We start from the raw sequence: 57,671 nt of genomic DNA on the forward strand, positions 1-57,671 counted from the left end.
CTATGCGCTCAGCCGCAGCAAGGGGATGCCGCAAACCGACCGGCTTATCTCGCTGAACATCTCGATTCCATTCGGACGCTGGCTGGGCCATGACATGGCCGAGCATGAAGCACTCAACAGTATGTATGCGACGGCCCAGGCTAACCGCGATCAGGATGGGGTTACCCAGATGCAGACGGGGGTGACCGGCACATTGCTGCAGGGCAATAACCTCAGCTATAGCATCATGCAGGGACACAGTAACCGAAATGGCGACAGCGGTAATATGAACGTCAGCTGGGACGGGTCAGATGCCAGAGCGAGCGGGGGTTACAGTTACAGTAATGGCAACCACGCGATGAACTGGGACGTTTCAGGCGGGATCATCGCCCATGCCAACGGCATCACGTTCAGTGAGCCACTTGGGGATACCAATGTCCTGATCAAAGCGCCGGGTGCTAAAGGTGTGCATGTCGAGAATGAAACCGGCATCAGTACTGACTGGCGGGGCTATGCGGTCATGCCGTATGCCTCGGTTTATCGCAGTAACCGGGTCGCGCTGGATGTAAAAAGCCTGGATATGCACACCGATCTTGACGATACCGTCCGCGAAGTGGTGCCAACGGAAGGCGCGATCGTGCGGGCGGAGTACACTGCCCATGTCGGATTACGCGCAATTTTCAGTCTGATGCACAACGGTCGTCCCGTTCCCTTTGGGGCTTCAGTGACCGATAAAATCACCGGTGCGACCAGTATTGTTGGTGACACTGGCGACGTCTATATGACAGGGATTAAACCTAAAGGCACGCTTTCTGTGATATGGGGAAGCGGCTCGTCGGATAGTTGCATGATTCCTTATGAGCTGCCTGCAGAAAGTGAAAAATTACCTGTCGCGCGTATGACACTTAACTGTATTGCTATGGTGAAAAATAATAAATGACTCTATTGCCGGGACTAATGCACAGAAAGTCAGCACTGTCTGCTTCAGTGCTTTTATATTTATCATTACTGGCAGGCAGCGCGCCTGCCTTTGGCTACAGTTACCACTGCACCGCACAGGGTGGAACGCACAATTTTGTAATTGATAATATCCAGAAGGATATTTCAGATAAAGATAAGGATAAAGCGGGGGCTATTATTACCGATGCGGAAGATTTTCAGGGGCAGGGATCGTATACCGGCCATTGTGATGAACCCCCTTATCCTTTTACAGCCGAAGCCTATGCGACAGCGGTCAGTCCGCTTCAGCCCTCAGAAAAAATCGGCGACACGCAGTGGTATAAACTCAACGACTATCTTGATGCATCGTTTCAGGTTTTTGTAGGCGGGAACAGTCAAACGTTTCCACAGGTGCCTTTTTATGATGTGTCAAATAAATTACCGATGAACCGGAGCCAGATGAGCAGTGGCTGGGGAACCGGCAACAGCGGAAAGATCTCGTTAAGGATCCGAAAACCTTTTATCGGCTTCTCACAATTCAGCGTTCTGGCGCTACAGACCTACTTAAATACGCAGCAGGGCATTCAGGTCAGCGGTGAGGCTATCGCCAGCGTAACTATTGGCGGACAAATTACCATTCCGCAAAATTGTGAATTTTCGCCAGATAAAATCATTACGATTGATTTTGGTAATATTGGTGCCTCTGCGTTTGCCGCTGCAGGCGCGGGCAATAAACCCGCCGGTGTAAATCCGCAGACCCGCAATATTGGTATTTCATGTAAAAATATTGATGCGCAAGCCATGCTCTCCTTAAGGCTTGAGGCGAACAATGTCGCCAGCAATGCGATTGTCTCGGATAACCCGGATCTCGGTTTCGTTCTGGCCGATAAAGACAGTAAACCCTTAATTCCCAATAATGCGGAGAGTAAAATCCCTTTTCAGCTTGATGGCAATGCCTCTGCAACCGTTCCCATTACGGCCTGGCCCGTCAGCATTACCGGCAATAAGCCAGCGGAAGGCAGATTTACCTCCGAAGGCTATCTTCGGGTCGATTTTGATTAAGGCGGGAAGATAATGGCTATGAATCAGTCAGGTCGCACTATTTTGCCAAAAATCATCCTGATGGCCGGTGGTGCAGCGATACTTTTTTATACCTCGCAGTCGGTGGCAGCCGATGCGCTGGCACAAATTAATATTCGCCTTACAGCAACCGTCGTCGCGGTCGGTTGTACGGTCGATCCGGGCGACGTCAATAAACCCGTTGACCTCGGCGAATGGCAGACTAAGCAGCTGGTTAAAACGGGGCAGACAACCAAACCGGTGCCGTTTAGTCTTCATCTGACCGGCTGTAGTGCCGACAATGCAAAACTGACGTTCACCGGCACTAAAGATACCAATGACAATACGTTACTGGCCATTGATAGCAGCGATGAGAATGCCGCTTCCGGTGTGGCGATTGAGATTCTGGACAGCCAGCATCATCGTATCCCGATGGGTGGGGATACGCCGTCTGCAGTGATCGATGCAAACGGAGATGCCACCCTGGATTTCTGGGCTGATTATGTTTCAACTGACGTGAAAAACGTAAAGCCAGGGGATGCGAACGCCGCGACGCAATTCACACTGACTTATGATTGATGGATAGCTGTGCGACCTCCGGAATTGTGGTTGCTTTCGGTGCAGAAAGAAAACAATCAATGTGTTCAGGCCCGACAGGTAAGGTGGCAGTGGCGGTGCGATTTCAGAACAGTGAAATGGCACGCTTGCCAATCGCGATTTACAGACCCTCAGGGACAGAATGAACCTAATGATTCAGGGTTGAAGCAAAGCAGGGAACGTCGGACCCGCAGTTAAGCCTGCAATAATCTCTATCATTTAACATAATATACATTATGCGCATACTCATTATGGCCGGAAGCGTGATGCTCTGTTGTATGGTCTGCTCACCATTTTGGGCTGATCCTGACGGTTTTCCTCTTTACAGCAAAATCTGTCAGAAACGATCACAATGTCTGCCTGGCCTTGTTACTGTCGCTTACTCTGTTCCGAAACTGAAATAATGTGATGCTACTTATTCAGCATGGCTTTCCCGGCGGGACAGCTTCTTCAGTGACGCTACACGCTATCCTCTTACCAACAAATCTGATGTCGAAAATGTGCAGTCGGACGATGCGATGACGGCTTCGCCCTTTGCGGCTGGCTGAATGCACTGCTGCGTATTCTGACCGTTTCTCTGCTCAGGTGCTTTGCACAACTTAAGCAGTGACGTCGCTACGTGAAAATTAGCGCATTCATCAGGGCTGTCGGCCACAAAAATGCTGTAGAGGCGTCTATACATCACCGCTTTATGTTCATCCTCATAGTCTGCCGTGCAAACCACTAAGTTGTCGTAAACGCGTCCACGTGTAACTACGCTTTCTTCACTCCGTTCCTTGCCAGGTTAATCCTGTAATAAGCAAGAAAGCCTGAGTCAGCTTTCTGCTGGCTGTCTGGTCAGCCGGACTCATACTGGCTATTCGCGTTTCGATTGCAAGGCAGTCACCGTGGCGCAGTGATGCTTTTGCCCTGAGCCTTGAAAATAAAAGTCAGTGACATCCGGTTGTTTTCAGTACTATCAGCGACACGCAAAATGAGACGTAACGTCCCTGCTCTGTCCCGTCATCCAATAACTATCTTGTATAATCTGACAAAAAAGAGAAACGTAAATTTCGCACAGCAAAGATGATTCTTCGCATACAAATTCTGAATGATAACGCCCGGGAAAGAAATAAATATAGATCTCTTTTCTTTTAATGACACTGCCAAAAAGAGTGATGTTTTCATGCGCTAAATAACTGATTTAGATCAATATTTATAGCAAGTGCGTCAATTAACATATTTGTTACCAGGAGTATTCTTAATTAAATGGGATGTGAACGATAAATATCGTCGCTAATTTTTTTATTAAACCCATTTAAAATGCAGCTCGTTTCAATGAAAAAGGGAGTAAGTCCTGATAGAGCCAGTAAAAAATCATTTATCAATGCCATCATAGTGGCCGTTATAGACAAAATCGGCCACTGAACAAAATTCGCTCACATTTAGCATTGAGTGCGGAATTTTTATTGATCAAAGTGGCGTTATTTGCGAAATATTCCTAACGGACGTAAAAAAATCCTGGTCTCTCAGCACTGCTGAAGACGTCGTCGCCCTTTTTTTCCCGAATTTTCAACAAATATTACTCCCGCCCGTGGAGGTGGCTCCTTAAGAAAAATCCGAATAAAGAAAATAGCGGATAATTTTCATCGCCTTGAAAGGCGGAGATTTTTATCGATAAAATAATCACAACTCTCGCAACAACGCCAAAATATTATGATAAAGATAACCAGAGAGGAAATTCGCTGCGCCAGTTGTAAATATGGCTGTGATCTCACCCATCGCGCATCAGACATTTATAACAGATGTCCGTTGCAAAAAATTACCACCTGGCCTGGAGGGAATCATTTTTTCTCTTCATCCATACTCAGCATGGTCGCTGGAAAATATGAGAGCCTCTTTTGCAGAGGATGTGTATTCGTTGACTTCTCCAGGGAAAATGTCAGGTACTTTACCAATAGCAACTGGATTGAGTATTTAAAACATACCGGATTAATGCTGATTATCGTCAGTGATCGCCATATGGAGCCGCTTGCGGCTTACTGGCAAAAAGAGGACCTGCGTATACAAACTGTGATTTATGCCGACCTGTCCCTGGAGGAGATAAACGGACAAATCCAGGGCTGTTATTTCGGTTTAAAAGGCGAAGTCAGGAAAAAAGTGAATGCACTTAAACAGGATGAAGTTCGGTTCCTTGATCTGGCGATGAACGGACTTTCACTGCCGATTATTGCCAGAGAAATGGGAGTTGAAGTCAAGCGTGTTTATAACATCAAAGATGCCATTCGCCGGAAAATGGGCATCAGCCTCAATCAGTTATTTTCCGCATAATTATGATAAAGGAGTATTAATGAACACCAAACTCAGAACGCTTAATTTTGCTGTGTTAATCAGTGCCGGACTGGTGTCAGCCAGCGTGTTTGCAGCTTCAGATAACACCATCAATTTTCAGGGAGAAGTTACTACTGAAACCTGTTCTGTTTCCGTAAATGGCAACAATGCATCCCCTGTCGTGTTGCTGCCAACGGTCAGTACTTCGGACCTTGCTGCCTCTGGTGCAACTGCGGGGGATACCACCTTCACCGTGGGCGTTAGCGGCTGCGCCGGGGACAGTACCTCGGCCACCAAAATCTCGACGGTGTTTGTGGGGAATAACGTTAGCGCTGCCGGTAATTTATCTAACACCGGAACCGCAAAAAATGTTGAGGTACAAATCCTAGATCCGAAAGATGCAGTGGTTAATCTGACCAGCGGTTATACCGGCAGCGGTGATCTGACATTGCAGACCGGTGAAACTTCTGGCTCTGCCACCTACTCTGCCCGTTATTACGCATCAGGGACGCCAACGGCGGGTACCGTTACCGCATCACTGCAATATGCCGTGACTTACCAGTAATATTTTTCGTGCGTATCCGGATAGCCAGATACGCACGCCACGCTTGAGATATCCGACATGTATTCGCGCATTATGCTGTTCCCATTAAAAATGGTAATACTGTTTTTTTTGATGACGTTTATTTCGGATAACGTCCAGGCAAGCGTCACTATTCTTGGCAGCCGAATTATTTATCCGGGCGATGCTCTCTCCGTCGATGTTCAGTTAAAGAACAACGATAATATGCCTTATGTCATTCAGGCCTGGCTTGATAATGGCAATATGGATTCGCAACCTGGCGATAAGAGTGACGTGCCTTTTATTATCACGCCACCACTGTTTCGGATCCAGCCTCTGACCGGTCAGGTTTTAAGAATCCGATTCCTGCCAAATGTCTCATTACCACAGGATCGCGAAACGATTTACTGGTTCAACTCTCTGCAGATCCCCCCTGGGAATATTCAGGCGGAATCAGGTCGTAACAGTATTGTTTTAATGTTACGTAACCGCATGAAACTCTTTTATCGTCCTAAAGTGATTGGTCAGCCGGTTAATGTTTTCGACAGTGTAAAAGTAACGATGCAAAAAGAGGGGGTTGAAATCAACAACACTCAACCCTGGTATCTCTCACTTACAGAAGTTGCAATAAAAACAGCCGAAAAAAAAACAGCCTGCAAAGCCGACATGATTGCGCCCTTTTCCAAAAAAATCGTCAGGTGTAAACCGACAACGCACTCTTTATCAGCTAATAGCGTGATTTCTCTTTCAGCAATGAATGACCAGGGAGCTAAAGTCAGTGAAGACTATCCGATTGCAGGCAGGTAATATCCGCATCTTTTTTTTTCCTCTCTGTGCATCATTTACTTTTTCAACGTATGGACACGCTGATGAGTACTATTTCGATCCTTCACTGTTTAAAGGTTCCGCCTTTGGCCAGAATATTGATCAGTTTAACCATCAGACTATCGCCCCCGGCAACTATTATGTCGATATCTATGTTAACAATAAGCTGGTTAAAAGCGGCGTCACCCTGAACTTTCTATCAGCAGAGAAAGGTCAGCCGATAGAACCTTGTCTCCCGCTGACGGTGGCTGAATCATTAAGCCTCAAGTCACTGAATAAATCTTCAGCCAGCGAGGACTGTCAGCCCTTGCGTTACTGGTCATCAGCGGCCCGCTGGCAATTTGATCAGGCTTCACTGCGGCTGCAATTCACCATTCCGGATGCGGAGTTAATTCATCTGCCCAGGGGAAATATTCCCGTCACCGAATGGGATAAAGGGATCTCTGCCCTTTTCATCCGGCATAACACCAATTATAGCTGGACGGAAAATACCGCTTCTGGTTACAGATACCAGTATCTCTGGAGTGGCATCACGGCGGGCACGAATATTGATAACTGGCAGCTGCGCCATCAGGGCAATCTGCGGTTTATCGACAATAACGTTACCGGCAGCGATGTTCGCTACACAACGGTCAGAACCTGGCTTCAGCGCCCCATTGAACCGCTGAACAGTCTGCTGACGCTGGGCGACAGTTATACAGAAAGTTCGCAGTTTGGCAGCCTTTCTTATAATGGCATTAAGCTCACTACCGATGAAAGGATGCGTCCGCAAAGCCGGCGTAGTTATGCGCCCGAAATTCGCGGTGTGGCCTCCTCCAGTGCCCGGGTTATCGTCAGGCAGCTGAATCGCGTTATTTATGAGACCAGCATTGCGCCTGGTCCCTTTGTTATCAACGATTTGTACAATACCCGAAGCCAGGGCGATCTCGATGTTGAGATTATTGAAGCCAATGGCAAAACGTCCTCGTTTACCGTTCCTTATGCCTCCGTGCCTGATTCGGTCAGGCCGGGAAACTGGCATTACTCGGTTGCATTGGGTCGGGTACGGCAATTCTACTCAGTTAATAACACCTTCTTCGAAGGGCTGTTGCAGCGCGGTATCAGTAACCGACTGACCGCTACGGCAGGAGCGCGGCTGGCTCAGGACTATCAGGCCTGGCTGCTTGGCGGTGTCTGGACCTCGGCGGCGGGCGCAGTGGGATTAAACACCACCTTTTCTGATGCAAAGGTCGCACAGAACAGAAATGCTTCGGGATGGCGCGCCGAGCTGAGCTACAGCAAAACTTTTGCTACCGGCACCAACCTGGTCCTGGCCGCCTATCGTTACTCAACCAGCGGTTATCGCGATCTGCAGGATGTGCTGGGCGTTCGGCGCCAGCAGGACAATGGCGTCAGTTACTATTCAGATACGCTGCATCAGCGTAATAATTTTTCTGTGACCCTGAGTCAGTCTATGGCCGATTATGGCTTAATCAGCCTGAGCGGCAGCACGGCGGATTACTATAATAACCGGTCACGTATTACTCAGCTTCAGTCAGGTTACAGCAACAGCTGGAATAACATCAGTTACAGTCTCAACGTTGCCCGTCAGCGTACTACCTGGAATTACGATCGTTTCGGGCTGAACCTTGACGAGGGTAATAACTCATACCGCGAGAAATATACCGAAAATACCGTTTCACTGAATGTCTCGGTTCCGCTGAACTGGGGCAATCACACTACCTCAGTGGCCTATAACTACAACCAGTCTAAAGAAACGCGCAATTCGACTCTCTCACTGACCGGTTCATCTGGCGAGAATAATCAGCGATCCTGGTCCCTGTATGGCGGAACCGAAAATACGCAAAGTAACACCGGCCACCGTGTCTCGTTCGGCGGAAATATTCAGCAGAATACGCGCGCAGGTGCGGTCAGAGCGAATTATGGTCAGGGGGATAATTATCGCCAGGCTGGATTAGGGCTTTCTGGTACGTTGCTGATTCATCGCGGCGGCGTCACCGCCGGACCTTATACCAGCGACACTTTTGCGCTTATCCATGCGGAGGGTGCCCAGGGCGCCAGCGTACGCAATGGTCAGGGTGCCGTCATTGATCATTTTGGTTACGCTATTCTGCCGTCGCTGACGCCATATCAGGCCAACACCGTCAGCCTTGATACACGCTATATGAATGCTGATGCCGAATTAAGCGGCGGAAGCCAGCGCGTTGTGCCCTATGCCGGTTCCGTTACCCGAATTAATTTTGCCACGCTGCAGGGTAAGGCCGTCTTAATCGCGCTCAAAAATGAAGATCATGAAATCCCGCCAATGGGCACTGAGGTCCGTGATGCTGATAATACCGTGATAGGTATTGTGGGCCAGGGTGGGCAATTATATGCACGTGTACCGCATGACTCTGGAACCTTAAAGGTAAACTGGGAATATAAGGGCAACAAAACATGCTTTGTTAATTATCAAATAACCGGTCGCGTCAATGAGGATATTGTTCGCCTGGATGCTGTCTGCCATAAGGGTTAAACGTGTGAGAATCGAAAACTATTTCCTGTATATCTTTTTATTGCTGTTCAATATGCCCGCCTGGGCTAATTGCAGCGTTGTTACCGCCACATCCTCGTTGTCTCAAAGCGCGATTGCAGCAGGCTATACCGCCGCCTACTGGACCGGCGCCTGCGACACCTGCTCAGGGAATGTGGGCCTGCCATCTGTAATCAGCATCAATAGCGGAAAGACCTTCCAGCCCTCCGGCACACTGCTGGCCAGCTCGGTAGGCAGCTTTCTGTCTTCGGCCAGCAATGTTCCCTACTCAGCTAACCAGATTCTTTACCGCTGCGCCGTGGCAGATGCAGACAGTTTGTATGAGATGTATGCCACCAATGGCGACAGCCCCTATGCCGGTCAATATATTACTTCTGAAGTGGACGGTGCCTATTATGATGTCGCTGCAAATGTTGCCGTCAGGCTAACTAACCTGACAACCGGCGAATATTACAGTCGCTACTGGAAAGCCCGACAGCTGACGGCCAGTGACTGGTATTCTGATGGCACCTATATTTATATTCCGGCCAGTGCTTTCAGTAATGTGCTGTATGAAATGTTTAAAATAGACTCTACGCGCTATTACGCCAGCAACAGCAATCGCTATGTGGACAACTGGACACAACCTCGCGGATATATTGCTTTTAAAGGACCCGGGCTGGATACCAATAATCTGAAAGTGGGCCAGGATAGTCTCTCTTACTGGTATGGTTTTTATCGTAACTGGCCCGCCGCCTGGAGCACCTTCTCAAATGTCACCTATGTGCGTGGCGCGCTATGCGAAGTCCAGGATTATCCTTCGGTGGTGGTGCTGCCTACCGTAAGCGTGAATACCCTTGCCGCGGGCGGGAAAAGTCAGGCTCCTTTTACTATCACTATCCAGTGCGAGTCCGGTGCCATCTCCGGCACCACTACATCGACGATCACGTCAGCAAATGTCGCTATGGGCTTTCTCGTTAACCAGTCAAATGCGGTGACGCAGGCAAGAAATCTGGGGCTGACTACAGCTGGCGGCGGGTTAACCTGGCTGCTGGATACCCACTATGGTAGCAGCGCTGCCGCCTCCGGTGTCGGTATAAAAATTTATGACAGTCATAATATGGCGCTCAATTTACTGCCTGACAGAACGGTGACGGGCGCGGGCAACAGCCGTGGCTGGTATGCCTATAAAGATTTAACGTCGCAAATCTCCTCAGGAGGCGCTGATATTTACAGTGGTGATTTCACCGCCTCTCTTGAAGCGCTCAGCGGGCAAACTATTACAGCAGGAACAGTCAATGCGCAGTTACAGGTTGTGGTCAGTTTTCAGTAACGTCGTCGTGCTATCTGGCTTCCTGCTCTCATTCAGCGTCTGGGCGGTGGTCAATGTGGATAAAACCCGGATCGTTTTCAATCAATCGGATCTGAGCCAGTCTGTTAACGTCGTCAACAGCGGCGAAAACGAAACGTATCTGCAAATCTGGACGGATGACGGTGACCTGACTCTCTCACCCGATGCCAGCATCACACCCGTCATAGTCATACCGCCGGTGGTAAAAATGTATCCGGAAGAAATGCGATCGTTGCGTCTGTTACTTACTTCACGTCAGGGGCTGCCCGCGGACAAAGAGAGCCTCTACTGGTTAAATATTTATCAGATCCCTGCGCTGAAAAAAGAGCTTAACGCGGCTGAACGTAAAGTGGTGTTACCGCTACGAATCCGGCTAAAAATCTTTATCCGGCCTGAGGGACTAAACGCCCCGCTGACCACCGATCCGGAAAAGCTCCGTTTCGCGGTAAAGGGAAATAAAATCGCCATAACGAATCCTACTCCCTGGTTCATGAGCTTGAATGTCTATTCTGAAGGTCAGCAATCAATAAAAAATCTCACTCTTGCCCCACAATCTGATGCTTATATTGACAGTCACACTCCGCCGAAACCCGGTGAGTCAGTGAGTTATGCGGTGATCAATGACCAGGGGATTCCGGTTAATTACACGACAATCTTGAAGTAACCGGACGGGAGTGCCATCTGCCAACAGGCAGAGTGCACATAAAACCGACCTTTTGCGGCAGTCCTGGGCGTCGCTACATGAATTCTGCGCATCTGATGGGGCTGGCAGTAGGCAGAATTTACCTGTGCATGGCGTTTTGAGAGGCTCATGAGGCGGTTCCGCAAGACAATCCATTTTAGCCGCGCTAGAGTTGCTGGCTTCCACTGTTTCAACAACGAGAAAAAATGAAACGCTTATTTGTCTATGGCACTCTCTGTCCGGGCCGCGAGAATGCCCATATCCTGGAAAATATTGGCGGAGAATGGCTGGCCGGTTCGGTTAACGGTACCTTCTATCAGCACGGCTGGGGCGCAGCGGCTGATTTTCCGGGCATCGTTCTGGATGAGCATGGCCCCGACGTGCCGGGTTATCTGTTTCTCTCCGACCAGCTGGATGCCCACTGGCCGATGCTGGATGCGTTTGAAGATGGTTACGATCGCGTCGAGGTTTGCGTTTCTGCCGAGGATAATCGGCAATACAGTGCGTGGATTTATCAACTCCAGCCGCAGGAAAGCCGCTGAGTTATTACCGCTGAACTTTTCCTGCATCAACCCTGCTTTCCTGCAGTGAGATGCACGCGCCCTGCTCTTATTGCAGGCTTCTGGCGCAGCAGGACGCGTTTATGACTGGTTTCAACCAGGCGTGTCTGGCCAGAGAATCGAATGCAACAGACTGAATTAAAAGCGGTATAATGCCTGCGCTTCACGCTCAGGCCATTGCTGGCCATTTCTACCAACCAACCTTTCCGCTTTGCTGACCTTATTTTTCTGCAAGACAATTTATATGGGCACGTTGCCTGATTCATAATTCAACTAAGATTTAATGAATGATGTAACTAAAATCAGATCATCCGCTCTGGTCCTGGCAAGCCTCTCTTAGCCCCACCAGCCAGCCCTGTTACACCGGGTTAATCTGGCCAGCGCTGATGTGGAAATAGTGATACCCGAATATTAAACAGATGGATTAACGGTGCAACTGCACCACTCTCCTGTCGGGCAATCGGCTCTAGCCGCAGCAGTAACAGGTCCAGCTCATCCAGCAGATCCTGATGCGGCGCAAGCTGTAGCCTCTTCATCTTGCGCTTCAGATAGAGCGCCAGTTCGTGAAACATCTGTCCGCTATCAATCCGATGGCTTTCAAGCACCTCACGATAGCGCGCATAAAAATCATAGCAGTTAGCACCCAGCCAGGTTTCGGTAATCAGATACCCCCCCACCACGATATCCGGTACCGGATCGAGCCGTTTACGCGGCAGAATCACGTTCACCCTGTCGAGCATCCGCGCAATAAATTGCTGGCGAGTCAGCAGCGTGGCCGAATTGCGCTCCACCATTTTGATAAACCCTAACAGATCGCGAAGTCCGCGCTGCACCGCTCTTCTGGCAATCCATGACGGTCGTTTGTTACGGATCAGCGCCGTCAGCACCACCGCAAACATAATCCCCACCATTGATGAGATGGCCGCATTAAGCGTGACGATCAGGTTCGGGACATAGTGATGGCTCAGGCCGATAAAGCCAGGGATCTGAATGGCAACACTCAGCCCCACCATATTGGTCGCCGGGTTAGCAATGACCAGACTCAGCAGCATCAGACCCGGCAGCAGACAGATCATCAGCGCCTGCAACGTGTTAGCCTGCGGGATCAGAAAGGCGATATAGAACAGACTGACCACCAGGGCAATCATTACCCCTTTCACGAACAGTTTCATAGGCGTTACCGGGGAATCAACGCCGGCAAAAAATGAGCTGATGATGGCCGCCATTAAAGGTGCATTCGCGCCATCGGCCCAGCCGCTGCCAATCCAGAACAGGCTGGAGAGAAAGGTTGCCAGAAAAGCGGTCAGCGCAGAGAGTCTCAGCAGCCCCTTGTCGATATGACGGTGTTCGCGGATATTGCGGATCGCCGCCCCATCTCCATGGCTATAGAGATCCCCGGCGCGCGCACTGACGTTCTCAAAGGCATCGGCAATACGGACAAAGTTAGCCATCCGCTCCAGCAGGCCGATCAGCAGCAGACTCTCTTCGGTGGCAAGCTGCCCTGCCCGCCATTGATTTTCCAGGGTGGCCTGACTGGCAGCAATCGCCTCACGCAGTCCGGCGATATCATTAATGCGGTCATGATGCAGCCACAGCAGAAACGCCTGAAATACATCGGTAACGCACTGCGGAAAACGGATATTCAGTTCGGCCAGCACACCCAGCCGTGCCTCAATCGCGGTCAGGGTTGGCAGCAGATAGGTCAGATGCTGATACTGCACGCTGACCAGACGAATGACATTACGCGCCGCTTCGCCCTCATAAACACAGTGGGTCAGCAGCGTTTCAACACTCAGTGGATAACCCGCCATCTGGATCAGGATATCTTCCCGCTCCAGCGATTTGTTCTTTGCCATCCCGCTAATCAGTTCATCGCATAATTTGCGCGCGTTCTGAAACCAGAGATTGACGCTCTGCCCCAGCAGATGGTGCATCGACACCGGGAACACCAGCCGGTGAACCAGCGTGCTGCAGAGGATCCCCAGCGTGATCTCCTCAATACGTGAAATCACGGTACTGATAATCGCAGATGGCGTATCCACATCGGGAAAGCCCATAATCGCCGCGCTGTAACCCGCCAGCATAAAGATATAGCTCTTCGGCGTGCGGTCATGCAGAGAAAGATACAGGCAGACCGTCACCCATAGCGACACACAGAGGCTGAACAGCACCGGCGACTGCACGGTTTCGGGATAGATTAGCAGAATAAAGATGCCGCCGAGCAGCGTGCCCATCAGACGAAACAGCGATTTCGAGACGGTCGAGGCGGCATAGAGTTGTGAGGTGACAAACACGGTGGTTAGTGCCCAGGCCGGTTTTTCAAAGTTGAGTAACAGCGCCACAGAGAGTGCGATAAACGCGGCAAGGGAGGTTTTGCAGGCAAACAAAACCGCGTTTTTGGTAAACCATTTCATCGAATGAGAGCAACCAGGAACTTTCTGAGGCGCGTATCCTGACAGATGCGTTTGGGTTTTACTCTCAGTTAAATTTTACAAATTATTACCGGCCTGAGGCGGCCGGTTCATTCTCTACCGGCGCACCAGCGCACGATGCTTATCCAGTAAGAAAGGGCGCAGATAGCCTACCGTGTTCGAGAGCAAAATCACCTCCCCGGACAACCGGATTTTCAGTACCTCGGTCAGGTAGGCTCTGCGCCGGGTCATACGCTGCCACACCGCCGGAAAACGGCTCGCCAGCTCGTCACGCAATGCGGCGTCTGCCAGTCCGACCGTATCTTCAATACTGCAGCCGCCATAACCCGGCACCGATGGGATAATATCAATCTGCAACAGCATACCGCTCTTCAGGGTCACTGCTGAATCGGGATAGATGGGCGAGCTTAACCACTCTTCGTCAGCCACCAGATGTCCTGGATTGAGATGCCAGCCATATTGCGCTTTGGGCAGTACCGTTTCGATATGCGTATAGAGTTCGCCGCCGGTAATTCCGATTCGCAACTGCTCCAGCCAGCTGACCACAGCATGATAATAGGGGATCGCCAGCCGGTCTAACCAGTCAGAAACGTGACACTGTAACTCAGAAGCCTCACTGACGACATACGCAGAGCGGCTGGTCAGGCCGCCTTTATAGCCGACCGTCAGTGAGAGTTTGTCGCCAGTTGAAATCTGTTTGTCTGACGGATAGAGGCGGGCCTGGGCGAAACGATCGCCGGTCGCGGCAATCGTGACGACACTGTTTGGCTGCCCTTCTGCATTCAGCCGTGCGCCTGACGCCTTCTCTGTCACACCCGGCGCTACGCTATCCAGCGCAGCCAGCATCGCGGTTGACGCAAGATTGGCGCCAGCCTCATAAAAGGCGACTTCATCGGCGCAGTTAACGCAACGCGCACCGAGGTCTGGCGAGATAAACAATCCGGTGGCGTTAACCAGATGCACATCGCCACCCGCCGCCTGAGCCGCTGCAGCGTAGACGAACTGCGGCAGATCAAAAAGCGCCTGCTGCCTGCCGGTAAACAGCTTCCAGCCCACCAGCCCGGTGCGTTCATCCGCCTTAATGCCTGCCTCTGTTAACAGCTGATCCAATGGCTGCTCCCCATGCATCGGCTGATTGGGCAACGAAAAGATCGGCGCATGCAGACAGCGTCCCGGATTGCGGGCAAAAGGCACCAGCTTGAGGTTCTCATTACCCATGATATAGGTAAGCTCGCCCTGCTGATTCACCACCAGCAGCGCCTCCTCAAAACGCGGAATGAATCCCGCCAGATATTCAAAACTGCTGCCGTGCTCTTTGTCGGCATAGATAATCAGTTGCGCAATCTGCTGCTGCTGCATCCGCTCAATAATGGCGGCCAGACGGCGATGCAGTGTTTCATCAGATATCACAGGGCTGGCAGCACCGGGAAAGACCGGCGGTGACGGGATTGTTTTCAGGGCATAGCGATTGGCATCCATAACGCACTCCAGTGGCCAGATTGATGTGATTGTGATTCCCGTTCCCAGGGTAAACCTGAGGTTTCTCCTGTACGGTGCCACCATCACACAACTTACTCGTTGCGTGTTATCAAAAGAGGGACATTCCCTTATAACGATTTTGCCTGCCTTGTGCAGGCTTTTTTTATCTTCAATTTGTGAGCATGCACGGTGTTTGATATTTAAGCATCACTTATTAGCAACCTGTTTGAAACTTTTACACTGGCCTGATGCCTGGAGTACGTTTTACAGAGATTCTTTATTATTTTGTAATTTTTTGGCCGAGATCATATTTTCTTTTTAACCGCATCAAAAAGTACAGATAACGTAACGAAAAGGTAATTTTACGCTTAACATGCGGTATAATTGTTTCAAATAATGTGAAAATTTTGCCAGGAAGGTTTGTTAGCCAATGATTTACGATTGTTTCCTTTACTACGATGAAGACATGCTTCTTGAGCTTCGGCTGAATACGCTTTATGAACATGTTGATAAGTTCGTCATTGTTGAATCCCTCTATACCTTTACTGGCAAGCGTCGAGAAAAACTCAGTTTTAATATCGAAAAGTTTGCGGCATTTCGCGAGAAAATTATTTACGTCGTTAATGACTCAGTACCGACGATCCATCAGCATGATTTCGTGTCTGGCAGCTCAATGGTGAAAGCCGGTGAATCCGACCCGTGGGAAAATGAGACGATAGCGCGTAACGCCATTATGCGCGGTCTGGACTTCGCTGAGGACGACGATATCATCATCGTATCAGATGTAGATGAAATCCCCCGTCCTGAAGCCCTGAAGCAGTTCAGCCCGCGCCACCTCTGCACGACGCTGTACCATAACTTCTATAATTATAAATTTAACGTTCAGGTTTTTAATGACGATGGCTCTGCCCGTCTCTGCCGCCTGCCAAAGATGACCACTATGAAGAATCTGAAGCATTTTTTCAGAGGCCAGCCAGAGCTGTTACGCAACGTTAAACGCAAGGGTACGCCAATCAGGGACAGCTGGTGGCGCTGGAAGCTACTGAAGATGCGTACCAGAACAATTGAAGACGCTGGCTGGCACTTCTCATGGGTAATGACCGACGCGCGTATAAGCGAGAAAATGGAGACGATTTCTCACACAGAAAATAATCTCCCTGAGTTCAACAATCCCGATCATATTCGGCGCTGCGTTGAGCAGAATATTGATATCTGGAACCGCCCCCGCAAAATGGTAATCCGGCCAGTAACGCAGGAATATTTGCCTGCATGGTTGGTGGATAACCAGGCCCGTTTTGAAGAGTTTCTCAAGCGGTGAATGAATAAAACGAAAGCCCGCACTAAGCGGGCTCTCTGTGTTATTTAACAGGCACGCCGGCATTCTCCAGCGCTTCAGCCTTTTCGGGGTACAGCTCCGACGTTCCGGCATTCATAATCACCGCGCCACAGCGGATGCAGTGATCGCCCTTTACATCCGGCACAACGTCCTCGGGATTACCCGTATTAAGACTGACGTCGCGCGTGGCGTACACAAACGCCTCTCCTTCACATCCCGGACACTTCATACCATGACTCTCCTGTTAAGCCTGTCAGATAAGCATAGCCGACAGGCTTTTAGCCATACACAGGAGGCGAGGTTTTTCAGGATAGTGCCAGCTTATAGCGCCATCACTCTTTGTGCCGCAGCCGCTCCAGCATAATCAGTGAATGACTGAAAATGGCGTCGGCGATGTGCTGTGGATAATCGGCCGGTAAGGCCTCGCGCACTGAGACCACCGCTTTGGGAAACTCACGGACGAAGAAGTCGAAGATCTGCTGCAAACTGTCACGATCAAAACTGACGCTTTTTGCCGTGGCGATAAAATGGCGCGGAAAGATTTTGTCGATTTCTGTCTTCTTCCCCTTAGTGGCACGCAGCCCCATCGCAAGCTTTAGTGCACGCCTGTTCAGGCCGGTACCGCCCAGCACCGGATAAGCGGAGATCACATCATAAAAGGGTGTCAGTCGATAACTGCCGCCGCGCTCAATAAACAGCGAGAAGTTTTTTGCGTGACCATCGGTAGCACCAATCAGCCACTGAAACACCTGGAACATCATAAAGCGATAGCGATCTTCAATGGCGTTGCTCGATCCCATCAGTATCTGCATTATTTCTGCAATGCCCGGCCCGCCGTCCGACGCATATTTGGTCGAGGATGGTAGCCCCAGCGCCTGACAGAAATCCTCCTGTGGCAGACGAATCAGCCGGGTTCGGTCGCGCGACCAGCGGCGATCAAAGCGCTCAACGGCCAGGGCGCGCATCTTACCGGCCCGGATAATCGTCGCCTGCGGCACATCAATACCCAGTGCGCGGGCCAGCGCCAGACAGAGATACTCATTCTCTACGCTTTCACGCATATCCAGCGTCGCGGCTGGCTGTTTAATCTCACCGATCGGCAGCTTAATGATGTGCGAGGTGGGCGTGGCACCGGCAGGAATGCTCCAGCCCTCTTCGGTCAGCAGCAGCGCCGTTTTCTCCTGTGCGCCCGCCACCGAAATGCGGAAGTCAGTCTCTTCACGCAACATCCCCAGCGGGATATCTGACTGATAGGCTGACAGCACACTCTCAAGCCGGGCTTCATCCAGCACCTCATAGCGAGCCTGCAGCGCGGGCAGCGGCATATCGGGCGGCAACAGCATAGTCGCCCCGACGCTGTCACGTCCCACTTCCTGCAACAGGTCAAACGGCTGACGGGATTTAATCTGGTAACGCGCCACGATTCTGTCACGAATCAGCGGGCTATCTGGCAGCAGGTTATCGAAGAAGTTAATCACGGCGTGTGAGGTGATTGCCTTAACCTGCAGCGGCAGAGAAAGTGACAGTGGCCTGGATAGCGGGTTACTCAGCCAGCCGGTGTCATACTGAAACTCATGAGCGCCATTCCGCTGCCGGGTGAGCACGCCTACCCGCTCGCCGTTCATCCACGCAATCAGCCTTTGCATTACCACGCATCCTCATCATGCAATTGAGGCGCACTGGCCTCCTCTTTTTCCACTACGTCCAGACTCACTTCCAGCGCCTGTAAAAGCTTAAACAGCGTGGCCAGCGAGGTAGTGTCAGGCGCATTTTCAAAGTGAGAGATGGTAGCCTGTTTCAGGCCAACCTTTTTCGCCAGTTCACTCTGGGTCCAGCCGTTGCGCTGGCGGATAAGCTTTAGCCGGTTTGCCAGCTGTAGCGGGCTGTATATCATGGGGTAACTCCTAAAGAATCACAGGCTGTAAGCATAGCGCAGAGGGTTTATCCCCGATAGGGTATAAAGCGCAATTTATACCCTTAAGAGGATAATATACAGATTATACCTTTTAGAGGGTAAAATTGAATTTATCCTTTTTGAGGGATAAAGACAACGCATGGATAAGAGAGGAACAGGATGAGCACATTTATCCTTACCCATCAGCAAAACGACGACGATCGGGAAGCGCTACTGGCAGGATTAGGGGCTTACAACCGGCAATTTATCAGTCGGGAGAACTGGGGGCCGCTGTCGGTTTCTCACAAAGATGCAGAAGGTGTGTTACGCGGCGGATTGATCGCCTCGCGCAAAGGAAACTGGCTCTGTATTGATTATCTCTGGGTGGACGAAACGCTGCGTGGCAGTGGTCTGGGGCGTGCGCTGATGGAAGCGGCAGAGCAGGAGGCGGTTAAACTGGGCTGTCTCTTTGCGCTGGTGGATACATTTAGTTTTCAGGCGCTGCCGTTTTATCAGAAACAGGGTTATCAGCAGCAGATGTCCCTGCCCGATTTTCCGCAGGACGGCATGCAGCGCCACTATCTGACGAAAACGCTAAGCCCTGCGGCATCACGCTGACCTGAGTACAGTCAGCGTGACAGGGTCACTGAACTACAAATCAGCAATGCGGCGGAGGTCCGCTTCGGCGCCGGGTGCCACAGCAAGCACCTGGGCCCCTTTAGTGATGCGGTCGCCTTCGGTATTGAACGGGTGGCACCAGCCGCCCGCCTCTTTCACCAGGCAGTAACCCGCCAGGCAATCCCAGGCGTGCATATAAGGTTCGTAGTAACCCACGACCCGACCAGCCGCGACCCAGGCCAGCATCAGCGCGCCGGAGCCGATGCGGATAAAGTTACCGCCCGCCGACAACAGCGCCGCCACAATCTCGCCCACCTGTTGCGGACTGACATAGCTGTTAGCACCAAAGCCGGTAACGTGGTTTTGCAGCGTGCGTGTGGCATCGACCTGCAGACGACGCCCGTTAAGCGTCGCGCCCTGCCCCAGTGCCGCTACGTAGCACTCCTCATAGGTGGGTGCGAAAATCACCCCGATGACCGGTACATCGCCACGCAGCACCGCCACGGAAACACACCAGCTCGGCATCCCATTGAGAAACGGGCTGGTGCCATCGATCGGATCCACCACCCAGGTATAGTGAGAGGTTCCCGCCTGCAGACCCGTCTCCTCGCCCAGGAAGCCATCATCGGGAAACGCATCCCGTATATAGCTGGCGATCAGCTGCTCCACTTCCCGGTCGGCAATAGACACCACATCCTGCAAATCGTACTTCGTCTCCACTACCAGCGTCTCGCGGCGATTAAACCAGGATAACGCGGTAGCGCCCCCTTCGCGGGCAACGGCTTCCGCTAACGCCAGTCGCGCCATTATTTCCTGCGATTCCATGCGAACTCCTCGGGTTAATCAGATTAACGGGCTATCAGGGCTAAACCATGCGGCTTAAAGTTGACGCCAACCGTGGCGGCGAGCGGCAGACGCTGTTCCATCTGCGGGTCGATAATGAACAGCGCGCCAAGCTCGGTAGCGACTTCATATTCGATATGATCGCCCAGCCAGGTGCTGTGGATCACTTCACCCTGCAACGCACCCTGACCGTCGCCGGACAGCGTAATAAACTGTGGCCGCACCGCCAGCTGAGCAGTGCCGGGTTTAGCGCCGGCACCCCGCACCCGGAAGCGCTGATTACCCAGCCGCACCAGCGCGTCATCTGCATCCGCCTGTTCTACTTCACAGGGCAGAATATTGGCTTCACCCATAAAATCCGCGATAAAGACTGAATTGGGCGAATGGTAAAGCGTCTCCGGCGCGCCCTGCTGAGCAATATCTCCCTCTTTCATGACAATAATCTTATCGGAGACCGCCAGCGCCTCCTCCTGGTCATGGGTCACGTAGACGGCGGTAAACCCGAGCCGCTGCTGCAGATCGCGGATATCGGTGCGCACCCGACGGCGCAGACGCTCATCGAGGTTCGACAGCGGCTCATCAAGCAGCAGCACCTGCGGTTCCAGCACCAGCGCACGGGCCACCGCAATACGCTGCTGCTGTCCGCCGGACAGTTCGGATGGCAGCCGCTGTCCCTGACTCTCCAGCCCCACCAGCTTCAGCCCCTCGCGCGCCCTGTCCTGCGCCTCGCGTTTGTTCATGCCAGAAGAGAGCAGACCGTAAAGAATGTTGTCGATGGCGTTCATATGCGGAAACAGCGCGTAGGACTGAAACACCATCGCCACGTCGCGCTCATTAGCGGGCAGATGGGTCACCTCTTTGCCGCCAATCAGAATCCGCCCCGAGGTAGGATGCTCCAGCCCGGCCAGCAGCCGTAGCGTGGTGGTTTTACCGCAGCCGGATGGCCCGAGCAGCGTTACCAGCGTGCCCGGCTCTACGGTAAGCGACAGATCCGGCACTGCAGTAAAACCAGCAAATCGCTTCGCGACATGTTCAAACACCACCGATCCGGCGTTAATGGTCGTCATACGGCTCTCTCCTGAGTCAGAGTAGATGCAGAGGGTGCGGCAACAATTACCGCCGGTTGGGTTGCACGGCGCAGGCGACGATCGCCCACCAGCAGCTGGAAAAGACCAATGATCAGCAGCATCACCACAATCAGTACCGAGGAGTAGGCAATCGCGACGCCATACTCGCCATTCTCCACCAGCCCGACAATATAAGAGGTCGCCATGTTGTACTGGGCGCTGACCAGAAAAATCACCGCACTGATCGAGGTAATGGCCCGCACAAAGGCGTAGACGAGCGCGGCGCTGATCGCAGGTTTGAGCAGCGGCAGTACCACTTTGCGCAGCGTGCGGAAACTGTTGGCGCCCAGCGTCAGTGAGGCTTCATCCAGGCTTTTATCCAACTGGCTCATCGCCGCCATCCCGCCCCGCACGCCGACCGGCATATTACGGAAGACAAAGCAGGCGATCAGGATCATCGCGGTGCCGGTGATCTCCAGCGGCGGCAGGTTATAGGCCATCACATAGCTCACACCTATCACCGTGCCGGGAATGGCAAAACTCAGCATCAGCATGAATTCAAACGTCTGACGGCCGGCAAACTTCTGTCGCACGATCAGCCAGGCAGTCAGCAGCCCCACAATGGCGGTGAGCGGTGCGGCAATCAGGGCGATTTCCAGCGTGGTCCAGAAGGAATTCCAGGCGACGCCGCTCCAGACCAGCTGCCCCTGATTCACGCTGACACTGAAGGCGCGGATATAGTGATCCAGCGTCAGGTTATTATTCAGCCCCCAGGACTGCACAAAGCCGCCAATCATGATCATGCCGTAGATCACCAGGGTGAAGAGTCCCCACGGGATCACCATGCCATAGACGCTGTAGCGCACCGGACGCGGCAGCATCACATGACGGCCGCCGTCGCCTTTGCCGGTTACGGTGGCGAAGCTTTTGCCGGAGAGCCAGACGCGCTGCACCAGAAAAGCGGCAAGGGTAAAGCCCAGCAGGATCATCGCCAGCACCGCCGCGCGGCTTGGGTCGTTCTGAGCGCCGACCACGGAGAAGAAGATCTCTGTCGAGAGCACGCCGTGACTGCCGCCCAGCACCATCGGGTTGCCGAAATCGGCCATGCTTTCGATAAAGCTGATTAAGAACGCGTTGGCCAGACCTGGCGCCATCAGCGGCAACGAGATGCAGGAGAACGTGCGCCAGCGGCTGGCGCGCAGGGTCTGCGACGCCTCTTCCAGTGACGGACTGACCCCCTCAACTACGCCAATCAGCACCAGGAACGCAATGGGAGTAAACGACAGCACCTGGGCAATCCAGATGCCGGTCAGCCCATAGAGCCAGCGGCCCGGCTCGATACCGAACAGCGTCGCCAGCGATGCTGTCACCACGCCGGAGCGGCCAAACAGCAGGATCAGTGCCAGACCGATAACAAATGGCGGCGTGATAATGGGCAATATGGTCAGCATCCGCAGCGCTTTTTTATAGGGCAGCCCCGTACGCGTGGCCGCCAGCGCAAACGCCAGGCCCAGCAGCGTAGAACCACTGGCGGTCATCAGCGCCAGTCCCAGCGTGCGCCAGGCCGTGCCGCAGGAGCCGCCGGTGAAACAGCCGAGGCTCCAGATGGCGGGATCCTGCACATTGGCAATCAGCCCGTCCGGTTTAAAGCTGCCGTCACTATCCTGCACCGAGGCAACAAACAGGCTCAGCACCGGATAGAGCACAAAGGTCGTAACCAGCGCCACCAGCAGCACAATTGACGCCACCACAAAGGCATCGCCTTTCAGCACGCCGCGCTCCGCCAGGGCAAAGGCGAAGATGAGCAGAAAGACGGTCAGCAGCAGCAGTGCGCCCGCACCCATCGCCGGTTGCCCCTGCGCCAGCGGCCCGAAGAGGTTCTCCAGCCACAGCCAGTTCCAGCCACTAAACCCAATGGCATGCCCTTCCAGCACCAGAAACAGAATGCCCGCCACGCTGAACAGCAGCAGCAGCGTGCTGCGGAAGCGGCCTGGCGGCAGAAAGACGCTGGCCGCAGAGAGCAGCCATAGCGCGACGGCGATCCCCAGCCAGCTGCGTAACGCGAGCTGCCCCAGCGCCGGTGTGTTGTTCTCATCGGCCCACAGGCTAGACAGCCAGTCTCCCGTAAAAAAGCTCTGCTCCAGGCTATACCAGGGCAGCAGCGTCAGCGCGATGGCCCCCGCCAGCAGCGTGCCGGTTAAGCGACGATTGTGCGCATTCATAAATCACCTCCATCAGGAAGCGGACATCAGGCTTACGCCACCGCGGTCTGGCACAGACCCGGCTCAGCAGGCCGGGCGCACACCACCGTTATTGCGCGCTGGCACCAATCTCTTTATCCCAGCGACCCAGCAACGCCTTGCGTTTTGCCGAGTCACCATAGGTTTTGAAGTCATAATCGATCAGTTTGATATTCTCGAAGCGCGGCGCGTATTGAGAGATCTCCGCCTTGCGGTTAGAAGGCAACTGGAACGACTTCGCCTCTTTCATGTTCGACTGAGCCTCCGCGCTGAGCGCCCAGTCGTACCAGCTTTTAGCATTAGCCAGATTGCGCGCGCCTTTAATGATCGACATTGAACCAATTTCATAGCCGGTGCCTTCGCAGGGCGCGACGGGCTTAATCGGGAAGCCATCCACCTCCATCGCCACGGCATCATGCATAAAAACAATGCCGACGGTGGTTTCACCGCGCGCGGCGGCCTTAACCGGTGCAGAGCCGGACTTAGTGTACTGAGAGATGTTGGCATTGAGCTTCTTCAGGTAGTCAAAGGCCTTGTCTTCACCCATGATCTGCACCAGCGTCGACAGAGTGTTATAGGCCGTGCCGGAGGAGTTAGGATTGGCGATCTGAATTTCCCCTTTAAAGCCAGGGTCGAGTAAATCCGCCCAGCAGGCCGGGACCTTCAGCTTTTTCACCGCCAGCAGTTTCGTGTTGTAGCCCCAGCCCAGCGCACCGGCATAGACGCCCACGGTGCGATACCCGGAGATCTCCGCGACTTTCTGTGACCACGGCTGCTGCTCATCGAGCAGAGGAGATTTGTAGGCCTGGGTTAAGCCCTCTTCGGCGGCCTGCATATGCGGGTCACCGGTGCCCGCCCACCAGATATCGGTACGGGGATTGCGCGCTTCACTGCGGATACGGGCATAAGCTTCACCGGCAGAGAGCCGCACCATGCTGAGTTTGATGTCGGGATGACTCTGGCTGAACAGCGTGGTCATCTGTTCACACACCACCACATCAGCAGAGCAGATCATATTAAGGCCCGCCGCCGAGGCAGCAAACGGCACCAGAGGGCAGATGATGACAGCAGCGAGCAGAGAGGGATAACGCATGGTGTTCTCCTGGGGCTGGATGACGCATGTGCGCCAGCTTTTGCACATGTGTGCAAAGATGTAAGCAAAGTAGTACGGCGACCCGGCGACCCTGTCAATTGAGTTGTTATGCAATTGTCAGGGTCTGTCACAAATTTGAAACATCTGGCAGGCAGGCACCCTTTGCACACCCTTGCAATTTCAGGCAGACTCAGTACAGGCAACAGAGGGGCGAGGAAAAAGATGCAGCAGCTTAAAGCAGTAGTGAGTGCGCAGGATGTCGCTGACCGGGCAGGCGTCTCCCGGTCAGCGGTCTCCCGCACCTTTACGCAAGGTGCCAGCGTGTCGGAGTCCACCCGTCAGCGGGTGATGAAAGCGGCTGAAGAGCTGGGCTATCACGTCAATCATCTGGCTCGCGGTCTCGTACGCAACCGCAGCGGCATTGTCTGCTTAATCGCCTCCGAAGTGGATACGCCCTACCGTGCCAGCCTGGTGCGCTGGATGACCCAGTATTTGCAGGAAGCGGGAAAAGTGGCGATGCTGATCAACACCGACCGCTCGGATGCGCGGGTTTCCGACGCACTGCAACAGGCGATTAATTTCCGTGCCGACGCCTCAATCATTCTTTCCGGTATGCCGGACAGCGGCATTACCCGGCTCTGCTACAAGCACGGTCAGCATCTGGTGCTGATTAACCGCGACGAATCCCTGCCCGGCACGCTCAATATTAATCCCGACTCCCGCCCTGCCGCCGAAATGGCGGTTAACGCCTTTGTCCGGGCAGGCTGCAATCGCATCGCCTTTGTCAATTCGCTGGCAGGCACGCCGAGTCTGCTGAAGCGCGAAGCCGATTTTCTGGTGGCGGCGCAAAAAGCGGGTATCACAGTTCAGGTGGAGCGATTCGGCACCACCTCCTATGACAGCGGCCAGATTCTGGCCCAGCGTCTGCTGACGCGTAACATTCGCCCGGATGCGGTTTACTGTGCTACCGACCTGCTCGCCTGCGGTTTTATGGATGAGGCGCGTCACCGCTTTGCACTGCGTATTCCGGAGGATCTCTGCATCATGGGGCATGACAATATCCCGCAGTCGGGCTGGTCCTCGTATAACCTCACCACCTTTGCGCAGCCAGTGGAGCAGTTTGCCCGCGATGCGATTGCCTGGCTGGTGGAGAAAGAAGCGCAACCGGAAACGCTAACACCCAAAAATGAACAACAGCAGGAGCGGAGAATATATCCGGTCGATGTGGTCTGGCGGGGTTCAGTACGGGGCGGTTAACTGCCCTTTGTTTATTTTCAGCCGGAACATTTCACCTGCTGAAATAATCCCCAGTCGGTTTTACGCTTCGCTTTACTTATTTCCTGCCCCCTTTGAAAATAATCGGACAGTGCCGCACACAATATCGATTTCCTGACTACGCTTTATCTGCATTATTAAGTTCTTCTGGTTTTATCTGCTCAATGAATCAGCAGTCAGATGTGACAAATATCACATTTGTGCCAGGCTTAATGTCTCAGATAACTCTGTTCAAGGAGCATACAATGGCTACACCAACTAACAAGACGCTCGATCTGGATCAATTTCCTAAGCCTCCATTTGAGGACCAGCCACAACAGGCGCCAGGCCTGGCCAGCAAGATGATCCCGGTTCCCGACCACGGTGAAACCAGCTACCGCGGTACTGGCCGACTGACCGGCCGTAAGGCGCTGATTACCGGCGGTGACTCCGGAATTGGCCGCGCTGTAGCCATCGCTTATGCCCGTGAAGGCGCAGACGTGGTGATTAACTACCTGCCGGAAGAACAGCCCGATGCCGATGAAGTGATTAAATTAATCGAAGCGGAAGGCCGTAAAGTTTTCGCTATTCCCGGCGACATTCGTTCTGAAGAATTCTGTCAGCAGCTGGTGAAAGACGCCGCTGATAAATTAGGCGGTCTGGATATTCTGGTGAATAACGCCGGTCGTCAGCAATTTAATGAGTCCATTCGTACTCTGAGTACGGAAGATTTTGACGCAACGTTTAAAACCAACGTTTATGCGATGTTTTGGATCACCAAAGCGGCGCTGGAATATCTGCCACGCGGTGCGTCGATTATTAATACTTCATCAGTACAGGCCTTTAAACCCAGCGATATTCTGCTCGACTATGCGCAGACCAAAGCGTGTATCGTTGCCTTCACCAAATCGCTGGCTAAGCAGCTGGGTGGCGACGGTATTCGCGTCAACGCAGTCGCGCCAGGCCCATACTGGACGCCACTGCAATCCAGCGGCGGACAGCCGATGGAAAAAGTGAAGCAGTTTGGTGCCGATTCACCGATGGGCCGTCCCGGTCAGCCGGTTGAGATCGCCCCACTCTACGTTACCCTGGCCTCAACCGAAAGCAGCTACTCCTCCGGTCAGGTCTGGTGCTCTGATGGCGGCACCGGCACGCTGTAAATTGTCTCTGATGGCCGCATAACGCGGCCATTTTTTTGTCCCGTTTTTGCCCACAGAAGAATTCTCGTTACAGTGAAATAAGGAAGCAGACCATGCAAAACCCGATCATTCATTCGCCGGTCAGAGAAGATGGCTTTGCGGGTCTGGGTGATTATGCCGCCATTGGTGAAGGCCGCTCGGTGGCGCTGATCGCGCCGGATGGGGCTATTGACTGGTGGTGCGCGCCTAATCTCGATGCGAAACCGCTGTTTGATCGCCTGCTTGATGCCGGACTCGGTGGCTACTTTCAGATCGTGCCGCGCACGCCCTATCAGGTTTCGCGCCGCTACCGTGACAACAGCAATGTGCTGGAAACCCGTTTCGAAACGGACAGCGGCAGCGTACTGTTGACGGAATCAATCAACAGCACGCTGGCGGGCCGTCTGCCGTGGTGTGAACTGGCGCGTCGCATTGAGGGCGTCAGCGGGGAGGTGGAATTAGCGATCACCCTGCGTTTCGGCACTGCCGCTGAAACCCGTTCGCCCTGGGTGGCTGACAATGAGAAAGGCAAGGTATTTCACATCGCGGAGATCATGGCGATGTTTCGCACCAGCGAAGATATTCAGATAACCGAGCTGGATGATGAGCAGGTCTGCGCCACGCTGCGCACAACGGCCGGTTCCCGATCGCTCTGCGCGCTGCTGGTGACCGAAAAAGAGCCGCTGGCGGTGCCGCCACTGGAGGCTATCGATCAGCGGATCGAAACCAGTCACACCGGCTGGACCAGCTGGGTGGAGAGCCTGCGTTACGCTGGCAGCTATCCGGCACTGGTAAAGCGCTCTGCCCTGTCGCTGAAGTTTCTCTGGTACTCTCCGACCGGTGCGCTGGCCGCTGCCGCGACCACCTCCTTACCGGAAGGTATCGGCGGCGAGAAAAATTATGATTACCGCTACGCCTGGGTGCGCGACGCCTGCCTGATTATTAAAGCGTTCGTCTATATCGGGGCGCTGGAAGATTGTAAGGCGGCCTTTTCCTGGCTGTCGCAGACCATTATGCGTCACGGTGTCAGACTGCGGGCCTGCTATGCCCTGAATGGCGATGAGGTGCCCGCCGAGCGTTATCCGCCGCTGAGCGGCTATAAAAACTCTCAGCCGGTGCGGGTTGGCAACAACGCCCGCGACCAGCTGCAGCTCAGCATGTATGGCGACATGCTGGTCACCGCACAGCACTTTATTGAAGCGGGACACGTACTGGATATCACCACCTCGCGCATGCTGGGTGAGCTGGCAAACTGCTGCGCCGATCACTGGCGGCAGAAAGATTGCGGCATCTGGGAACTGCCGGAGCTGCAACATTACACCCACTCCAAGATGGCCTGCTGGATGGCGCTGGACCGGGCGGTCGCGCTGGCCGAAAGCCAGCATATCGAACCGACCTGGCTGGGACGCTGGCAGCGGGAACGTGACCGCATTCGCGACTGGATTGAGTCGCACTGCTGGTCAGAGCAACAGCAGGCTTATCTCTTTTACGCCGGCAGTGACGATCGCCTCGACGCATCGCTGGCGCTGGTTCACGGCTACGGCAACGCGGTTAATCCGCAGCGGATGCTTTCGACCTACCGCGCAATCCAGCAGGCGCTGGGCGACGGCAGCGCCATGCTCTATCGCTACAGCGGCGTCAGAGAGGAAGAGAGTACCTTTCTCGCCTGCGCCTTCTGGCTGGTAGAAGCATGGGCAGAGATGGGCGAGACCGGCCAGGCGGAACAGGCGATGCAGGAGATTCTTGATACGCTGAACGGCCACGGTAACGTCGATATCTTCAATGAGATGTATGATGTCCGCAGTCAGAGCTGGCGAGGCAATATGCCGCAGGGGCTGAGCCATCTGGCATTGATCTGTGCGGCGCAGGCGTTATCGGAATCGCAGTCGTCAGCATGATGCATCACTCATGTTACAGGGAGGTCAGGGAACCGGCGTCCTGTTGCAGCCGGAAGCGCGGGTCGAAGAAAAACGGTTCTGCCACCACTTTACTGATGATGCCCGCTGCCGCCGGATGACGGGGATTGAATAGCGCGTTCCATTCACCCGTCAGCGTGCTCGGCACCTTGAGCACCAGGCCGTTGTCCGGGCTGGCGAGCCAGTCATCACCAATTTGTCGGGTAGAAGATGGTGCAGGATCGGCCTGCCAGTCAGCGGGTAACGCCGCCAGCGAAAGCTCGGTGATCAGCGATTCCGGTACGTTAATCGCCAGCATTGTGTAGTCATGCGCCAGATCCTCAATGGTGAGGTGCACCAGCGCCTCCAGCACACAGAGCGCCCGGCTCGATCCCATATAGACACAGATCGTTCCCACAGAATTCCAGCGCCCGCCATAAGTACGGGCACCGAACCCATCAAAGGCGGTCATCGCATACTCACGCTTCACCAGGCGAAAGAAAGGCACCGCCATCAGGTGATCACGCCATGCTCAAGCTGACCAATCAGGTTAATCACCGCTTCAGCGCCCACCACCGTGGTGGTCATTTCGGCTGGTTTTTTACCGCCCAGCGCTTTGGCGGGCGTTTCAAGCCACTGCACCAGCCGCTCTCTGTCGTCTCGAAACAGGGTGCTGGCGGCAGAAAGGACGCGGATCAACATATAGATCCGTCCGCTCTGATCGGGCGAAAAGGTCTGCTGCGGATCTTTGACTTTACGGTTATAAGTGGTGCGATCGATGCCCGCCAGACGGCACAGCCAGCCCTCATCAAAGGTGGACAATGACGCGGTGCGTTTCAGCACGCCGCTGCTGAATCCTGTTGCGATACGCTGGTGTGCATCAGGCAGCGTTTCCGGCAGGTTCAGGGCGTGCAGGAGCGAACGGTTGTGCTGATGCTGAGCGGGTGTGTAGATGGCGATGGACATAGCAGCCCTCCTGTTCATTTGATTTTCATTTTAGCGCAAATGAACAGAGGTTGCCAGCCTGCTCGGGCTGAGCAGGCGTGAGGCGTATTATTCAGCCGTACCCTGCCGGAGCGCCTGCAGAATCTGCCACGCTACGCGGATGCGAAGCGGATTGGGGTAATTTTTGTTGGCAAGTAGCACGATGCCGCTGTTCTGCTCAGGAATAAAAGCGATATAGGCACCAAATCCATTAGTAGAGCCGGTTTTATGCACCCAGCTGGCGCTCTGCGACGGTCCGACCGGATTGATCAGGGTCGCCGGACGCGGTTTCAGCGCCACGCCATTATCGTTGTCTTTGAGCAGCGTCTCAGCATCGACGGGCCAGTCGTAGATCTCCCAGCCCAGCCCCTGGTAAAGACTCCCGACGTTAAAATAGCGCGACTGCGCGGTGCGGATGGCATTGCGCAATACGGCATTGCCCGCCGACAACCGGTTGGGATCGACGTTGGCCTGCATAAAGGTCAGCATGTCACGCGCGGTGGATTTGACGCCATAGGCCTCGGCATCCAGCATGCCGGGGGAAACCCGAACCGGCTGACCATTTTTATAGCCCCAGGCGTAGTTCAGCATCATCGACGGCGGCACGGTAATGTAAGTGCGCGTCAGGCGCAGCGGCTGAAACACATGTCGCTCCATCGCCTGCTCATAATCGCCCTTCACCATCAGCGAGCCAAACAGACCGATACTGGCGTTAGAGTACTGGCGCTGCAGACCGGGTGCTGCCTCTGGCTGCCAGTTCTGATAGAAGCGGAGCAGCGAAGCCTGATCGGTCACCTCATCGGGCAGCTGTAGAGGCAGGCCGCCCGCAGTATAGGTCGCCAGATGCAGCATCCGCACCGGACGCCACTGCTCACCCGTCAGCTGCGGCCAGACTTTCTGTACCGGATCGTTAAGACGGATTTCGCCGTTGCGGATCATGATTCCGGCCAGGGTGCCGGTAAAGGTTTTACTCACCGACCCCAGTTCAAACAGCGTGTTTTCCGTAACCCGGCGGCGTGACTCAAGATCGGCCACGCCGAGGTTCACAAACTGCGCCCGGCCCTTGTAAAGCACCGCCACCGACATACCGGGGATCGCCTGCTGCTCCATTAGCGGTTCGATCACGGCTTTAACCAGAGAAGTGACCTGCTGTGAGGAGAGATCGGCGGCAACACAGCTGGCAGAGAGAGAAAATAAAGCAAGGTAAAAAAAGGACTTTTTCATTGTTAACTAAGCGTTCTTCACTGAATCGAATTATTTACACTGGCTGGAACAGGCCTGTACGCACATCTGAGCCTTTGAGCTACAGGCACCGCTATCCCGGGTGTTGCAATGGGATTGCTCTACGTAGCAATTGGTCTGACAGGTGGAGAGATCGCAGCGGTCAGCGACGGGCGTCAACTGCACCAGCGGCGCGCGGGCCGGAAAAATCGGTGCAGGCTGAGCGAAGGCGCTGCTGCCCAGTAATCCGGACAGCAGCAGAGCGAGGATAATTTTCATAACATTTCTCCTGAGGTACGCAGCACTAAGTATGGCCAGTCTGGCGCGCGCCGTCAGAGAAATCTCATCAAATTGAGACCCCAGGAGGGTGTTGAGTGACATTCATCACGCCACGACTGTAGATATCATTGAGCCGGGCGATATAACGCTGGGTGTCATGCTGCTCTTTAATACGCAGAATGGCCGCGTCCCCTTTCTCCTGCAATATTTCAGGACGTTCAATGATGGCGAGCAGCGTCGATTTCAGCCCGTCCACCAGCGACCGGCGCAACTGCGATTTTTGCTCTGCCGAGGTGATGCTGTATTCGCGATCGGGGTTCAGCGGACTCGCAATAACCCAGCCCGCATTGGCAGGATTGATTTCCGGCAGCGCACGCACGTTGCTGGTGATGACCGGACAGCCGTTGGCCTGCATCTCCAGCACGGAGAAACCGTAAGTCTCCTGCCAGGTCGGTAATAAACCGGCATCGCTCTGACGGAACAGCTGCATCAGCGCACTGTTTTCCATCTGTGAATGATGCGTAATGCAGCGATAGCGCTTGATGCGGTTCTCAATGTCGCGACAAAAAGCATCATTATCCTGGAATTGACGGTGAGCAACATTACGACGTTTGGTGAGATCGCCAATCAGCTGCAGATCCAGCTGCGACTCGTCCAGCCGGTGCTCTTCAATCAGCTCACTGATTGCCAGCACCACTTCCGCCCCGCCTTTACGGTAGAACTCATTACCGGCAAAGATCAGCTTCAGAATACCGGGCTGACGCGGCGTTTTTTGCTGAACGAACAGCTTTTGCGGCGGATGCAGCACCAGGGTTTTACGGCGGATTTGCTGCGCAACATCCGGTTTGAACAGTTTCATCTGAATGTTCAGCGTAGCGTCTGAGATGGCAATCAGCCCCAGACAGTTATCTTTTAACAGATAAGGAATAAGCCGTTGCAGCTCAGGGTTATCCTGCTTGGCAACACCCGCTACCGGCAACACGCGCGGCAGCTCGGTTTCAAACGAGGCGACCCACTTCTGCTGAGTGATGGCGACTTCGTTGAACAGATGAAGGATGTCAGCCCGCGATGCCCCGGAAAAAGGCACAGGCTGAAAGACAAAGGTTTTATTCTTTTTAAGCAATCGGGTACGTAACGGATTAATAAAATAGAACAGATTGCTCTTTTTCAGATTTATATAGTCGTTATCCGGATTAACTAAGATATTACGTTGCTCCGGATACTGGTTATTCGTGATTCCAATTTTCATGATCGTCTTCCAGAGTCCTTTATGTCCAGAGTGATCTATATCACGCGATCGCGGCGGATACGTTTGAGCAATTTCCTAAAAGCCCTTTCTGCTGTGGCTTGCACAGTTTTGCTAATGATTGCGCCCGGTGATAAAACAGTCATAACTGTGTCTGTTTATGAATCTGCATTTTTTATTAACAGGTATGTTTAATTGTTTCAGCCCAACTAACTGTTGAATAAGGCAAGGATTTCCCGGGCAATACCTGCGCCATTTATTATGTGTATGTTTAATTATTTGTTAGTAATGTTATCAAAGCGAGGTAGTTATTTAGTTTACAACTTTTAAAGTAATTTACGGCGCGGGATAACGGGATGTTGACTCTCACTGACTGATGAATGTCCCGGAAACCTGATAGCGACCATAAAACAAATGATGAAACAAAAGATGCAGCCTGATCACATCTGCACTCTTCTGGCTCCCTGAGTTGCCACATTTAAGTGCATCACATCAGAAAGAGGTTGCCTGCCGCACACCGCAAGAATGAAAGTAAATCCATGTTTTAATTTAATTTTGTAGCAAACCCCAGCGTAGCCACCTCTCTGGTACAAAAGTTGCAGGAGTCTCTCCATGCAGACAGGAGAGCATTATGAAAGCAATCGTAATTGGTGGCGGTATTGGCGGAATGAGCAGCGCGATTGCGCTGGAGAAAGCCGGGATCGACGTTGAGGTGTTTGAGGCCGTTCAGGCGATGAAACCCGTCGGCGCGGCGATTTCTATCTGGCCCAATGGCGTTAAATGCCTGAATGCGCTGGGAATGAAAACCGCGCTACGTAAGCTGGGCGGCAATATGGCCTATATGGCCTATCACGACGGCGCAACCGGTGCGCCCCTGACCCGCTTCAGCATGGCTCCGCTGGTACAGCAGGTGGGCGAATATCCCTGTCCGGTGGCACGAGCAGAACTGCAGGCGATGCTGATTGATACCTTCGGACGAGAACGGATGCAGTTTGGCAAGCGGGTGATCCAGGTCGAACAGACTGAAAATGGCGTCATCGCCACTTTCTCTGACAACAGTCAGGCGCACGGCGATTTTCTGATTGCCGCCGATGGCACCCATTCCGTCGTCCGTGACTATGTGCTGGAGCAGAAGCTGGAACGACGTTATGCCGGTTACGTTAACTGGAATGGCCTGGTCACCATAGACGAACATATTGCGCCCGCCGATCAGTGGACCACCTTTGTTGGTGACGGTAAGCGTGTTTCACTGATGCCGGTCAGCGGCAATCGATTCTACTTCTTCTTTGATGTGCCGCTACCGAAGGGACTGCCGCAGGATCGCAGCACGGTGAAAGCGGACCTGACCGGCTACTTCCAGGGCTGGGCGGAGCCGGTGCAGCAACTGATTGCGGCAATTCATCCCGACACCACTAACCGGGTTGAGATCCACGACATTGAACCGTTCAGCCGCTTTGTCAAAGGGCGTGTAGCGCTGCTTGGTGATGCGGCCCACAGCACCACGCCCGATATTGGTCAGGGTGGCTGTGCGGCGATGGAAGATGCCGTCGTGCTGGCCGCGACGCTGGCCTCTCATTCGCTGGGTATAGAAGATGCCCTGTTGCGCTATCAGGCGCGACGGGTTGAGCGGGTAAAAGATCTGGTGCTGAAGGCACGCAAACGCTGTGACGTGACTCATGCGCGCGACCCGGCGGTCACGGCGGAGTGGTATCAGTCATTGAAAAACGAAACCGGTGAGCGAGTGCTGGCCGGAATGTGCGAAACCATCGAAGGCGGCCCGCTGGGCTGACCAAAAAAACAGGGGCTGTCACCATGACAGCCCTTTTAATTATCAATCCGCCAGACCGCGATTCTTCAGCATGGGCTCAAGCTGAGGTGCTGCGCCCCGCCAGCTTTCATACAGCGTTTTAAGATCGCTGCTGTTACCTCGTGACAGAATCTTCTGCCGGAAGATGTCGCCGTTTTCACGGGTCAGTCCGCCATGCTCCGCAAACCATTGATAGCCATCGTCGGCGAGCATCTGCGTCCAGATATAGGCGTAATAACCTGCGGCGTAACCACCGCCCCAGATATGCTGGAAATAGCTGGAACGATAGCGCGGCGGCACCGCCGACAGCGCCATATTGTCGCTCTGCAACGCCTGCTGCTCGAACCCTTCTACGCTTTGCGGTGCGGCATCACGGTTAAGGCTGTGCCAGTGCAGATCCAGCAGCGCGGCAGCCAGCAGTTCGCTCATCTCATAGCCTTTATTGAACGTCGCGGCCCGGACGATCTTTTCATGTAGCTCAGCAGGCATCAGCTCATGAGTCTGATAGTGACGGGCATAGTTTCGGAACACCGCTGGCTCGCTGGCCCAGTGCTCATTGATCTGCGAAGGAAACTCAACGAAATCGCGCGGGGTTTCCGTTCCCGACAGGCTCGGATAGCGCTGGCTGGCAAACAGACCGTGCAGCGTGTGACCGAACTCGTGAAACATCGTGATAACGTCGTCCCAGCTCAGCAGCGCCGGTTCACCGGCTGGCGGCTTGGTGTAGTTACAGACGTTGTAGATCACCGGTTTGCTGTCGAGCAGCGTAGACTGGTTGACGAAGTTGCTCATCCAGGCGCCGCCGCCTTTGCTGTCGCGCTTAAAGAAGTCGGTGTAAAACAGCGCCAGGGGGGTCTCATCGGCGTCAAAAATCTCGTAGACCTGGACGTCGGGATGGTAAACGGGCAGATCCTGTCGCGGCGTGAAACGGATGCCATAGAGTTGCGTCGCCGCCCAGAACACGCCATTCTGCAGCACTGAATTCAGTTCAAAGTAGGGCTTAATCTGGCTCTCATCCAGATCGTAACGGGCACGCCGCACCTGTTCGGCATAAAAACGCCAGTCCCAGGCCTGCAGGGTAAAGTCGCCCTGCTGCTGGTCGATGGTCTGCTGGATAGCCGCCGCTTCACGCTCCGCACGACCGCGCGCGGCAGGCACGATGTTATGCATAAACGCCAGCGCCGCCTTAGGCGTTTTGGCCATCTGATCCTGTAACTTCCACTCGGCATAGCTGGCAAATCCCAGCAGCCGCGCCTGCTCCGCCCTGACCTGCGCCAGACGTAATACCAGCTCGCGGGTGTCGTTCTCATCGCCTTTTTCCGTGCGCGTCACGCCCGCCTTAAACAGCGCTTCACGGGTTGCGCGATCGGCCAGGCTCTGAAGTGCGGGTTGCTGGGTGGTGTTCTGCAACACCAGCAGCCAGCGCTTTTCCAGTCCGCGTGCCTGCGCTTCCGCCTGCGCCACCGCCAGATCGGCCGGTGAGAGTCCCTCCAGCTTCTGCAGATCATCGACGACCAGCCCACCCGCTTTAGTGGCGGCCAGCAGTCTGTTGGTGAAGCGGGTGCTGAGGCGGGCCGCCTCCTGATTCAGTGCCTTAAGCTGCTGTTTCTGCGCTTCCGGCAGATTGGCCCCCGCCAGCTGAAAACGCTGCCAGATCACCTCGACCAGCCGTTTTGATTCAGCATCCAGTTTAGCGCGCTGCAGATAGACCGCATCGAGCCGCGAAAACAGCGGGCGGTTCAGCATGATGTCATCGTTGAGCGCGGTAAGCTGAGGCGCAATCTCCTCATCCACCTGCTGAAGATACGGACTGGTATGCGCCGAGGTCATGGCACTGAACACCAGATTCACCCGGTTGAGCAGTTGTCCGCTCCTCTCCAGCGCCTCATAAGTGTTGAAAAAGCTGGGCGAGTCGCTGTTCAGTGCGATCGCCTCGATCTCCTGACGCTTCTCCTCAATGCCCGCCTGCAGCGCGGGCAGAAAATCCTGCTCCTCAATCTGGTCAAAGGGAGGCGCCTGATAAGGCAGTGTGCTGACGCTAAAGAAGGGATTCTGACGGGCGTTCATGGTTCGCTCCTGGTGGGCATCGCAAAGTCTTATCCTGACAGGTTGCCGCGAAAGCGCAACTCAGGCGATTTGCTGCTGATACACGCTGATGATTTCCCCGGCAATCGCCACCGCAATCTCGGCGGGCAGCTTGCCTTTGACGTCCGGCAGGCCAATCGGACAGCGCAGGCGCGCCAGCGGCTCGCTTGCCACACCCTTGCCTGCCAGCCTGTAGCGGAAACGCTGGTTTTTCGTTTCAGAACCGATCACCCCGGCATAGCGGAAATCGCCGCGCTTCAGCACCGCCTCGCACAAATCGAAGTCGAGGGGATGATGATGGGTCATGATGATGAAGTAGCTGCCCGCAGGCGCCTGGGTCACACAGTCGAGCGGATCGTCCGGCTGCAGTGTCATCACGCCAGCGGGAACGTGGCTGAACTGCGCCGGACGGCTATCGATCCAGTTTACGTGACAGGGTAACGTCGCCAGCAGATTCACCAGCGCCTGTCCGACATGGCCCGCGCCAAACAGGTAAATTTCCGGCTGCGCCTGAAGCAGCGGCTCAAACAGCAGTGTGGTTTTGCCGCCACAGCACTGTCCGAGCCGCGCGCCGAGGCTGAAATCCTCGATGTGGGGCGCAGTTGCCCCGCTCTGCAGCATCGCCCTGGCCTGAGCGATGCACGCAAACTCCAGATGACCGCCACCGATAGTGAGAAAACTCTCCTGCTGCGTGACGACCATTTTGCTGCCGCTGTCACGCGGCACCGAACCGTGCTCACTGAGCACGGTGATCAATACGCAGCTCTGGCGTTTTTCACGCAGCTGATGCAGCACGCCGATCCAGTCATGATAGATCATCAACAACTCCCGTCAGGCGCTGCACGCCCCAGAAGATCCGCTCCGGTGTCGCAGGCGCATCCAGCCCAGGGTGCTGCTGGTAACCGGCGACGCTGGCGACCGCATCCTGCAGCGCACACCAGGCGGCTATCCCTAACATAAACGGCGGTTCGCCTACGGCCTTGGAGTGAAACACTGTGTCTTTCGGGTTTTTGCGGTTCTCCACCAGCGTGACCCGCAGGTCCGCCGGAACGTCGCTGATGGCAGGAATTTTGTAGCTTGCCGGACCATCGGTCAGCAGCTGGCCTTTGTCACTCCATACCAGCTCTTCGCAGGTGAGCCAGCCGACGCCCTGCACAAAGCCCCCTTCGACCTGCCCGATGTCGATGGCAGGGTTCAGCGAGGCCCCGACGTCATGGAGAATATCGGCGCGCAGCAGGCGGGATTCACCGGTTAAAGTATCGATCACCACCTCGCAGCAGGCAGCCCCAAAGGCGTAGTAGTAGAACGGCGTGCCACGCCCGGCCAGCCGGTCGTAATGAATCCCCGGCACGCGATAATAGCCGGTGGCAGAGAGTGGCACCTGATTGAGCCACGCCAGCTTCGCTACCTCGGCAAAGGTATAATGCTTTTCGCCAGCGCGCACTACGCCATTACGAAAGCTCACCGCCGCCGCATCGCACTGATGCAGTTCGCAGAGCATGGCGGTCATGCGGTCGCGCAGGATTTCCGCAGCGTTTTGCGCTGCTTTACCGTTAAGGTCAGCGCCGCTGGAGGCCGCCGTCGGCGAAGTGTTGGGCACTTTGCCGGTGTCGGTGGGGGTAATCTGGATTTTATCGGTTTCAATCTGCAGCACTTCGGCAACAATCTGAATCACCTTGGTGTTCAGTCCCTGGCCCATTTCGGTGCCACCGTGGTTAAGCTGCACCGTGCCGTCGGTATAGATCAGAATCAGCGCGCCCGCCTGATTGAGGAAGCTGGAGGTAAAGGAGATGCCGAATTTTACCGGCGTCAGCGCCAGGCCGCGTTTCAGCAGCGGACTGCGGGCGTTAAACGCTGTGATTTCCGCGCGCCGTGCCTGATAGTCGCTGCTCAACTCCAGCTGTTCAGTGATCTCATCCAGCAGATTATCCTCTACCTGCTGGTGGTAATGGGTGATGTTACGCTCCTGCTTGCCGTAATAGTTACGCTTGCGCAGCGCCAGTGGGTCCAGTCCACGGTCGCGGGCGATATGATCCATGATCTGTTCAATCGCCACCATGCCCTGCGGTCCGCCAAAACCGCGATAGGCGGTGTTCGAGGCCATATTGGTGCGGCAGCGATAGCCGGTTATTAGCGCATCGCCGAGGTAATAAGCGTTATCGGCGTGGAACATGGCACGATCGACGATTGATCCGCTAAGATCCAGCGAATAACCGCAGTTGCCGGCAAGATCGATTCTGATGCCGCACAGACGCCCGTCCTCTTCAACGCCCGCGTCGTAGCGTACAAAGAACGGATGGCGTTTGCCGGTGACGCGCATATCGTCGCGGCGTGAGAGCCGCATCTTTGCCGCCCGGCCGGTCTGACGCGCCACGATCGCGCAGAGGCAGGCAACCCCGGCCGCCTGTGTCTCTTTACCGCCAAAGCCGCCGCCCATCCGGCGCATATCGATGGTCACCTGATTCAGGCTGATGCCCATCACTTCCGCCACCAGCTTCTGCACTTCGGTGGGATTCTGGGTTGAGGAGAAGACCTGCAACTGCTGATCTTCGCCAGGAATGACCATTGCCGTCTGGGTTTCCAGATAGAAATGCTCCTGGCCGCCGATATGGAACGATCCGCTGACCCGATGCGGCGCGCGTGCCAGTGCCGCGTCTGCATCCCCGCGCTGGTGAATGTGCGGTTCCTGCACAAAGCTGCCCTGCGCCAGCGCCTGCTCCACATCCAGCAACGGTTCCAGCACGTCATACTCAATCACTGCCGCGGCCGCGCCAAGACGCGCAGTGTCAGGGGATTCCGCCGCCACCGCAATCACGATCTGCCCCAGGTACTCTACTTTGTCATGTGCCAGCAGCGGATCGCCCGGCTCCAGCGGCCCGACATCATTGATGCCCGGCACATCCTGCCAGGTTAATACGCTCACCACGCCGGGCACGGCATAACAGGGCTGCACATCTATGCGCAGGATGCGCGCATGAGCATGCTCACTCAGGCGCGGACAGAGGTGCAAAAGACCAGGCAATTCCGGCTTGTCGTCGATAAAACGCGCCTCGCCGGAGACATGTTTTTCCGCGCTCTCATGACGATGACTGCGACCCACGCCGCTCTGTAAATCCGCGGCATACTGCGCCTTGATCACCTCTTCGTTGAGTTCAGGACGGTTATGAGACATAGCGGGAGACCTCGAGGCAGGTGATTTCGCCGTGGTGGCGATGCCAGTAGCGGCGGAGCAGATTGCGTGCCACCTGAAGGCGGTAGTTACTGCTGGCACGGAAATCAGAAAGCGGCTGGAAATCTTCTGCCAGCGCGGCGGCTGCTCGTGACACTGTCACGGAACTCAGCAGCTGACCGACCAGCGCCTGTTCACACTGCCGGGCGCGTTGCGGTGTGGCCGCCATGCCGCCAAAGGCGATACGGGCGGAACTTACCACGCCCTGTTCCATCTGCAGATTAAAGGCAGCGAACACGGCGGAGATATCATCATCCAGCCGTTTAGAGACTTTCCAGGCAACAAAATCTGGTGACACCGTCACTTTATCGATGCGAATAGCGCGGATAAACTCCCCTTTTTCCAGCTGCGTCTGGCGATAGCCGGTAAAGAACTGATCCAGCGGCAGGCTCCGCTGCTGCTCACCGCGCTGCAGCAGCAAGCTGGCATTGAGGGCCAGCAGCACCGGCGACGCGTCCCCTATGGGTGATGCATTACCGATGTTACCGCCGAGTGTCCCCTGCAAACGGATTTGCAGTGAAGCAAAGCGTTGCAGCATCTCGCTGACGCCGGGAATGCGGCTGGCAAGAAACTCGCTAACCTGCTGTAGCGATGCGCCCGCACCCAGCAGATAGTGATCGTCAAATTCGCTGCAGACTTTCAGCGCGGCAACCTGCTCAAGTGCAATCAGTAGCGGTATTTTTTTATGCTGCTGGGTGATCTGCAGGCTGAGATCGGTGCCACCCGCAATCAGCTTCGCATCGGGATGTGCCTGATAGATTGCGGCCAGCTGGGATGGAGTTTTTGGCAGAAAGCAGCGATGACCCTCAACGCCTATCTCCTGCATCTCGGGAGTGGCCAGCGCCGCCAGCCGCTGTACGGTGCTGGCGGCACTGTGATCGAACTGGTCATTGACCGGCTGCGAGCAGAGCTGTTCGGCCGCAGCCATGATTGGCCGGTAGCCGGTGCAGCGACAGAGATTGCCCGCCAGCGCAGTTTCCGCCTGATGCCGATCCCAGCCCGCTGACTTTTTTTGCAGGCTGAAGAGCGACATTACAAAGCCTGGCGTGCAGAATCCGCATTGTGAGCCGTGGCAGTCGACCATTGCCTGCTGCGCCGGATGCAGTGCGCGACCGTGGCGCAGATCCTCAACCGTGATCAGCTGTTTGCCCTGTAACGCGGAGACCAGCGTCAGGCAGCTATTGATCGTTTCATACTGCATCTCACCGCCGACAGCTTTACCCAGCGTGACGCTGCAGGCACCGCAGTCGCCGGAGGCGCAGCCCTCTTTAGTGCCAGGCCGATGCTGACAAGTGCGCAGGTAGTTGAGCACCGTGAGATTCGGGTCGAGCGCATCTTCGCTGACCAGCTGGTTATTTAACAGAAACTGGATCATGCGGCTTGCTCCTGTGCATCGCGCTGCCAGACCGGACGACCACCGACCCAGGTCTGGGCAATGTTGCGGTCGTCGCCCAGCGTCATTAATACAAACAGTTTTTCCCAGATGTCTTTGCTGTTGCCGATGCGGAGTTGCTGAAGCGCAGAGACCGCCGGATCGAGCACCACAAAGTCCGCCTCTTTACCGACGCTGAAGTTCCCGATTGCATGGTCGAGATCCAGCGCGTGCGCCCCGCCCAGCGTGGCATGATAAAAGGCTTCGGCGGCGCTGAGCCGGTAGTGCTGCAGCTGGCCTACCTTGTAGGCTTCGCCCAGGGTCTGCAGCATACTAAAGGTGGTGCCTGCGCCGACATCGGTGCCAATGCCTGTTTTCACGCCCTGCTGCCAGCTGCGTTTAATGTTAAACAGGCCGCTGCCGAGGAACAGGTTTGAGGTAGGACAGAAGGCAATGGAGGAATCGGTATCGTGCAGACACTGCCATTCCTGCTCTTCCAGATGCAGGCAGTGCGCAAACACGCTGCGGCGACCCGTCAGCTGGTAATGATGATAAACATCCAGATAACCCTCGCGCTCCGGGAACAGTTCTTTTACCCAGGCAACCTCCTGCGGGTTTTCGCTGAGATGAGTGTGCAGCCAGGTATCCGGAAACGCCTGACGCAGCTGCTGCACTTTCTCCAGCAACTGCGGGGATGAGGTCGGCGCAAAGCGCGGTGTCAGTGCATAATTCAGCCGTCCACGCTTGTGCCAGCGCTCAATCAGCGCTCGCGTCTGCTGGTAGCTCTGTTCCGGGGTTTCGATGAGATTGTCGGGTGCATTGCGATCCATCATCACTTTGCCGGCAATCAGCCGCATGTTCAGGGCTTCGGCCGCGCTGAACAGCGCATCGACGGATTGCGGATGCACGGTGCCAAACACCAGCGCGCTGGTGGTGCCGTTGGAGAGCAGCTGATGCAGGAAAAAGGCGGACATCTTTGCGGCGTGATCCGGGCAGTGATACTGCGCTTCAACCGGGAAAGTGTAGTGATTCAGCCACTCCAGCAGCTGTTCGCCAAAGGCACCAATCATCTCCGTCTGTGGATAGTGAATGTGGGTATCGACAAAGCCAGGCACAATCAGTTTGCCGCGCATATCGGTAACAGGCTGACCCGCCAGCCTCGCCTCGCTGTTCTCCCAGCTATCCAGCCCAACCACGTGTCCGTCACGCAGCAGCAGCAGGCCATCCTCCAGATAGCGAGCCTTTCCTGTCAGGTCGTCGGGATGATCCACCACGCCTGTGAAGTCAAAAAAGCTGGCGCGTATCGCCGTATCGGTTGCTGATAGCATGGTATGTCCTTTCTGAAAGCGCGATTGATTATCTGCAGATGAATCTCTGTAAAAATCTTGCAACCTGCGTGCCAGATCTGAAATACAATAAAACCTTTAAATATCAACACACTATAGACAAAAGTTAAGCGTTGCGCAACAAAGGTAGCCTTCGTTAGCGTCGCAACCGTTTGCGAAGCCGATGCAAACGGTTGCGATTCGATATTGCCCGGATGACTTAATGTGAGTATGGCCTGTTGCCTGACAATCTGCCCTTTTGCGGTGCAGACTGCCCTGAAAAGGCGCAGCGGGATGCCCGTTAAAATCCGTTTACGGGCCAGGCTGCTTTTCCTCGCGCAGAAGCAGAAATGAAATGCTATGGTGAAGCCATCGACTCTGAAAATGGCATAAGGAACAGTGAGATGATTATCTTTGTCACCGGCGCGACTGCCGGTTTTGGTGAAAGCATCACCCGCCGCTTTATTGAGAACGGTCACAAAGTGATTGCGACCGGCCGACGCGCTGAACGTCTGAAAGCGCTGAAGGATGAGCTGGGCGACAACCTTTATACCGTGCAGCTGGATGTGCGTAACCGTGCCGCTATTGAAGAGGCGGTGGAACAGTTACCGGCCGAATGGCGCAATATCGACGTGCTGGTTAATAACGCCGGTCTGGCACTGGGCATTCAGCCTGCGCACAAGGCTAACGTGGAAGACTGGGAAAACATGATCGACACCAACACCAAGGGGCTGGTCTATATGACCCGTGCCCTGCTGCCACAGATGGTGGAGCGGGATGCAGGTCATATCATCAACATCGGGTCCATTGCCGGCAGCTGGCCGTATGCCGGAGGCAACGTTTATGGGGCGACCAAAGCCTTTGTGCGCCAGTTCAGCCTGAACCTGCGAACCGATCTGCACGGCACCGCACTGCGTGTGACCGACATTGAGCCGGGTCTGGTTGGCGGCACCGAGTTTTCCAACGTGCGCTTCAAAGGCGATGATGACAAAGCCGGTCAGGTCTATGAAGGCGCTACTGCTCTGACGCCAGAGGATGTGACAGAAGCAGTCTGGTGGGTCGCCACGCTGCCTAAGCATGTCAATATCAATAGTCTGGAGATGATGCCGGTCAGCCAGACGCTGGCGGGTCTTAAAGTACATAAGCCGTAAACCTCTGCCGCGCCAGCCATGATGGCTGGCGTTAACCGCGTCCCCAGCCCATGACGATGATCAGCATGCCGCTAAAGGCAATCAGTGCCCCGCTCCAGTCCCACGCACTTAACTTCACGCCATCCACCACCCGTAACCAGAGCAGTGCGGTGAGCACATAGACGCCACCGTAGGCGGCATACACTCGTCCGCTGGCAGCCGGATGCAGAGTCAGCAGCCAGACAAACAGCGCCAGACTGGCCGCGGCAGGCAGTAACAGCCACGCCGATCCCCCTTTTTTAAGCCATAGCCACGGCAGAAAGCAGCCGGTAATCTCCGCCAGCGCGGTTATAAAAAACAGCAAGGCGGTCTTAATCAGCACCCTTACCTCTCCTGAACGTAAACAAACGACTCACCGCTGGTGAGCAAAGAAACGGCGATGATATACTATGAGAACTCGCTGCAACAGCCGTCCCGGATGGCGATGTTTGCGTTAACTAAAGGATATTGTGATGAAAAAAATGATCCCTGCCGTGCTGATGGTGCTGCTCTCTACCGCGGCGTTGACTGCCACTGCGAATACTAACCGTCTGATCATTGAAGATGGCAGTTCTGCGCTGAGCAATGAAGCAGCGCGTCAGGACAAAGAGCAATGGAATGACACACGTATGCTGCGCAACAAAGTAAACACCCGCGTCGAAAAAGAGTTTGATAAAACCGACCGCGCCTTTGATACCCGAGACAAGTGCGAGCAGAGCCTCAATCTCAACGCGTACTGGGAACCTAACACCCTACGTTGCCTGGATCGCCGTTCAGGTCGCCCGGTAGCGCCGTAAATTTGAGCTATAGTAATGACGGACGACTAACATAAGGAAGACGTGATGAAGCTACAGAGGGTTTTGTTAAGCGCGGCGTTTTTATCTCTGCCGCTGATGGCGCAGGCATCCTGTGAATCGGTGAAAGCCGATATCAGCCAGAAAATCATTCAGAACGGTGTGCCTGAATCAGGTTTTAGTCTCGACGTTGTTGCCAACGATCAGGTTGATCAGGCGGGCGGTCAGGTCGTCGGACATTGTGAAAACGACACACAAAAGATTGTTTACAAGCGAACAGGCCGTGACGATGAAGCCAGCGTCCCTGCCAGTGCCGGCAGTTCTCAGGACGCGCCAGCACAGTAGTCAACGTCAAACCAGGGCGACATCCCGTCGCCCTGCCAGCTAGTCCGCCTGTTCCGGCCGCTGACGCGGCATCATCCATGCCACCCCCACCGCAAACAGCGCAATGACCAGTGCGACTACAAACACCCAGTGCAGTGAGACGGCTATCGCCGCCACCATCTGCTGCAGGTTTTCCGGCTGTAACTGCTGACGACCGGGTTCAGACATGACCTGCTGTACCGGATCCTGCACCTGCGGTAGTCGCCACTGCAGATTGAGATTCAGCACCGCGCCCATAATCGCCGTCCCCACCGCCGACCCGATCATCCGGCTGAACATGATAGACGCGGTACAGATCCCGCGGATCTGGTAGTCCGCCTGGTTCTGCACAGAGACCAGGAAGGTGGTACTGGTCATCCCCATGCCGGTGCCAATCAGAAACGCCGTGAAGCCTGCCTGATAGAGGGAGCTGGCGGGCTGCAGGAACAGCAGCAAGGCGCTGCCAGCGACCAGCAACAGCGCGCCGAGCTGGGCGGTAAAGCGGTAGGACGTGTGGAGCATCAGCCTGCCGCTCAGCGTGCTGGCCAGCGGCCAGCCAATTGACATCATCGCCAGCACACTGCCCGCCTGTAACGGTGAGCCGCCGTGTATCCCCTGAATCCAGGTGGGCAGAAACGCGCTGATGCCCATCATAGCCGCTCCGATAATCAGGTTGCCCGCATTGCCCGCCACAATAAGCCGGCTGCGCCAGATGATTAGCGGAAACAGCGGTGCCGCTGAACGCTGCTCATGGCGTTTAAGCTGCCAGCCCGCGAACAGGGAGAAAAGCAGGAACGGCACCAGCCAGACGCCAAGCTGTTCAGCCTGCAACAGCGCAATCAGCAACGCGGTCACGCAGAGCATCAGCCAGCTACTGCCCGCCAGATTCAGCGGCTTCGCTGTCTCCTCCTTCTGGTGCGCCGGTAACCAGCGCGCCAGCATCAGCATGCTGATCAGGCCTATCGGCAGATTGACCCAGAAAATCACCGACCAGCTAAAGTGCTGCACCAGCCAGGCGCCGGTCAATGGCCCGACTATCGCCGCCACACCCCACACGCTGGAGAGCCAGCCCTGCACGCTGGCGCGTTCACGCGGTGAATAGATGTCGGCCACAATGGTGGAGCTGAGCGGCATAATCGCGCCCGCTCCCAGGCCCTGAAACGCCCGGAAAAGAATCAGCCAGGTCATGGTGTGGGCAAAGCCACACAGCACCGATCCCACCAGGAAGATGGCGGTGCCGACAAATAACATCGTTTTCCGACCCACCATATCCGCCAGCCGCCCGTAAAGCGGCACGCTGACCGCCTGCGTCAGCAGATAGATTGAGAAGACCCAGCCAAACTGAGAAAAACCGCCAAGGTCAGCAATAATGGTCGGCATCGCAGTGGCCACAATAGTGACTTCAATGGCCGCCATAAACATTGCCAGCATGCAGGCAATTAAGATCCAGTGGCGATGCCCGGTCTGGAGTTGTGCGCTTTCAGTCATAGGGTTCCTTTTTTAATCTGCAAGGCTAGCTCAAAAACAGCCAAAGCAGTTTCCCGCGCGTGCGCATCTTCTGCGCCATCTGTGACGGTGTCACCTAAAGTCGATGAATATTTTTTATTGTCGCATTAGCCCAGCGGCTACGCGGCTTTAACACACTTTTAACCTGTTTCTATCTGCCTGATAGATGGCTTAAAAGCTGGCTTGTGCAAAAAAGGCCTGCTATAGCATTACCCCATCTTGTTCGGTATTTACTGAAAAAGAGTGGATAAACAGTCATTTTATCTACATTTTATCGCAGTTTCGGTTTTGGGCGCGGCGGCAGTTTTTGTCGCACCTGTCGGGCTGTTTATGGTTGTTATAACAATTGAGATCGTCATCAGGGAGATTCTCCTATGCAAAATGCTTCACTGGCCCGACGCGCCGGTCTGGCACTGCTTGCAGTGGTCGCGGTGATCGCAGTACTGATCTGGGGCTTAGGCTGGGATCAGCTGGTCGCACGTAAAGTCGATCTGCTTTATCTCGGGCAGCAACACCTCTTCTTAGTTTTCTGGTCAATGTTGTTCGCTCTGCTGGTCGGTATTCCCAGCGGCATCCTGCTCAGTCGCCCGTTTGCGCGTCGCTGGGCCGAGTATGTGATGCAGATTTTCAATGTCGGTAACACTCTGCCACCGCTCGCGGTACTGGCACTGGCGATGGTTATCATCGGGATTGGCGACCGTCCGGCGCTGATTGCGCTGTTTCTGGCGTCGCTGCTGCCCATCGTCCGCAACACCTTCTCCGGTCTGAGCGCAGTTCCTCCGTCGCTGATTGAGGCCGCCAACGGCATCGGCATGACCAAATGGCAACGTCTGCGTCAGGTTGAACTGCCTAACGCGATGCCAGTGATCCTGGCAGGCGTGCGCATCGCCACCGCCATCAATGTCGGCACCGCGCCACTGGCCTTCCTGATTGGTGCCAGCAGCTTTGGCGAGCTGATCTTCCCGGGTATCTATCTGAATGACTTTCCGACACTGATTCTGGGTGCCGTTGCTACTGCGCTGGTGGCACTGGTTCTGGATATGATGCTGGCCGCGCTGGGCCGCTTTCTGAGTCCGCACGCTGCGGCCTGACCACAAGGAGCTTTGCAATGCTAACGAAGTGGATTAAGAAAAGCGCTGTCGCGCTGACCGCGACGCTGCTGCTTAGCCAGACGGCACAGGCGGCGGCCCCGCTGGTGATGGCGACCAAGAGCTTTACCGAACAGCATATCCTGTCAGCGATGACGGTGCTGTGGCTACAGAAAAAAGGCTTTGAGGTGGTGCCCAAACGTAATATCGCCACCACCATTGGCCGTAACGCGCTGCTGAATAAGCAGATTGATATGGTCTGGGAATATACCGGTACGTCACTGATTATCTTCAACCACATCAGCCAGCCGATGTCTTCACAACAGGCCTATGAGACGGTGAAAAAACTGGACGGAAAACTGGGGCTGGTCTGGCTGAACCCGGCACCGATGAACAACACCTACGCCTTTGCCATGACTCAGGAGCGGGCCAAAAAAGAGGGCATCACTACGATGTCACAGCTGGTCGCGAAAGTGGAACAGGTTCGTCAGTCTGACCCGGACCACAACTGGCGACTGGGACTGGACCTGGAGTTTGCAGGTCGTTCAGACGGCCTGAAACCGCTGCAGAAGACTTATAATCTGGCGCTGGATCGCCCGCAGATCCGTCAGATGGATCCGGGCCTGGTCTATAACGCCATTCGCGACGAATTTGTGGATGCCGGTCTGATCTACACCACCGATGGCCGGGTTAAGGGCTTTAACCTGAAAGTGCTGGAGGATGATAAACACTTCTTCCCGAGCTACAACGTGACGCCGGTCGTGCGTCAGGATGTGCTGGCGAGTCATCCAGGGCTGGATAGTGCCCTTAATCAGCTCTCTGCACAGATCACCAATGAGGCGATTACCGAGCTGAACAAGCGGGTCGATATCGATCATCAGTCACCGGAAAAAGTGGCACGTGATTTCCTTCAATCCAAAAACATGCTGTAAGGAGGCACTGTGGATACCCTTCACTACATCATGGATAACTGGAGCACCCTGCTCACTCTGAGCTGGCAGCACAGCTGGCTGGTGCTGGTTGCGGTCGGTCTGGCCATTGTGATTGGCGTGCCGCTGGGCATTCTGATCGTGCGCGTCAGATGGTTAGCAACGCCGATTCTCGGTATCGCTACCGTAGTACTGACTATCCCGACCATTGCGCTGTTTGGTCTGATGATCCCGCTGTTTTCGCTGATCGGTCAGGGCATCGGTGCGCTGCCAGCCATTACCGCCGTGTTCCTCTACTCGCTGCTGCCGATTGTGCGTAATACCCATACCGCGCTGGAGAATCTGCCGGACGGTCTGCGTGAAGCGGGTCGCGGCATTGGCATGACCTTCTGGCAGCGTCTGCGCTGGGTTGAAATCCCGATGGCGCTACCGGTGATTTTTGGTGGCATCCGAACCGCTGTGGTGATGAACGTTGGCGTGATGGCGATTGCCGCCGTGATTGGCGCGGGCGGTCTGGGCCAGCTGCTGCTGGATGGTATCAGTGGCAGTGATATTCGTATGTTAATTGCCGGCGCATTGATGATCTGTCTGCTGGCTATTTTTCTTGACTGGCTGCTGCACCGTTTGCAGCAGGCGCTGACTCCAAAGGGGATTCGATAATGATTACGCTGGAAAACCTGACGAAAACCTTTACCCAGAAAAACGGCATGACTAATAAAGCCGTCGATAACGTCAGCCTGCATGTGCCAGCCGGTGAGATGTGCGTGTTGTTGGGGCCATCAGGCTGCGGCAAAACCACCACGCTGAAGATGATTAACCGTCTGATTCCGGCCACCAGTGGTCGGATCCTGATCAATGGCGAAGATACCAGTACTCAGGACACCACCACCCTGCGCCGCAACATTGGCTATGTGATCCAGCAGATTGGCCTGTTTCCCAACATGACTATCGAAGAGAACATTACCGTTGTGCCACGCATGCTGGGCTGGAATAAGAAGCAGTGTCATGAGCGCGCCACGGAATTAATGAGCATGGTGGCACTGGACCCTAAAAAGTTCCTGCACCGCTATCCGCGTGAGATGTCTGGCGGTCAGCAGCAGCGTATCGGCGTCATTCGTGCGCTGGCGGCGGATCCACCGGTATTGCTGATGGATGAGCCGTTTGGTGCTGTCGACCCGATTAACCGTGAAGTGATTCAGAACGAGTTTCTCGACATGCAGCGTCAGCTTAAGAAAACCGTGATGCTGGTGAGTCACGACATCGATGAGGCGCTGAAACTCGGCGATCGCATCGCGGTATTTGGTCAGGGCAGGATCGTGCAATGCGCCAGTCCGGATGAACTGCTCGCGACGCCAGCCAATGATTTCGTTGGCTCGTTTGTCGGTCAGGACCGCACGCTTAAGCGTCTGTTACTGGTGCAGGCGGGTGACGTAACCGATCAGCAGCCGACCATCACCGTGCGCCGCTCGACGCCGCTGGATGAAGCCTTTGGCATGATGGATGATAACGACATGCGGTCGATTACCGTTGTTGATGAGGATGGCAAACCGCTGGGCTTCGTGAAGCGTCGTGAGGCGCGTAACGTTAGCGGCCGCTGTGAAGAGAAGCTGCATACCTTTAAGGTGACCGGTAAAGCCGAAGAGAACCTGCGAGTGGTGTTGTCGAAACTCTATGAGCACAACACGGTCTGGATGCCGATTGTTGATGAAGAGGGGCGCTACAGCGGGGAAATTTCGCAGGATTATATCGCGGATTATCTCAGCTCGGGTCGTACCCGTCGTCGTCTGAATCCATAGTGCAGTCAGACGAAAGGGCCGCCATGGCCCTTTCAATCGCAGAGAAACCCTAATCCGGGTGAAACTGACAGCAATACAAAAGTTTAATGCGCAGGGAACCGGGTCAGAAGAGGAAAGCGTCCCGCGCCATGGACAAAAACGCCGGGAGCGTTTTTGAACAACGCAACGCGTTGGCCCGGCTACGGGCGCACCTCATGGATGAGGTGCGTAATCGCGCGGGTCGAGCAGTCAGGGATGACTCTTTTGCGTCTTTCCGATCTGATCCGGTTCCCTTCGCAGACTCGGTCTTATAGCGAATCAGTTTACGGGCTACATGGGACCATTCTTTCTGGTATTTCAGGTAATGGCTCAGGGAGCATACGCCCGCCGCAAAGACGCAAAACCCGCCATCCCTGGCCCGCTATACTTTGCTACTGGCGTATGCTCCCATCGCTTTGAATTTCTGCGTTGTCTGTAAGGACAACATCGGCCCTTCTGCATTTAACGGCTTTTTAGCTTTTAGCTCTCCGTGAGCGTTTCCGCCTCCACCTCTGCCACCGCAGGTGCCTCGTCTGGCAGGACCAGATTGAGCACAATCGCCAGAATGCCGCCGGTTGTCACTGCGTGACCAAATAAATGGTTAATCAGCGGCGGGAACTGCTTCAGCACCTCCGGCACCGCTTCCACCCCCAGACCAATCCCGAATGAGATCGCGACAATCAGCATCTCGCGGCGACCCAGCGGCGTCTGGGTCATTACCCGGATACCGGCAGCGACTACACTGCCAAACATCACCACTGTCGCTCCACCCAGTACGGGTGGCGGAATCTGCTGCAACAGCGACCCAACATAGGGAAAGAGCCCCAGCAGCGCCAGCATAATCCCCAGAAGCATACCGACATAACGACTGGCGACGCCGGTCATCTGGATCACGCCATTGTTCTGCGCGAAGGTGGTGTTTGGAAATGCGGAGAAGACCGCGGCCAGCACGCAGCTCAGGCCGTCGGCAACAAGGCCGCCCTGCAACCGCTGCTGAAAAGGTTTACCAGTGATTGGCTGCCGGGAAATCAGGCAGTTAGCGGTGAGATCCCCGACCGCTTCAATCACCGCAATCACAGACACCAGCGCAATCGGCAGAAAAATGGTCCAGTCAAAGGCGAAACCAAACCGGAAGAAAGCAGGCAACACCAGCCAGCTGCTCTCCGGCGCGGCCCTGAGTTGCAGATGACCGGTTAAGGCTGCTGCAATACATCCCACCGCGATGCCGGCCACTACCGCCACCAGTCGCGCCCAGCGGTTACGCGAGCGGTTCAGCGCCACGATCACCAGCAGCGTCAACGCACCCAGCGCCAGATTCCCCGGCGAGCCAAAATCTGTGGCGTTGTGACCACCCGCCCAGTCAGTGATGCTGACTTTTATCAGGCTGATGCCTATCAGGGTTATTACCGTACCGGTTACCACTGGTGTCAGCACTTTGCGCAGCGTGCCGACGCAGCGACTGATCAGAACCGGGATCAGCGCCGCCGCCAGGTTGCAGCCAAACAGCATCGCCATAATCTCTTCGGGCGAACCGCCGCGCCCTTTTACCATCAGGCCACCGGAGAGAATCACGCCCAGAAATGCGAAACTGGTACCCTGCAGGCAGATCATGCCCGCCCCGACGCCATAAAAACGTCTGGCCTGCATAAACGTGCCTAAGCCGGAGACGAACAGCGACATGCTAATCAGATAAGGAATATAGGCCTGCAATCCCAGAACCGAGCCAATAATCAGGGGGGGTGTGATAATGCCCACCACGCTGGCCAGCAGATGTTGCAGCGCGGCAAAGAACGCCGGGATGGGGCCAATGCGGGCTTCAAGCCCATATAACAAACCTTTCTCGTGCGAGTGCGACATGATGGGGCTCCAGCTCAGTGTGATAAGCGGAGTTAATGCATTTTCTGCGCCATGACGTCAGGGTTTCGCGATATCCGATCCAGGTCTTTCAATTCTAAATGGAAATAGTTAAAGACAGCCGACAACAAGCCTGAAACTTTAGGCTCATTGCCGACTCAGATGACTTAGTTTGTTTCATAATCAGGCGATCTTTGCACTCACAGCGTGCAGATTGTTCTGCTCCAGCAGAGAAATATCGATGTAAGAGGTCAGATCACGCTGTTCTGCACGCGGCAGATAAGGCAGCTCGCCGAGTAGCGGCGCACTAATTTTTTCACGCAGAATCTCAATAATGTCGCTGTACTGCGCCAGTCCCGGATTGATGCGATTGGCCACCCAGCCCACCAGTGGCAGTCCATCCTGCGCTATCGCTTCTGCGGTTAACAGGGCGTGACTGATACAGCCCGACTGGATGCCGACCACCAGTACCACCGGCAATTGCTGCTCAACGACCCAGCAGGAGAGCGGACGTCCGTCGTTCATCAGGCTGCGCCAGCCACCTGTGCCCTCAACAACCACCCGATCGGCCTGCTGCGTCAGGCTGGTTAATCCCCGGGTCAGCAATCCGTAATCGATAATCTGCCCCGGATGGGTGCAGATCTCCTCTTCCTGGAAAGCCAGCGGATTGATCGCCTGGTATGCCAGGTCGATTGACGACGCGCTTTGCAGAACCTGTGCATCTTTGTTACGCAGGCCATCCGCGGTTTTGACAGCACAGCGCGCGACGGGCTTGAAGCCCACAGCACTCTGTCCGGTCTCGATAAAACTTTGTAACAGTGCGCGGGACACTACCGTTTTGCCTACTGCGGTGTCGGTGCCGGTAACAAATAGTCTGTTCACTCAACTTCTCCTCTCGAACCGTTGCGGTTAATCGGTGATTAACCTTGCTGCGAACCGGCATTTTAAGGAATGGAGGATGAGAACAGATTGCGTTAGCGCAAGTTCAGGCCTGCTTAACCTTGCAACAGTTTCACTAACAGGTGTCCGTTGTAGAGCGCATCTTTGATCAACGCGGCTCCGCCCAGCGTTCCAGGCTCGCTGAATTCAGTAGGTGCCAGCTGAATACCAGCACTGTAGGCAGGCAGTGACTGCTGCAGAATAGTGTTGCGCACTGCGGGAAACAGCACATCAGCGGCGGCATTGAGAGGAGAACCGATAAGAATATGTTGTGGATTAAAAATGTTGACCATCATTGCCAGGATCCGCCCAACGTGATGCCCGACGCTGGCAATGGTGTCACGCGCCAGACGATCACCCGACTGCGCGGCCGCACACAGTGAAGTCAGCGTCAGCGGCTGGTTATTGAGCAGACTGTCAGGCTGGGCAGGCAGACGCTGCGCCGCCAGCGCCAGCAAACTGCCGGTGCTGGCTACCGTCTCCAGACAGCCATGATTCCCGCAATAGCACTGCTGGCCATAAGGGTCGATCTGAGTATGGCCAATCTCAACCAGCGCCCGGCCACTTTTATGCAGTAGCTGACCGCCACTGATGACGCCAGCCCCCACGGTTTCATCAATCACAATCTGAATCACATCCTGCGCGCCCCGGGAAGCACCAAACAGCGACTCCGCCAGCGTCCAGGCTGAAATGTCATGCTGCACAAACACCGGTAAGCCGGTTCGCGCCGCCAGCGCATCGCCCAGCGGCATATCGCGTACCTGATAACCCGGCAGCCGATGCACCACGCCTGATGCCGCGTTGATCAGCCCCGGCAGCGTAATGGCGATGGCCGTGAGACGCTCCAGCTTCTTCTGATGACGAATAAAGAAAGCATCGACCTGGTCAATCAGCGAGGTCAGTAAGGGCTGAGCAGCTTCATCCGGCAGAGGGAGACTCTCTTCTGCCAGCTCACGGCTGCTGAGATCGCGCAACGTAAAGGTCATGGCACCGCGATGCAGACGAATCGCCAGATAGTGCCAGGCGTCGGTATCCAGTATCAGGCCAATGGCCGGACGGCCACGGCTGCCGGGATCCTGAAACTCAGTCTCCTGCACCAGATGCGCATCCAGCATCTCGCGCACAATTTTGGTTATGCTGGCCGGAGCAAGCTGGGCACGGCGGGAAAGTTCGATACGCGAAATGGGACCGTAACGGTCAATTAATCGATATACGACACCTGCATTAGTCTGCTTGATCTGGTCAATGTGGCCAGGTTGACTGTCCGGATTCACAACCCTGCTCCCGGTTATTTTCGCGCTTCTAAATAAACATGCGCCATGGTGAGGCAGATCAGGCGACAGCGTCAAATATTTGATTAGAAATGTGATTTATCGCACAGATTGATGCTGTGTCACGCTCGCTTCAGGCGTGGTTTTCACGCAGCAACGCCATCATATTCTCCATCTGCGCATTTATTTCGCGTCCGGCTGACCAGACCAGCCAGAGTTCTGAAATCGCATCCTCTTCCGTTAAGGGCAGCCAGACCAAATCGGCCAGCCGTGCCCGGCGAAAGGAGGCGGGCAGAATGGAAACGCCTAAACCGGTTGCCACCAGCCCCAGGATGGTCATCGCCTCACCCACTTCCTGGGTGATGTAAGGCTTGATGTGGTAGCGGTGCAGCAATGCCAGAATATCGCTATAGAGCGCGGTTCCGCCCTGAGGATCGAAAAAGACAAAGGGTTCAGCCGCCAGCGCCGTCACAGAGATCTTTTCAGCCTCAGCCAGCAGATGCGCCTTGTGCACCACGGCATAGAGCGGCTCGCTCAGTAGCAGCTGATGACGCAGGTCGGCGGGCAGCGGCGTGTTGCGCATCACGCCGAGATCGAGCCGTCCGTCATGTAACGGTGCCAGTTGCTGGCGAGTGTTGATCTCCTGCATCTGAATATGCACCTGCGGCCAGCGCTGACGAAACTGGAACAGCGCATCAGAAACCACGGCGGTAAACGGAGCCGATGAGGTAAAGCCGATCCGCAGCTCTCCCTCTTCGCCACGATGTAACCGGGAAGCGCGATCGGCAGCCTGCTCAACCTGCAACAGTATCGCCCGGGCATCGCTCAGCAACTGATGGCCGGCGGCGGTCAGCTGCACGCTGCGGTTGTTACGGGTAAACAGCCTTGCGCCGGTCTCCGCCTCCAGCTGAATAATCTGCTGGCTGAGCGGCGGTTGGGAAATATTCAGACGCTGGGCTGCCCGCCCGAAATGGAGCTCTTCCGCCACCGCAATGAAGTAGCGCAGATGACGCAGTTCGATATTCATATTTTAAACGTCTTATTTGAGATTATTAATATATTAGACAACATAATGCCACTTTCCTATGCTGACGACAGGTTTTCAGACTGAGAGGAAGATGTGTGAGTCGCTCAATACAGGCCACAGTGGATGAGAAAGCGGTGGCTGAACCGCAGGAGTCCGTTGCCGCAGCAGGTCATATCCGGCGGGGAACACCCGCTTTTATGCGCGTCACGCTGGCGCTTTTCTCTGCGGGGCTGGCGACGTTTGCCCTGCTCTACTGCGTGCAGCCGATTCTGCCGGTGCTGTCACAGCAGTTTGGTGTTTCTCCGGCGACCAGCAGCCTGTCGCTCTCTATCTCTACCGGCCTGATGGCGCTGGGTCTGCTGGTGACCGGGCCGCTCTCTGATGCTATCGGGCGCAAATCGGTAATGGTGACCGCTCTGATGCTGGCGGCCATCTGCACGCTGATCTCCGCCACCATGACCAGCTGGCACGGCATTCTGATTATGCGGGCGCTGATGGGACTGTCGCTCAGCGGTGTTGCGGCGGTCGGTATGACCTATCTTAGCGAGGAGATGGATGCGCGGGTCGTCGCCTTTTCAATGGGGTTGTATATCAGCGGTAACTCAATTGGCGGGATGAGCGGGCGTCTGTTAAGCGGTGTCCTGACCGACCTCTTCTCCTGGCGCATCGCCGTGGCGGTGATTGGCTGTTTTTCGCTGGCCTCAGCGCTGATGTTCTGGAAGATCCTGCCTGCATCGCGTCATTTCCGCCCCATCACGCTGCGTCCGCGTAATCTGCTGATTAACTTCCGGCTGCACTGGCGCGATCCGGGCCTGCCCTGGCTGTTTGCCGAAGGCTTTCTGCTGATGGGTGCCTTCGTCACCCTGTTTAACTATATTGGCTACCGTTTACTGGATGCGCCCTGGCATCTCAGCCAGGCCGTGGTGGGTCTGTTATCAGTGGTCTATCTCACCGGCTCATGGAGTTCACCTAAAGCGGGTGCGCTGACCAGTCGTCTGGGACGCGGGCCGGTGATGCTGGGCGCAACAGCCATCATGCTGCTGGGTTTGCTGGTCACTGCCTTTAACTCGCTCTGGCTGATTCTGCCTGGAATGATGCTGTTCACCGCCGGTTTTTTTGCCGCTCATGCGGTCGCCAGCGGCTGGATTGGTCCCCGTGCACGCCGGGCGCGTGGGCAGGCTTCCTCGCTCTATCTGTTCAGTTACTACGTGGGTTCCAGCGTGGCGGGCACGCTGGGCGGTCTGTTCTGGCATAATTTTGGCTGGAGCGGAATCACGCTGTTTATCAGCGTTCTGCTGATCCTGGCGCTGCTGGTTGCCTCGCGTCTGCATAGAAAAAGACTCTGACCGTTTTCTCCCGAGCCAGGCTCCGACCTCTCCAGCGGGCCTGGCAGCTTATCATGCTGAACATTCCCTTCAGATCCATAACAAACAAAACGTGCTTTTCCCGCTATAATCCTTTTTATTGTAATAATTCATCTGCTTTGCCTTTTAACACGGCAACAAGGACCGCCTGTGGCTCTCTACTACTACGTTAATAAACAATCGGGATATAACGATAATCATGTTGTTCATGCCGCGGGCTGCCCCCATCTTCCTGACATGGATAACCGACTGTTTCTGGGCAGTTTTTATCATGTGAATGCCGCCATTCTGCAGGCAAAAAAATATTATGCGGGAGCCATCGGCTGCGAAAACTGCTGTCCGCTTAATCACAGCGACCCGCAGGCCAGTCAGCTTAGTGTGGCCCTGAAACATACTACGCCATCGCGTTAATCAAACGGACAGCCCAGAGGTGAAACGCTTCCCGCTGTGCTGTTCCATGACATCCTGCCTGAGGGTAACCCGCTGCTCTGAATGATGATTGCACCTCTTCGCTCCTGATAACCTCAGGCTATCGCCCTGTGACAGGGAGATAATTAAAAATCAGCAATAAAAGGCATTTATAAGGTTTCGCTTCCCGCTTTATTCACTACAATGGTCAGTAATTTGTGACGCAGGTCACTTTCACTGGATGTTTCTGCCACATCCGATTTCGCTGTACTGACTGACTTGACTCCTCATGCAACCAACAACTGTTTCACGTAAAACTGCCTGGCTACGCGTGGTATTGCTGGCCATCGCCGCATTTGTCTTCAATACCACCGAGTTCGTGCCGGTTGGCCTGTTGTCCGATATCGCTGCTGACTTTTCAATGCAGACGGCTGATGTCGGGATCATGCTGACCATCTACGCCTGGGTAGTCGCACTGCTTTCACTGCCGCTGATGCTGCTGACCCGCAACATTGAGCGACGGCTGCTGCTGGGCGTGTTGTTCCTGATTTTTATCGTCAGCCACATACTTTCGACCGTCGCCTGGGATTTCCGGTCGCTGATGGTATCGCGCGTCGGCATCGCCCTGTCTCATGCGGTGTTCTGGTCGATCACCGCCTCGCTGGCGATTCGTGTTGCCCCGGCGGGTAAAAAAACCCAGGCGCTGAGTATGCTGGCGACCGGTACCGCGCTGGCGATGGTGCTGGGCGTGCCGATTGGCCGCGTAGTGGGACAGTATCTTGGCTGGCGCACCACTTTCGGCGCAATTGGGCTTTCGGCTCTGGTGCTGATGATCATGCTGGTACGTATTCTGCCACGCTTGCCGAGTGAGCATACCGGTTCGCTGAGCAGC

General features: G+C 55.0%; 51 protein-coding genes (2 of these 51 only partly in view). 26 read left to right on the forward strand and 25 right to left on the reverse strand.

From position 1 onward, the window contains the following. The 10 genes from fimD to AC6I8J_RS09340 form a co-directional block, all read left to right on the forward strand. Positions 1-919: the end of an outer membrane usher protein FimD gene (gene fimD, locus AC6I8J_RS09295; protein ID WP_161734747.1), read on the forward strand. The gene continues 1,694 nt to the left of window position 1, outside the view; the window shows 919 of its 2,613 coding nt (coding positions 1,695-2,613); its start codon lies beyond the left edge, outside the window; its stop codon occupies positions 917-919. Next, positions 916-1,980, forward strand: a complete 1,065-nt coding sequence (locus AC6I8J_RS09300; protein WP_161734750.1) for a fimbrial protein — start codon at positions 916-918, stop codon at positions 1,978-1,980. Before fimD ends, AC6I8J_RS09300 begins: the two co-directional genes overlap by 4 nt. A gap of 12 nt (positions 1,981-1,992) precedes the next feature. Continuing rightward, positions 1,993-2,556 (forward strand): fimbrial protein, encoded by a 564-nt coding sequence (locus tag AC6I8J_RS09305; protein ID WP_222924029.1) that lies wholly within the window; start codon positions 1,993-1,995, stop codon positions 2,554-2,556. A 1,713-nt stretch (positions 2,557-4,269) separates the two neighbouring features. Further along, the gene (locus tag AC6I8J_RS09310) at positions 4,270-4,884 is read left to right on the forward strand and encodes a LuxR family transcriptional regulator (RefSeq protein ID WP_497825291.1); all 615 of its coding nucleotides are present in this window, start codon (positions 4,270-4,272) and stop codon (positions 4,882-4,884) included. Between the two features lie 19 nt (positions 4,885-4,903). Continuing rightward, positions 4,904-5,449 (forward strand): fimbrial protein, encoded by a 546-nt coding sequence (locus AC6I8J_RS09315; protein ID WP_161734756.1) that lies wholly within the window; start codon positions 4,904-4,906, stop codon positions 5,447-5,449. Between the two features lie 57 nt (positions 5,450-5,506). Beyond that, positions 5,507-6,253: a fimbria/pilus periplasmic chaperone gene (locus tag AC6I8J_RS09320; RefSeq protein WP_497825292.1), complete on the forward strand. Its 747-nt coding sequence runs from the start codon at positions 5,507-5,509 to the stop codon at positions 6,251-6,253. Further along, complete coding sequence (locus AC6I8J_RS09325; RefSeq protein WP_497825293.1) at positions 6,204-8,786, forward strand: fimbrial outer membrane usher protein; 2,583 nt, start codon at positions 6,204-6,206, stop codon at positions 8,784-8,786. The genes AC6I8J_RS09320 and AC6I8J_RS09325 overlap by 50 nt, the downstream gene beginning before the upstream one ends. Positions 8,787-8,838: 52 nt before the next feature. Further along, entirely contained in the window at positions 8,839-10,116 is a 1,278-nt protein-coding gene (gene stbD, locus AC6I8J_RS09330) for a fimbrial usher protein StbD (protein ID WP_497825639.1), read from the forward strand. Then, positions 10,082-10,798 (forward strand): fimbrial assembly chaperone, encoded by a 717-nt coding sequence (locus AC6I8J_RS09335; protein ID WP_161734764.1) that lies wholly within the window; start codon positions 10,082-10,084, stop codon positions 10,796-10,798. Before stbD ends, AC6I8J_RS09335 begins: the two co-directional genes overlap by 35 nt. Before the next feature lie 224 nt (positions 10,799-11,022). Then, positions 11,023-11,358, forward strand: coding sequence for a gamma-glutamylcyclotransferase family protein (locus tag AC6I8J_RS09340; protein WP_253421917.1), 336 nt, complete (start codon positions 11,023-11,025; stop codon positions 11,356-11,358). Positions 11,359-11,744: 386 nt separating this feature from the next. Here AC6I8J_RS09340 and AC6I8J_RS09345 read toward each other — a convergent pair whose 3' ends face one another. Then, positions 11,745-13,790 carry an FUSC family protein gene (locus AC6I8J_RS09345; protein WP_480343835.1) on the reverse strand — a complete coding sequence of 682 codons (2,046 nt, stop codon included), beginning with the start codon at positions 13,788-13,790 and terminating at the stop codon, positions 11,745-11,747. 114 nt (positions 13,791-13,904) lie between these two features. After that, positions 13,905-15,287, reverse strand: coding sequence for a M24 family metallopeptidase (locus AC6I8J_RS09350; protein ID WP_497825294.1), 1,383 nt, complete (start codon positions 15,285-15,287; stop codon positions 13,905-13,907). 430 nt (positions 15,288-15,717) lie between these two features. Here AC6I8J_RS09350 and AC6I8J_RS09355 point away from each other — a divergent pair, with 430 nt between their 5' ends. Next, positions 15,718-16,605, forward strand: coding sequence for a glycosyltransferase family 17 protein (locus AC6I8J_RS09355; RefSeq protein ID WP_161734776.1), 888 nt, complete (start codon positions 15,718-15,720; stop codon positions 16,603-16,605). A 40-nt stretch (positions 16,606-16,645) separates the two neighbouring features. On the opposite strand, the gene AC6I8J_RS09360 is transcribed toward AC6I8J_RS09355, so the two are convergent. The 3 genes from AC6I8J_RS09360 to hipB form a co-directional block, all read right to left on the reverse strand. Further along, entirely contained in the window at positions 16,646-16,852 is a 207-nt protein-coding gene (locus AC6I8J_RS09360) for a type II toxin-antitoxin system MqsA family antitoxin (RefSeq protein ID WP_099257387.1), read from the reverse strand. A 103-nt stretch (positions 16,853-16,955) separates the two neighbouring features. Then, positions 16,956-18,269, reverse strand: a complete 1,314-nt coding sequence (locus AC6I8J_RS09365) for a type II toxin-antitoxin system HipA family toxin (protein ID WP_161734778.1) — start codon at positions 18,267-18,269, stop codon at positions 16,956-16,958. Beyond that, on the reverse strand, positions 18,269-18,517 hold the full coding sequence (gene hipB / locus AC6I8J_RS09370) for a type II toxin-antitoxin system antitoxin HipB (protein WP_161734780.1): 249 nt from the start codon (positions 18,515-18,517) through the stop codon (positions 18,269-18,271). Before hipB ends, AC6I8J_RS09365 begins: the two co-directional genes overlap by 1 nt. Before the next feature lie 180 nt (positions 18,518-18,697). Here hipB and AC6I8J_RS09375 point away from each other — a divergent pair, with 180 nt between their 5' ends. Then, positions 18,698-19,135 carry a GNAT family N-acetyltransferase gene (locus AC6I8J_RS09375; RefSeq protein ID WP_480343837.1) on the forward strand — a complete coding sequence of 146 codons (438 nt, stop codon included), beginning with the start codon at positions 18,698-18,700 and terminating at the stop codon, positions 19,133-19,135. A gap of 33 nt (positions 19,136-19,168) precedes the next feature. On the opposite strand, the gene AC6I8J_RS09380 is transcribed toward AC6I8J_RS09375, so the two are convergent. The 4 genes from AC6I8J_RS09380 to AC6I8J_RS09395 form a co-directional block, all read right to left on the reverse strand. After that, positions 19,169-19,960: an inositol monophosphatase family protein gene (locus AC6I8J_RS09380; RefSeq protein ID WP_497825295.1), complete on the reverse strand. Its 792-nt coding sequence runs from the start codon at positions 19,958-19,960 to the stop codon at positions 19,169-19,171. A 23-nt stretch (positions 19,961-19,983) separates the two neighbouring features. After that, complete coding sequence (locus AC6I8J_RS09385) at positions 19,984-21,045, reverse strand: ABC transporter ATP-binding protein (protein ID WP_497825296.1); 1,062 nt, start codon at positions 21,043-21,045, stop codon at positions 19,984-19,986. Then, positions 21,042-23,267, reverse strand: a complete 2,226-nt coding sequence (locus AC6I8J_RS09390) for an ABC transporter permease (RefSeq protein WP_497825297.1) — start codon at positions 23,265-23,267, stop codon at positions 21,042-21,044. The genes AC6I8J_RS09385 and AC6I8J_RS09390 overlap by 4 nt, the downstream gene beginning before the upstream one ends. Positions 23,268-23,355: 88 nt before the next feature. Continuing rightward, the gene (locus AC6I8J_RS09395) at positions 23,356-24,378 is read right to left on the reverse strand and encodes an ABC transporter substrate-binding protein (RefSeq protein ID WP_497825298.1); all 1,023 of its coding nucleotides are present in this window, start codon (positions 24,376-24,378) and stop codon (positions 23,356-23,358) included. Between the two features lie 222 nt (positions 24,379-24,600). Between AC6I8J_RS09395 and AC6I8J_RS09400 the strand changes: the two genes are divergently transcribed. From AC6I8J_RS09400 to AC6I8J_RS09410, 3 genes are all read left to right on the forward strand, one after another. After that, a complete protein-coding gene (locus AC6I8J_RS09400) occupies positions 24,601-25,635 on the forward strand; it encodes a LacI family DNA-binding transcriptional regulator (protein WP_497825299.1) in 1,035 nt (344 codons plus the stop codon). Between the two features lie 263 nt (positions 25,636-25,898). Next, entirely contained in the window at positions 25,899-26,792 is an 894-nt protein-coding gene (locus AC6I8J_RS09405) for an SDR family oxidoreductase (RefSeq protein ID WP_161734799.1), read from the forward strand. Positions 26,793-26,884: 92 nt separating this feature from the next. Then, positions 26,885-28,708 (forward strand): glycoside hydrolase family 15 protein, encoded by a 1,824-nt coding sequence (locus AC6I8J_RS09410; protein WP_161734802.1) that lies wholly within the window; start codon positions 26,885-26,887, stop codon positions 28,706-28,708. A 13-nt stretch (positions 28,709-28,721) separates the two neighbouring features. On the opposite strand, the gene AC6I8J_RS09415 is transcribed toward AC6I8J_RS09410, so the two are convergent. The 5 genes from AC6I8J_RS09415 to AC6I8J_RS09435 all read right to left on the reverse strand — a co-directional run bounded on the left by AC6I8J_RS09415 (position 28,722) and on the right by AC6I8J_RS09435 (position 32,438). Further along, entirely contained in the window at positions 28,722-29,219 is a 498-nt protein-coding gene (locus AC6I8J_RS09415; protein WP_497825300.1) for an RES family NAD+ phosphorylase, read from the reverse strand. Next, positions 29,219-29,671, reverse strand: coding sequence for an Xre family toxin-antitoxin system antitoxin (locus tag AC6I8J_RS09420; protein WP_161734809.1), 453 nt, complete (start codon positions 29,669-29,671; stop codon positions 29,219-29,221). Before AC6I8J_RS09420 ends, AC6I8J_RS09415 begins: the two co-directional genes overlap by 1 nt. A gap of 87 nt (positions 29,672-29,758) precedes the next feature. Then, positions 29,759-30,913: a class C beta-lactamase gene (gene ampC, locus AC6I8J_RS09425; protein ID WP_222924020.1), complete on the reverse strand. Its 1,155-nt coding sequence runs from the start codon at positions 30,911-30,913 to the stop codon at positions 29,759-29,761. Between the two features lie 30 nt (positions 30,914-30,943). Further along, positions 30,944-31,189: a hypothetical protein gene (locus AC6I8J_RS09430; RefSeq protein WP_161734815.1), complete on the reverse strand. Its 246-nt coding sequence runs from the start codon at positions 31,187-31,189 to the stop codon at positions 30,944-30,946. Positions 31,190-31,256: 67 nt separating this feature from the next. Further along, positions 31,257-32,438, reverse strand: a complete 1,182-nt coding sequence (locus AC6I8J_RS09435) for a glycosyltransferase family 4 protein (protein WP_497825301.1) — start codon at positions 32,436-32,438, stop codon at positions 31,257-31,259. A 628-nt stretch (positions 32,439-33,066) separates the two neighbouring features. Between AC6I8J_RS09435 and hpxO the strand changes: the two genes are divergently transcribed. After that, positions 33,067-34,224 (forward strand): FAD-dependent urate hydroxylase HpxO, encoded by a 1,158-nt coding sequence (gene hpxO, locus AC6I8J_RS09440; RefSeq protein WP_497825302.1) that lies wholly within the window; start codon positions 33,067-33,069, stop codon positions 34,222-34,224. A 42-nt stretch (positions 34,225-34,266) separates the two neighbouring features. On the opposite strand, the gene dcp is transcribed toward hpxO, so the two are convergent. From dcp to guaD, 5 genes are read right to left on the reverse strand one after another with little or no spacing between them, the layout of a single operon-like run. Continuing rightward, on the reverse strand, positions 34,267-36,309 hold the full coding sequence (gene dcp, locus AC6I8J_RS09445; RefSeq protein WP_497825303.1) for a peptidyl-dipeptidase Dcp: 2,043 nt from the start codon (positions 36,307-36,309) through the stop codon (positions 34,267-34,269). A 60-nt stretch (positions 36,310-36,369) separates the two neighbouring features. Further along, positions 36,370-37,146 (reverse strand): xanthine dehydrogenase accessory protein XdhC, encoded by a 777-nt coding sequence (gene xdhC, locus AC6I8J_RS09450; RefSeq protein ID WP_253421955.1) that lies wholly within the window; start codon positions 37,144-37,146, stop codon positions 36,370-36,372. Continuing rightward, entirely contained in the window at positions 37,133-39,499 is a 2,367-nt protein-coding gene (xdhB, locus tag AC6I8J_RS09455) for a xanthine dehydrogenase molybdopterin binding subunit (protein WP_497825304.1), read from the reverse strand. Before xdhB ends, xdhC begins: the two co-directional genes overlap by 14 nt. After that, the gene (gene xdhA, locus AC6I8J_RS09460; RefSeq protein WP_161735908.1) at positions 39,489-40,931 is read right to left on the reverse strand and encodes a xanthine dehydrogenase small subunit; all 1,443 of its coding nucleotides are present in this window, start codon (positions 40,929-40,931) and stop codon (positions 39,489-39,491) included. The genes xdhB and xdhA overlap by 11 nt, the downstream gene beginning before the upstream one ends. Continuing rightward, entirely contained in the window at positions 40,928-42,256 is a 1,329-nt protein-coding gene (gene guaD, locus AC6I8J_RS09465; protein WP_253421963.1) for a guanine deaminase, read from the reverse strand. Before guaD ends, xdhA begins: the two co-directional genes overlap by 4 nt. 401 nt (positions 42,257-42,657) lie before the next feature. On the opposite strand from guaD, the gene ydfG reads away from it, so the two are divergent. Beyond that, positions 42,658-43,404, forward strand: coding sequence for a bifunctional NADP-dependent 3-hydroxy acid dehydrogenase/3-hydroxypropionate dehydrogenase YdfG (ydfG, locus tag AC6I8J_RS09470; protein WP_497825640.1), 747 nt, complete (start codon positions 42,658-42,660; stop codon positions 43,402-43,404). A 31-nt stretch (positions 43,405-43,435) separates the two neighbouring features. Here the strand turns inward: ydfG and AC6I8J_RS09475 are convergent, their stop codons facing one another. Then, positions 43,436-43,762: a YnfA family protein gene (locus tag AC6I8J_RS09475; protein WP_061063722.1), complete on the reverse strand. Its 327-nt coding sequence runs from the start codon at positions 43,760-43,762 to the stop codon at positions 43,436-43,438. Positions 43,763-43,895: 133 nt separating this feature from the next. Here AC6I8J_RS09475 and AC6I8J_RS09480 point away from each other — a divergent pair, with 133 nt between their 5' ends. Next, the gene (locus AC6I8J_RS09480) at positions 43,896-44,219 is read left to right on the forward strand and encodes a DUF1283 family protein (RefSeq protein ID WP_013357904.1); all 324 of its coding nucleotides are present in this window, start codon (positions 43,896-43,898) and stop codon (positions 44,217-44,219) included. A 45-nt stretch (positions 44,220-44,264) separates the two neighbouring features. Then, positions 44,265-44,561 (forward strand): DUF1161 domain-containing protein, encoded by a 297-nt coding sequence (locus AC6I8J_RS09485; protein ID WP_161735904.1) that lies wholly within the window; start codon positions 44,265-44,267, stop codon positions 44,559-44,561. Between the two features lie 39 nt (positions 44,562-44,600). Here the strand turns inward: AC6I8J_RS09485 and AC6I8J_RS09490 are convergent, their stop codons facing one another. Further along, complete coding sequence (locus AC6I8J_RS09490; RefSeq protein ID WP_285085753.1) at positions 44,601-46,067, reverse strand: MDR family MFS transporter; 1,467 nt, start codon at positions 46,065-46,067, stop codon at positions 44,601-44,603. Between the two features lie 392 nt (positions 46,068-46,459). On the opposite strand from AC6I8J_RS09490, the gene AC6I8J_RS09495 reads away from it, so the two are divergent. The 4 genes from AC6I8J_RS09495 to osmV are packed head-to-tail and all read left to right on the forward strand — an operon-like array spanning position 46,460 to position 49,898. Continuing rightward, positions 46,460-47,176: an ABC transporter permease gene (locus AC6I8J_RS09495; protein WP_222924012.1), complete on the forward strand. Its 717-nt coding sequence runs from the start codon at positions 46,460-46,462 to the stop codon at positions 47,174-47,176. A 17-nt stretch (positions 47,177-47,193) separates the two neighbouring features. Beyond that, positions 47,194-48,105 (forward strand): glycine betaine ABC transporter substrate-binding protein, encoded by a 912-nt coding sequence (locus AC6I8J_RS09500; RefSeq protein ID WP_161735898.1) that lies wholly within the window; start codon positions 47,194-47,196, stop codon positions 48,103-48,105. 9 nt (positions 48,106-48,114) lie between these two features. Then, positions 48,115-48,762: an osmoprotectant ABC transporter permease OsmW gene (gene osmW / locus AC6I8J_RS09505; protein WP_010244802.1), complete on the forward strand. Its 648-nt coding sequence runs from the start codon at positions 48,115-48,117 to the stop codon at positions 48,760-48,762. Next, entirely contained in the window at positions 48,762-49,898 is a 1,137-nt protein-coding gene (gene osmV, locus AC6I8J_RS09510) for an osmoprotectant ABC transporter ATP-binding protein OsmV (RefSeq protein ID WP_480343848.1), read from the forward strand. Before osmW ends, osmV begins: the two co-directional genes overlap by 1 nt. Before the next feature lie 498 nt (positions 49,899-50,396). On the opposite strand, the gene AC6I8J_RS09515 is transcribed toward osmV, so the two are convergent. The 4 genes from AC6I8J_RS09515 to AC6I8J_RS09530 all read right to left on the reverse strand — a co-directional run bounded on the left by AC6I8J_RS09515 (position 50,397) and on the right by AC6I8J_RS09530 (position 55,007). Next, a complete protein-coding gene (locus AC6I8J_RS09515; protein ID WP_222924010.1) occupies positions 50,397-51,773 on the reverse strand; it encodes a nucleobase:cation symporter-2 family protein in 1,377 nt (458 codons plus the stop codon). 180 nt (positions 51,774-51,953) lie between these two features. Further along, on the reverse strand, positions 51,954-52,652 hold the full coding sequence (gene bioD / locus AC6I8J_RS09520; protein ID WP_161735893.1) for a dethiobiotin synthase: 699 nt from the start codon (positions 52,650-52,652) through the stop codon (positions 51,954-51,956). 113 nt (positions 52,653-52,765) lie between these two features. Then, entirely contained in the window at positions 52,766-53,983 is a 1,218-nt protein-coding gene (gene mlc, locus AC6I8J_RS09525) for a sugar metabolism global transcriptional regulator Mlc (RefSeq protein WP_161735892.1), read from the reverse strand. A 130-nt stretch (positions 53,984-54,113) separates the two neighbouring features. Further along, the gene (locus tag AC6I8J_RS09530; RefSeq protein ID WP_161735890.1) at positions 54,114-55,007 is read right to left on the reverse strand and encodes a LysR family transcriptional regulator; all 894 of its coding nucleotides are present in this window, start codon (positions 55,005-55,007) and stop codon (positions 54,114-54,116) included. A gap of 95 nt (positions 55,008-55,102) precedes the next feature. On the opposite strand from AC6I8J_RS09530, the gene ynfM reads away from it, so the two are divergent. From ynfM to AC6I8J_RS09545, 3 genes are all read left to right on the forward strand, one after another. Further along, positions 55,103-56,353, forward strand: a complete 1,251-nt coding sequence (ynfM, locus tag AC6I8J_RS09535; protein WP_497825305.1) for a multidrug efflux MFS transporter YnfM/SxtP(Kp) — start codon at positions 55,103-55,105, stop codon at positions 56,351-56,353. A gap of 168 nt (positions 56,354-56,521) precedes the next feature. Continuing rightward, entirely contained in the window at positions 56,522-56,782 is a 261-nt protein-coding gene (locus AC6I8J_RS09540; protein ID WP_253421966.1) for a hypothetical protein, read from the forward strand. Positions 56,783-57,068: 286 nt separating this feature from the next. Further along, positions 57,069-57,671, forward strand: partial view of a sugar transporter gene (locus AC6I8J_RS09545; RefSeq protein WP_161735885.1) — the 5' portion only. It continues 582 nt past the right edge of the window; only the first 603 of its 1,185 coding nucleotides appear in the window; the start codon lies at positions 57,069-57,071; the stop codon falls past the right edge of the window.

The sequence above is a fragment of the Pantoea sp. X-Soil-ISGK-355 genome (genome assembly GCF_059730805.1).

Bases quoted from the DNA above. Each gene is read 5' to 3' on its own strand.
- AC6I8J_RS09300 (WP_161734750.1), top strand. From the start codon at position 916: ATGACTCTATTGCCGGGACTAATGCACAGAAAGTCAGCACTGTCTGCT.
- AC6I8J_RS09305 (WP_222924029.1), top strand. From the start codon at position 1,993: ATGGCTATGAATCAGTCAGGTCGCACTATTTTGCCAAAAATCATCCTG.
- AC6I8J_RS09310 (WP_497825291.1), top strand. From the start codon at position 4,270: ATGATAAAGATAACCAGAGAGGAAATTCGCTGCGCCAGTTGTAAATAT.
- AC6I8J_RS09315 (WP_161734756.1), top strand. From the start codon at position 4,904: ATGAACACCAAACTCAGAACGCTTAATTTTGCTGTGTTAATCAGTGCC.
- AC6I8J_RS09320 (WP_497825292.1), top strand. From the start codon at position 5,507: ATGTATTCGCGCATTATGCTGTTCCCATTAAAAATGGTAATACTGTTT.
- AC6I8J_RS09325 (WP_497825293.1), top strand. From the start codon at position 6,204: ATGACCAGGGAGCTAAAGTCAGTGAAGACTATCCGATTGCAGGCAGGT.
- stbD (WP_497825639.1), top strand. From the start codon at position 8,839: ATGCCCGCCTGGGCTAATTGCAGCGTTGTTACCGCCACATCCTCGTTG.
- AC6I8J_RS09335 (WP_161734764.1), top strand. From the start codon at position 10,082: ATGCGCAGTTACAGGTTGTGGTCAGTTTTCAGTAACGTCGTCGTGCTA.
- AC6I8J_RS09340 (WP_253421917.1), top strand. From the start codon at position 11,023: ATGAAACGCTTATTTGTCTATGGCACTCTCTGTCCGGGCCGCGAGAAT.
- AC6I8J_RS09345 (WP_480343835.1), bottom strand. From the start codon at position 13,790: ATGAAATGGTTTACCAAAAACGCGGTTTTGTTTGCCTGCAAAACCTCC.
- AC6I8J_RS09350 (WP_497825294.1), bottom strand. From the start codon at position 15,287: ATGGATGCCAATCGCTATGCCCTGAAAACAATCCCGTCACCGCCGGTC.
- AC6I8J_RS09355 (WP_161734776.1), top strand. From the start codon at position 15,718: ATGATTTACGATTGTTTCCTTTACTACGATGAAGACATGCTTCTTGAG.
- AC6I8J_RS09360 (WP_099257387.1), bottom strand. From the start codon at position 16,852: ATGAAGTGTCCGGGATGTGAAGGAGAGGCGTTTGTGTACGCCACGCGC.
- AC6I8J_RS09365 (WP_161734778.1), bottom strand. From the start codon at position 18,269: ATGCAAAGGCTGATTGCGTGGATGAACGGCGAGCGGGTAGGCGTGCTC.
- hipB (WP_161734780.1), bottom strand. From the start codon at position 18,517: ATGATATACAGCCCGCTACAGCTGGCAAACCGGCTAAAGCTTATCCGC.
- AC6I8J_RS09375 (WP_480343837.1), top strand. From the start codon at position 18,698: ATGAGCACATTTATCCTTACCCATCAGCAAAACGACGACGATCGGGAA.
- AC6I8J_RS09380 (WP_497825295.1), bottom strand. From the start codon at position 19,960: ATGGAATCGCAGGAAATAATGGCGCGACTGGCGTTAGCGGAAGCCGTT.
- AC6I8J_RS09385 (WP_497825296.1), bottom strand. From the start codon at position 21,045: ATGACGACCATTAACGCCGGATCGGTGGTGTTTGAACATGTCGCGAAG.
- AC6I8J_RS09390 (WP_497825297.1), bottom strand. From the start codon at position 23,267: ATGAATGCGCACAATCGTCGCTTAACCGGCACGCTGCTGGCGGGGGCC.
- AC6I8J_RS09395 (WP_497825298.1), bottom strand. From the start codon at position 24,378: ATGCGTTATCCCTCTCTGCTCGCTGCTGTCATCATCTGCCCTCTGGTG.
- AC6I8J_RS09400 (WP_497825299.1), top strand. From the start codon at position 24,601: ATGCAGCAGCTTAAAGCAGTAGTGAGTGCGCAGGATGTCGCTGACCGG.
- AC6I8J_RS09405 (WP_161734799.1), top strand. From the start codon at position 25,899: ATGGCTACACCAACTAACAAGACGCTCGATCTGGATCAATTTCCTAAG.
- AC6I8J_RS09410 (WP_161734802.1), top strand. From the start codon at position 26,885: ATGCAAAACCCGATCATTCATTCGCCGGTCAGAGAAGATGGCTTTGCG.
- AC6I8J_RS09415 (WP_497825300.1), bottom strand. From the start codon at position 29,219: ATGGCGGTGCCTTTCTTTCGCCTGGTGAAGCGTGAGTATGCGATGACC.
- AC6I8J_RS09420 (WP_161734809.1), bottom strand. From the start codon at position 29,671: ATGTCCATCGCCATCTACACACCCGCTCAGCATCAGCACAACCGTTCG.
- ampC (WP_222924020.1), bottom strand. From the start codon at position 30,913: ATGAAAAAGTCCTTTTTTTACCTTGCTTTATTTTCTCTCTCTGCCAGC.
- AC6I8J_RS09430 (WP_161734815.1), bottom strand. From the start codon at position 31,189: ATGAAAATTATCCTCGCTCTGCTGCTGTCCGGATTACTGGGCAGCAGC.
- AC6I8J_RS09435 (WP_497825301.1), bottom strand. From the start codon at position 32,438: ATGAAAATTGGAATCACGAATAACCAGTATCCGGAGCAACGTAATATC.
- hpxO (WP_497825302.1), top strand. From the start codon at position 33,067: ATGAAAGCAATCGTAATTGGTGGCGGTATTGGCGGAATGAGCAGCGCG.
- dcp (WP_497825303.1), bottom strand. From the start codon at position 36,309: ATGAACGCCCGTCAGAATCCCTTCTTTAGCGTCAGCACACTGCCTTAT.
- xdhC (WP_253421955.1), bottom strand. From the start codon at position 37,146: ATGATCTATCATGACTGGATCGGCGTGCTGCATCAGCTGCGTGAAAAA.
- xdhB (WP_497825304.1), bottom strand. From the start codon at position 39,499: ATGTCTCATAACCGTCCTGAACTCAACGAAGAGGTGATCAAGGCGCAG.
- xdhA (WP_161735908.1), bottom strand. From the start codon at position 40,931: ATGATCCAGTTTCTGTTAAATAACCAGCTGGTCAGCGAAGATGCGCTC.
- guaD (WP_253421963.1), bottom strand. From the start codon at position 42,256: ATGCTATCAGCAACCGATACGGCGATACGCGCCAGCTTTTTTGACTTC.
- ydfG (WP_497825640.1), top strand. From the start codon at position 42,658: ATGATTATCTTTGTCACCGGCGCGACTGCCGGTTTTGGTGAAAGCATC.
- AC6I8J_RS09480 (WP_013357904.1), top strand. From the start codon at position 43,896: ATGAAAAAAATGATCCCTGCCGTGCTGATGGTGCTGCTCTCTACCGCG.
- AC6I8J_RS09485 (WP_161735904.1), top strand. From the start codon at position 44,265: ATGAAGCTACAGAGGGTTTTGTTAAGCGCGGCGTTTTTATCTCTGCCG.
- AC6I8J_RS09490 (WP_285085753.1), bottom strand. From the start codon at position 46,067: ATGACTGAAAGCGCACAACTCCAGACCGGGCATCGCCACTGGATCTTA.
- AC6I8J_RS09495 (WP_222924012.1), top strand. From the start codon at position 46,460: ATGCAAAATGCTTCACTGGCCCGACGCGCCGGTCTGGCACTGCTTGCA.
- AC6I8J_RS09500 (WP_161735898.1), top strand. From the start codon at position 47,194: ATGCTAACGAAGTGGATTAAGAAAAGCGCTGTCGCGCTGACCGCGACG.
- osmV (WP_480343848.1), top strand. From the start codon at position 48,762: ATGATTACGCTGGAAAACCTGACGAAAACCTTTACCCAGAAAAACGGC.
- AC6I8J_RS09515 (WP_222924010.1), bottom strand. From the start codon at position 51,773: ATGTCGCACTCGCACGAGAAAGGTTTGTTATATGGGCTTGAAGCCCGC.
- AC6I8J_RS09530 (WP_161735890.1), bottom strand. From the start codon at position 55,007: ATGAATATCGAACTGCGTCATCTGCGCTACTTCATTGCGGTGGCGGAA.